Consider the following 57,076-nt stretch of genomic DNA (forward strand, 5'->3'; position numbering starts at 1 on the left):
CCTGACTCCCCCGAACCTCCCGCGACACCGGCCACCACACCCGCTCTCGCCACACCGGACCTTGCCGCACCGGACCTCGCCGCACCGGACCTCGGCGAGCGGATCGCCGGCGCGCTGATCGGCGCGGCCGTCGGCGACGCGCTCGGCGGCCCGGTCGAGGGGTACTCCCCCGAGCAGATCGTGGAGCGGCACGGCGGCCGGGTGACCGGCATCGTCGGACCGTGGTACGAGGACTGGCGCACCGCCCGCCCCCTCGCGCCGTACCACAAGGGCGACGGCCACATCACGGACGACACCCTGATGACCCACGCCCTGATCCGGGTGTACGCCCGCGTCCGCGACCACCTCGACGCGTACGCGATCGCCGAGCACCTCGTCCCCGACCTGATCTCCACCCCGCGCTGGATCCCTGAGCTGGAGGCCGAGGCGCTGCCCCTCCAGCGGATCTTCCTCGCCGAGAAGTGGCTGGTCGCACGGGTGCACTACGGGCATGTCGACCCGCGCGAGGCGGGCACGGGGAACATCGTCAACTGCGGCGCCGCGATGTACATGGCGCCGGTGGGACTGGTCAACGCCGCGCATCCACGGGCCGCGTACGCCGAGGCGATCGATGTGGCGGGCGCGCACCAGTCCTCGTACGGACGTGAGGCGGCCGGGGTCTTCGCCGCGGCCGTCGCCGCGGCCTGCGCGCCGGACGCCACGCCCGCCACGGTGGTGGAGACCTGCCTCGCCGTCGCGAAGGACGGCACGCGCGCCGCGATCGAGGCGGTGTGCGAGGTCGCCTCCCGGCACCGCTGCACGGAGTCGGCGCTGCGCGGACTGCGCGAGGCCGTCACCCCCTTCGACACGGTGGGACCGCACTACCGCGCGCCCTCCCTGGGCGCCCGCAGACCCTCCCGGCTGCACTCCATCGAGGAACTCCCCATCGCGCTGGGCATGTTGCTGATCGGCGCCGGCGACTACCGCCGTACGGTGCTCGGTTCGGTCAACTACGGCCGGGACTGCGACTCGATCGCCACGATGAGCGGCGCGCTCGCGGGGGCGCTGGGCGGCGCGGCGGCGGTCCCGCCGGAGTGGGCGGACCGGGTGGCCGAGGCAAGCCGTCTCGATCTGCGGTCCCCGGCACGGGAGTTGACCGAGGTGGCGTACGAGATGTTCGCCCGGGACACGGAGCGGCGCCGCGCCCACGAGTCGGCCTTCGCCCGGCTGACGGAGCGTCAGTTTCAGGGCGTACGGTGACGGGCCTCCGGCTCACCTGGGTGCAGCCCGAGGACCTGGTCGGCCACGAGCTGCGTCAGGCGGCGCAGGACGGCCGCGACGCCACGGAGATCGCCGGCCGCTGGCACGCGGCGGGCGGCGCCCCCGCCCCGGACCGCGCGGGCGCCTCGCCGGAACCGGCGGCGCCCCGACTGCGGGCGCTGGCAGAGCGGTTGCTCGACGAACTGGCCGAACTGCCCGCCCCGCGCGCCGAGACGGAGCCGACGGACCTCACCGCGATCCGGGCGGCCTGCCCGTCCTGGCCCCCCGGACCGGAGGAACCGCAGGGCGAGCCCCAACCCGCGCTCACCCAGGGCGCGTTGCATGCCGCCTGGCTCGGCCGGGCCGCCGGATGCCTGCTCGGCAAGCCCGTCGAGAAACTTCCCCTCGCCGGTATCCGCGCCCTCGGCCGCGCCACCGGCAACTGGCCGCCGCGCACCTGGTTCACCGCGCGCGGTGTACCGGCCGAGCTGGCCGCCGCGTACCCCTGGAACCGGCGTTCCGCGCCGACCTCGCTCGCCGAGAACATCGACGGGATGCCCGAGGACGACGACCTCAACTACCCGCTCCTCAACCTGCTGCTCCTCCAGCGCCACGGACCGGAGTTCACCACCGCGCAGGTCGCCCGGCTGTGGCTGGACGAGCTGCCGGCCGGGCGTACGTTCACCGCCGAGCGGATCGCGTACCGCAATCTGCTCGCCGGGATCGAGCCGCCGGACACCGCCCGGTACCGCAACCCGTTCCGGGAGTGGATCGGGGCCGCCATCCGGGCCGACGTCCACGGCTGGACCCACCCCGGCGACCCCGCGTCCGCCGCAGCGCAGGCCCACCGGGACGCGACGCTCACCCACACCGGCAACGGTGTGTACGGCGCGATGTTCGTCGCGGCGGTCATCGCGGCGGCGGCCAGGAGCGCCGACGTACACGCCTGTCTGCGGGCCGGGCTCCGCGTCGTACCACCGCGCTCCCGGCTGGCCGGGGCCGTGGGCCTCGGCATCGAAACGGCCCGCGCCCACCCGGACTTCGACACCGTGGCCGATGTGCTGCACGCCGCACTCGGCCACTACCACTGGGTCCACGCGGTCCCGAACGCCGCGCTGCTCGCCGCCGCGCTCACCCATGCGGACGGCGACTTCAGCGGCTCCATCTGCCGTGCCGTGTCCGGGGGTTGGGACACCGACTCGAACGGCGCGAGCGCCGGGTCGATCGCCGGGCTGCTGGCCGGGCACCCGGCCAGGCTGCCCGACCGCTGGACGGCGCCGCTCAAGAACCGGCTCGCGACCTCCGTCACCGGCTTCCACGGCACCGGCTTCGACACCCTCGCGGAACTGACCCGCGAGGCCACCCGCACCGTACGTACCGAGACCCAGACCGAGACCGAGGCCCGATGACCGACCACACGGACGACCCGACGGATGACATGACGGATGACATGACGGACGGGAAGACGGGCGAGGAGACAGGCGAGGAGACAGGCGGGAAGACGGGCGGGAGGACCGCCGCCGCGCCCGAAGCCTCCGCCCGACCCCTCCCCCTCGCCGGGGTGCGCGTCCTCGATCTCGCGACGCTCTTCGCGGGGCCGCTGGCGGCCACTCTCCTCGGTGACTTCGGCGCCGAGGTGATCAAGGTCGAGCACCCCACCCGCCCCGACCCGTCGCGCGGGCACGGCCCCGCCAAGGACGGGGTGGGCCTGTGGTGGAAGCTGCTCGGCCGCAACAAGCGGACCATGACGCTCGACCTCTCCACCCGGGGCGGCCGTGAGCTGCTGCTCGGGCTCGCCGCGCGGACGGATGTGATCATCGAGAACTTCCGGCCCGGCACCCTGGAGAAATGGGGCCTCGGCTGGGACGAACTCTCCCTGGCCAACCCCCGCCTCGTGCTGGCCCGGGTGACCGGCTTCGGCCAGTTCGGTCCGTACGCGCACCGCCCCGGCTTCGGCACGCTCGCCGAGGCGATGAGCGGGTTCGCCGCCGCCACGGGCGAGCCGGACGGGCCGCCCACGCTCCCGCCGTTCGGCCTCGCCGACTCGATCGCCGCGCTGGCCACGGCGTACGCGGTGATGACCGCGCTCAGCGGGCGGGACGCCACGGGCCGGGGCCAGGTGGTCGATCTGGCGATCATCGAGCCGATCCTGACCGTGCTGGGGCCGCAGCCGCTCTGGTACGACCAGCTCGGCTATGTCCAGCCCCGTACGGGCAACCGCTCCCGCAACAACGCGCCCCGCAACACCTACCGCACCGCCGACGGCTCCTGGCTGGCCGTCTCCACCTCGGCGCAGTCCGTCGCGGAACGGGTGATGCGGCTGGTCGGCCGCCCCGAGCTGATCGACGAGCCGTGGTTCACGACGGGCGGCGGGCGCGCCGGCCACGCGGACACCCTGGACGACGCGGTCGGCTCCTGGATGGCCCGCCACACCCGCGCCGAGGCGCTGGCCGCGTTCGAGAAGGCCGAGGCCGCGATCGCGCCCGTCTACGACATCCGCGACGTGATGACCGATCCGCAGTACCGGGCGCTGGAGACGATCACCGAGGTCCAGGACCCCGAGCTCGGGCCGCTGCGGATGCAGAACGTCCTCTTCCGGCTCTCCGAGACCCCCGGCGCGATCCGCTGGGCGGGCCGGCCGCACGGCGCGGACACGGACGCGGTCCTCACCGAGCTGGGCCTGTCGGCGGCGGAGATCGCGGCGCGGCGTGCGGAGGGTGCGCTGTGAGCACCGTACCCACCCCGCTGACCTGGCTGTACGTCCCCGGGGACCGGCCGGAGATGATGGTGAAGGCGCTGTCCTCGGGGGCGGATGTGGTGATCGTGGACCTGGAGGACGCGGTCGCGCCCGAGCGCAAGGCGTACGCGCGGGCCGCCACCGCCGAGTTCCTGACCGGGCCGCACCCGCTCCCCGTCCATGTCCGGGTCGCGGACGAGACTGACCTGCCCGCCGTCGCCGCGCTGCCGGGGCTCGACGGGCTCCGGCTGCCGAAGGTCACCCACGCCTCCGACATCCACCGCGCGGCGGCGCGCGCCCCCGGTGTCCCGCTGTACGCCCTGCTCGAATCGGCCCTCGCCGTGGAACACGCCCACGCCATCGCCTCCGCGCACCCGGCGGTCCGTGGCATCGCCCTGGGCGAGGCGGATCTCCGCGCCGATCTGGGGGTACGGGACGACAGCGGCCTGGACTGGTCGCGCGGCCGGGCCGTGGTGGCGGCCCGCGCGGCGGGGCTGGCGCCCCCGGCGCAGTCGGTGTTCCCCGACGTACGGGACCTGGACGGGCTGGCGGCATCCTGCCGCCACGGCCGGGCGCTGGGCCTGCTGGGCAGGGCGGCGATCCACCCGCGCCAGCTCCCGGTGATCGAGCGCGCCTACCGGCCGTCCCCGCAGGAGATCGCGTCGGCGGAGGAGATCGTCGAGGCGGCGGCCGAGGAGGCGGGCGCGCAGGCGCTGGTCGACGGGCGTTTCGTGGACGCGGCGATCGTGGCGGCGGCGCGGCGCACACTCGCCCTGGCGGTGCGGGGGTCGCAGACGGTCACCTGACGCGACCGCGACCGCCGCACCGCTTCCCGGGTACTAGCTCTGGCCGGGCCTCCCGGCGGCGGTCTTCCCCGCGTCCGTGGAGTCCGCGCCGTCCTTCGCGCCGTCCTTCGCGCCGTCCTTCGCTTCCGCCGTGCCGTCGGCCACGGAATCGGTCTCGCCGTCCGCCTCCGTGTCCGCCTTCGCGTCGGTCTTCGCGTCGGTCTTCGCGTCGGTCTTCGCGTCGAGGTCCGGCTCCACGATCTCCTCACGCCCCGGCCGCAGCCGCGACGAGATCACGATGTAGGTGACCGCGAGCAGGAAGACGAGGACCGCCGTCCAGACGTTCAGCCGGACGCCCAGGATGTGGTGCGCCTCGTCGACACGCATGTACTCGATCCAGGCACGTCCCACGCAGTACGCGGCGACGTACAGGGCGAAGACCCGGCCGTGGCCCAGCTTGAAGCGGCGGTCGGCCCAGACGACCAGGAGCGCGACGGCCACGCACCACAGCGACTCGTAGAGGAAGGTCGGGTGGTAGAGACCGGCTTCCCGGTTCGGGCCCGCCGAGATCTTCAGCGCCCACGGGAGGTCCGTCGGCTTGCCGTACAGCTCCTGGTTGAACCAGTTGCCCCAGCGGCCGATGGCCTGCGCGAGGACGATCCCGGGCGCGATGGCGTCCGCGTACGCCGGGAGCGGGATGCCCCGGCGGCGGCAGCCGATCCAGGCGCCGACCGCGCCCAGCGCGATCGCGCCCCAGATGCCGAGGCCGCCCTCCCAGATCTTGAAGGCGTCGACCCAGTTCTCGCCCTCGCTGAAGTAGAGCTGGTAGTCGGTGATCACGTGGTAGAGACGGCCACCGACCAGTCCGAAGGGCACCGCCCAGACGGCGACGTCGGCCACCGTGCCGACTTTTCCGCCCCGGGCGACCCAGCGCTTGCCGCCGTACCAGACGCCGACGAAGACACCGATGATGATGCAGAACGCATAGCCGCGCAGCGGTAGTGGTCCGAGGTGGAGCACTCCGGTCGACGGGCTGGGAATGTAGGCAAGGTCCATATCAGACCCGACGGTACAGTGCCGGGCGGGAGCTGCGGCAACCCGCCCGGCACTTTTTCTCCGTCACCGGCGTCCGTGACGAGCGGGGCCGCACCGGGGTCCCCCCGGCCTTCCGGCGCCCCCGGCGCCCCCTGCCCAGGCGGCTGAGGCGGCTCAGGCGGCGGGCAGCGTGCCCGGCTGGGCCTGGGGCTCCGTCGCCGATCCGCTCGCGGACTCCCCGGCGGGGGCCTCGTCGGGTCCCCGCTGGCCCCGCTGCGGGGCGCCCGCCGGGATCGAGGCGGGCGTCGTGGGCGTGGCGGTGCCCGGCTTCTTGCCCTTGTTGGCCTCCTGGACCCACTTCTTCAGATTCGCCGGGGTGATGTCCTCGCCGCCCTTCTTCGGGAAGACCGCCTCCCCGTTGAGCAGCACGGTCGGCGTCCCGGAGAAGCCGCCCGTGCGGAACGCCTCGGCGGCCTTCTCCACCCACCGGTCGTGCTCGCCCTTCTCCACGCACTGGCGGAAGCCGGGCGCCGACTCCAGGCCGTTCACCTTGCCCGCCAGCTCCAGCAGCTTGCCGTTCTGCGCGAAGGCGTCGTCCGTCTCCGCCGGCTGGTTCGCGTACAGCAGGTCGTGGTACGGGGCGAACTTCCCGGCGTCCTGCGCGCACGCGGCGGCGTTGGCCGCGCGCAGCGAGCCCGTACCGCCCATGTTGCCGTCGATGATCGTCGCGAGGTGGTACTCGACCTTCAGCTCGCCCGACCGCTCCAGCTCGTGGATCACGCCGCGGAAGCCGTTCTCGAACTGGGAGCAGGCCGGGCAGCGGAAGTCCTCGTACACCGTGAGGGTGGACGGCGCGTCCGCCGCCCCCACGGGGATCGCCAGATCGTCCTTGCCGTTCACACCGGACGGCGCGCTCACCGCGGCCGCCGCCTCCGATCCTCTGTTCTTCTTCACGTTCGCCGCGATCACCCCGACGACACCGACCAGGCCGAGCACCCCGGCCACGGTCGCCGCCATGATCAGGGTGCGCCTGCGCTTCTCGCGCGCCGCGTCCGCCACGCGTTCCTGCTGGAGCCGCTCTCTCGCGCTCCTCTTTACCTCACGGTTCTTCTCGCTCACGCCTCGCAAACGAACCGGGGAGGTGCCTGCGCACCTCCCCGGTCCCACTTCCACCCGTACGGGTGACACCGCCACCCGATGCCCCGAGGGGCGGGCCGTCAGCGCTTGCGTACGCCCTCGGCCAGCTCAGCGGCGAGTTCGCGCACCGCGACCAGCCCCGCGGCCTCGTCGGGCGCGTCCAGCATCCGCTTGACGAACGCGGAGCCGACGATGACCCCGTCCGCGAACTCCGCGACCTCGGCGGCGTGCTCGGCGTTGGACACGCCGAGCCCGACGCAGACCGGCAGATCCGTGGTGGCGCGGGTCCGCGCCACCAGGTTCTGGGCCTCCAGGCCCACGGAGGTCCGCGTGCCGGTGACGCCCATCAGCGACGCCGCGTAGACGAAGCCGCTGCCCGCCTCGGTGATCGTGGCCAGCCGGGCGTCCCTGCTGCTGGGCGCCACGACGAAGACGGTCGCCAGCCCCTGCTTGTCGGCGTGCTCGCGCCAGACGGCGGACTCCTGGACGGGCAGGTCGGGCAGGATGCATCCGGCGCCGCCCGCCTCGGCCAGCTCGGCGGTGAACCGCTCGACGCCGTACCGGTCGATCGGGTTCCAGTACGTCATCACGAGCACCGGCTTGCCGGTCGCCTCGTACGCCTCACGGACCGTGCGCATCACGTCGGCGATCTTCACGCCGCCCCGCAGCGCGATGTCGTCGGCGGTCTGGATGACGGGGCCGTCGAGCACCGGGTCGCTGTGCGGCAGCCCGACCTCGACGATGTCGGCGCCGCCCTCGAAGACGGCCTTCACCGCCGCGATGCCGCCGTCCACGGTGGGGAAGCCCGCCGGGAGGTAGGCGATCAGCGCGGCCCGGTTCTCGGCCTTGGCGCCGGCGAGCGTGTCGCTCAGCAGCCCGATGTTCCCGCTCACTTGGCGTCCTCCCCGTTCTCCCTGTCACCGGTTCCGCTGTCGTCGTACAGTCCGAAGTACTTGGCGGCGGTGTCCATGTCCTTGTCGCCACGCCCGGAGAGGTTGACGACGATCAGGCCGTCCTTCCCCAGCTCACGCCCCAGCTCCAGCGCCCCGGCCAGCGCGTGCGCGCTCTCGATCGCCGGGATGATGCCCTCGGTGCGCGAGAGCAGCAGCAGCGCCTGCATCGCGTCGTCGTCGGTCACGGCCCGGTACTCGCCGCGTCCGCTGTCCTTGAGGTACGCGTGCTCCGGGCCGATGCCCGGGTAGTCGAGCCCCGCGGAGATCGAGTACGGCTCGGTGATCTGGCCCTCCTCGTCCTGGAGGACGTACGAGCGCGAGCCGTGCAGGATGCCGGGCTCGCCCGCCGTCAGGGTGGCGGCGTGCTCGCCGGTCGCGATGCCGTGTCCGGCGGGCTCGCACCCCACCAGACGGACGTCCGCGTCGGGGATGAACGCGTGGAAGAGCCCGATCGCGTTCGAACCGCCGCCCACGCACGCCACGGCGGCGTCGGGCAGCCGTCCGGCGCGCTCCAGGATCTGGCGGCGGGCCTCGACGCCGATGACGCGGTGGAAGTCGCGGACCATGGCGGGGAAGGGGTGCGGGCCCGCGACCGTACCGAACAGGTAGTGCGTACGGTCGACGTTGGCGACCCAGTCGCGGAACGCCTCGTTGATGGCGTCCTTCAGCGTCCGGCTGCCGGACGTCACGGGGACGACCTCGGCGCCGAGCATCCGCATCCTGGCCACGTTGAGGGCCTGGCGCTGGGTGTCGATCTCGCCCATGTAGATGGTGCATTCGAGCCCGAACAGCGCGCACGCGGTCGCGGTCGCGACCCCGTGCTGTCCCGCGCCGGTCTCGGCGATGACCCGGGTCTTGCCCATCCGCTTCGTCAGCAGGGCCTGGCCGAGCACATTGTTGATCTTGTGCGAACCGGTGTGGTTCAGGTCCTCCCGCTTGAGGAAGATCCGGGCGCCGCCCGCGTGCTCCGCGAAGCGGGGAACCTCGGTCAGCGCGCTGGGCCGGCCGGTGTAGTGGACCAGGAGGTCGTCGAGCTCGGCGGCGAAGGCGGGGTCGCTCTTCGCCTTCTCGTACTCGACGGCGACCTCGTCGACGGCGGCGACGAGCGCCTCGGGGATGAACTTGCCGCCGAAGGCACCGAAGTACCCCTCGGCGCTCGGGACATGACCTTCGGGGTCGGGAATGAAGAACTCGGACACGCGGGAACTCCTCAGAAGCAACGGACGGAGAGCACCGTAGTGCGCCGGGCGGCCGCCATCGCGCACCTCGTGGCGATCACCTGCTCCGGCGCGCACCGCACCGGGGCCGCACGGGACCTATCGGTCCACAGGGGCCTGGGGTGCGGTTACGCGGGCCATCGCATTCCGTTGACCTGGCCGGGCTCGTCCCCGATCACGTACCGCACCCGCCGTCCGTGCACCCGCCGGGCCGGCGCGCGGCAGCCACGCGGGCGGCACCCGCGCGCGAGGGGCGCGTGGGTGTCCGGCGTGGCGGCTGCGGAGCGGGTGGCGGCGGGCATGGGCGGGGTCAGTCCCTCCCGTGCCGCAGCGCGGGGTGCGCGCCGGCGGCGACGAGGTCCGCGACGGCGGACTTCGGGTCACGGCCGGTGACCAGGGACTCGCCGACGAGTACGGCGTCGGCCCCGGCGTTGGCGTACGCGATCAGGTCGTGCGGCCCGCGCACACCCGACTCGGCGATCTTCAGGATGCCGGCCGGGATCTCCGGGGCGACCCGCTCGAACGTGGAGCGGTCGACCTTGAGGGTCTTCAGATCGCGCGCGTTGACACCGATGATCTTCGCCCCGGCCTCCACGGCGCGCTCGGTCTCGTCCTCGTCGTGGACCTCCACGATCGGGGTGAGCCCGATGGACTCGGCCCGCTCGATCAGCGAGACGAGCGCCGGCTGTTCGAGCGCGGCGACGATCAGCAGCACCAGGTCGGCACCGTGCGCGCGCGCCTCCCAGAGCTGGTACGACGTGACGATGAAGTCCTTGCGCAGCACCGGGATGTCGACCCGGGCGCGGACGGCCTCCAGGTCGGCCAGCGAACCGCCGAAGCGGCGCTGCTCGGTCAGTACGGAGATGACGGCCGCGCCGCCCGCCTCGTAGTCGGCCGCGAGGGCGGCGGGGTCGGCGATCGCGGCGAGCGCGCCCTTGGACGGGCTGGAGCGCTTCACCTCGCAGATCACCTGGACGCCCTCGCCGCTCAGCGCGGCGACACCGTCCTTGGCCTGGGGCGCCTTGGCCGCGCGCTCCTTGAGCTCGTCAAGGCCGACGCGCGCCTGCCGCTCTGCGAGGTCGGCGCGTACGCCGTCGATGATCTCGTCGAGCACACTCACGCGAGCGGCCCCCTTCCGGGACGGGTGCGGTTCAGTTACGGATCGTACCGACGGCGGCCGGGGCCGCCATCGGGCCCTGTTCGGCCATGTCGTCATGTCCGGCCCTCCCGATGCTAGCCGGAAGTGGCCGAAGGGCTCGCATCCGGTCGGCCGCGCGCGCCACCGCTGCGGCCCGTCAGGGCGCGAGCCATGCCCCGAAGGGCAGGTTCCTGAGGACGCTGAAGGCCACGAGGACGGCGCCGAGGGTCCACCACCACAGGGGGCGCTGGGTGATGCGCAGGGGGAGCCCTTTTCCGGCTCTCACCACCCAGATCACCCACACGACGGCGAAGACGGCGTAGCCCGCGAAGGCGAGCGCGTTGTCGCCGAGCGCGGTGAGCGGGTCACCGTGGGCGAGGGCATGGGCGCCGCGCAGGCCGCCGCAGCCGGGGCAGTAGAGACCGGTGAGGCTGTAGAGCGGGCAGGGCGGGTAGTGGCCGGATTCGTTCGGGTCGACCAGGCCGACGTAGGTGAACGCGGCGGCGACCCCGGCGAGGGTGGCGAGCGGGGTCAGCAGCCGCCTGACCCGGGACGCGGACTGCGGCACCTCGTACGGCGCGCGCGGCCCGTAGGACCCGTACGGCTCGTACGGCGGCGTGGCCGGCATCGGTACGGCGGGAGGGTGCGGGGCGTTCGGCGCGTGGTCCACCCGGTGATTGTCGCCGCTCCCACGGAAAGACGCAGCCCGGCCTCGCCGGACTGCGTCATGTGCAGCGGACTGCGCTGTGTGCAGGGGACTGCTTCAGCTCTGGAGCTACGGGTCAGACGGTCTGGGCCTGGGCCGTGAGCGGCGCGGCGGCCTCGTGGTGCTGCTCGTGGGACGCGGTCTGCGCCAGGATCTGGGCCCTGACGTCCTCTGAGCGCAGGTTGACCTGCTTGTTCGCCGCGGCGTTCCTGGCCGCGGCCACCTCCGGCGACTCCTTGGGCATGCCCATGCCCGCGGCGCTCATCGCCATGCCCACGATCCCACCGAGCACGACGACGGCGAGGCCGCCGTAGAACGCGAGGAAGTTGACCGCCACCATGCCGACTCCCGAGACGCAGAAGCCGATGAAGGCGATGGTGACGCCGGTCCAGGCCGCCGGGGTGTGTCCGTGGCTGCTGCCCGCCATGAGTTGCTCCTCGTTGCTGTTGCGCCGGTTGCGCCGGGTGAGTCGGACGCTCACGCCATATTGTCCCGCATGCGCGGGGCGGAAGGTTCCCGGGGGTGGCCCGGTGTGAGTCAGCTCTCGCGGGTCGGATCCTCGCCGCGGTCCAGAGCCTTCCACAGGTCCTCGGGCCGGTCGGGGTCGACCACGGGCGCCTTGCGCGCGCCGCGGTCACGTCCCGGGGCGCCGCCCGTCCCGGCCCCGGCGGCCTGGCCCGGCCGCTCGTACCGGCCCGACATCGCGGGCCAGCGGCTGCCGTACACGAGGGCGAGCGCCCCCGCGAGCAGGATCAGCGCGCCGCCCGCCGTGGTCACGTAGGGCCATGCGGTGTGGCTGAGCCCGGAGACCGTGGCGGCGGTGTCGCCGGTGGTCTGCGCGGCCTTGTCGTCGAGCGCCGCGCTGTCGGAGGCGCCGAGGAACGCGGCGACGGCCGCGCCCGTACCGCTCAGGGCGAGCAGCGCGGAGACGAGCAGCCGCCCGGCCCTGCGGACGGCGAAGACGGCGACGAGCGCGGCGAGGCCGACGATGGCGAGGGCGGCCGGGACGCCGGTGATGTCCCGGCCGTCGGCCTTGAGCGGCAGGGAGCCGCCCCCGACGGCCGCCGCGCCCTCCGCCCAGGTCTGGCCGGAGGCGATCAGCACCACGGCGGCGCCGAGGGCGCCGAGGAGCAGGGCCGCGGCGAGACTGCGGCGGCTGCCGCGCGTGTCGGTGGCCGCGGGGGCCGCGGCGGTACGGGGCTGGGGTACGGGTACGGCACTCACGTACCCCACTATCCCCTACCGCCGCAAACCCCCCGGAGCCCGGGGCACCGCGCGGGGGTCAGGCCCCGCCCATCCGGTTCGCGGTGTGGACGGCCCGGAGCACCGCCGCCGCCTTGTTGCGGCACTCGGTGTCCTCGGAGACCGGGTCGGAGTCGGCGACGACGCCCGCGCCCGCCTGGACGTAGGCCGTGCCGTCGCGCAGCAGCGCCGTACGGATGGCGATGGCCGTGTCGGAGTCCCCGGCGAAGTCGAGATAGCCGACGCAGCCGCCGTACAGACCGCGCCGGGTGGGCTCCAGCTCGTCGATGATCTGGAGGGCGCGCGGCTTGGGCGCGCCGGAGAGGGTGCCCGCGGGGAAGCAGGCGGTCAGCACGTCGAAGGCGGTACGGCCCTTGGCGACCTGTCCCGTCACGGTGGACACGATGTGCATGACGTGCGAGTACCGCTCGACCGACATGAAGTCGACGACCTCGACGCTGCCCGGCTCGCAGACCCGGCCGAGGTCGTTGCGGCCGAGGTCGACGAGCATCAGGTGCTCGGCGCGTTCCTTGGGGTCGGCGAGGAGTTCGTCGGCGAGCGCCTGGTCCTCCTGCGGGGTGGCGCCGCGCGGCCGGGTGCCGGCGATGGGGTGGACCATCGCATGGCCGTCCTCGACCTTGACGAGCGCTTCGGGGCTGGAGCCGACGACGTCGAAGGCGGCCCCGCCGTCCTCGGTGGCGGGGAAGCGGAAGAGGTACATGTACGGGCTCGGGTTGGTGGCCCGCAGCACCCGGTAGACGTCGAGCGCGCTCGCGGTGACGGGCGTCTCGAACCGCTGCGAGGGCACGACCTGGAATGCCTCGCCCGCCCTGATCCGCTCCTTGATGTCCTCGACGGCGTCCTGGTAGGCGTCGCCGCCCCACAGCGCGGTGAACTCGGGCAGCTCGGAGGCGGGCAGTTCGGCGGGCGGCGAGTGGAACGGCCGGTCGAGGTCGGCGGCCATCGCGTCGAGCCGGGCGACGGCGTCCGCGTACGCCTCGTCCACGCCGGTGTCGAGATCGTTGTGGTTGATCGCGTTGGCGATCAGCAGGACGGAGCCGTCCCAGTGGTCGAGGACGGCGAGGTCCGAGGTGAGCAGCATGGTCAGCTCGGGGATGCGCAGGTCGTCGCGGGCGTGGTCGCCGACCTTCTCCAGCCTGCGGACGATGTCGTACCCGAGGTAGCCGACCATGCCGCCGGTGAAGGGCGGCATGCCGGAGGCCAGGTCGCGGGGGGTGTGCAGGGTCTCCACCGTGGCGCGCAGGGCGGCCAGCGGGTCCCCGTCGACGGGGACGCCGACGGGTGCGGTGCCCAGCCAGTGCGTCCGCCCGCCGCGCTCGGTGAGGGTGGCGGCCGACCGTACGCCGATGAACGAGTAGCGGGACCAGGAGCGGCCGTTCTCCGCGGACTCCAGCAGAAACGTGCCGGGGCGTTCGGCGGCGAGCTTGCGGTACAGGCCGACCGGGGTGTCCCCGTCCGCGAGGAGGCGCCGGCTCACGGGGATGACACGGCGGTCCACCGCCAGCTTGCGGAAGGTCTCAAGGTCCATGGCGGCTGACCCTACTCGTTGCGCGTACGGGAAAGGGGGCGTGCGGGCGGGCGGCCCGGCCCTACCCGAGGGGCAGGACGTCGGCGTCGAAGCAGGTGCGCGCGCCGGTGTGGCAGGCGGCGCCCACCTGGTCGACCTGGACGAGGACGGTGTCCGCGTCGCAGTCCAGGGCGACGGACTTCACGTGCTGGATGTGGCCGGACGTGTCCCCCTTCACCCAGTACGCGCGGCGGCTGCGGGACCAGTAGGTGCAGCGGCCGGTGGTCAGCGTGCGGTGCAGGGCCTCGTCGTCCATCCAGCCCAGCATCAGCACCTCGCCGGTGTCGTACTGCTGGGCGATCGCCGGGACCAGGCCGTCTGCGCTGCGCTTGAGACGGTCGGCGATGGCGGGGTCGAGCCCTCCGGTGGGGGACGGCGCCCCGCTCGTACTGGTCATACGGCCATTGTGCCGCGCCCGTGCGGTTCCCCGGCGCGATGTCCACTGGGCGGACGGGTTCCGGCCGCCGTACGCTGGAGGCATGTCGACCCATGCGAAGCGTGAACGACTTCTGCTCGCCGACCTGTTGGAGGCGGCGGGCCCCGAGGCACCGACGCTCTGCGACGGCTGGCTGACCCGGGACCTCGCGGCCCATGTGGTGGTCCGCGAGCGCCGACCCGACGCGGCGGGCGGGATGATGCTGGCCGCGCTCAGGAACCGGCTGGAGCGGGTGCAGGCCGAGTATGTCGCGAAGCCGTACGAGGAGCTGATCCAGCTCATCAGGTCGGGTCCGCCGCGGATGTCGCCGCTCGGCATCAAGCAGCTCGACGAGGTGGCGAACACGGTGGAGTTCTACATCCACACCGAGGACGTCCGCCGGGCGCAGCCCGACTGGACGCCCCGGGAGGTGGACCGCGTCTTCGCCGACACGCTGTGGTCGCGCCTGGAGAAGGGCGGCCGGATGATGGGCCGCAAGTCCCCGGTCGGCCTGGTCCTGCGCCGCCCGGACGGTCAGACGGCGGTGGCGCACCGGGGCACCCCGGTGGTGACGGCGACGGGCGAGCCGAGCGAGCTGCTGCTGTTCGTGTCGGGCCGCCAGGAGGCGGCGAGGGTGGAGCTGGCGGGCGACAAGGACGCGGTCGAGCGGGTCAGGGACGCGAAGCTGGGCATCGCGTAGCGCGTACGTACGTACGAGGGCGTACGGGCACGGGCTGCTGGCGCCGGGCGGTCTCAGTGCGGCAGCTCGGCCCGGCGCAGCGCCTTCGGGCCGAGCCCGATGACACCCCCGGCGGCGCAGACCGCCGCGCAGGCGAGGAAGACCGGGCCCGCGCCCCACAGGCCGACCGCCGCGCCGACGAGCGGGTAGCACAGGGGCGCGATCCCCAGGGTGACGAGCGTCGAGACGGAGGTGACGCGGCCCAGATAGGCCGGGTCGCAGGCCGTCTGGAGGATCGCCCAGGCCAGCGCGCCGCTCAGGCCGGCGAGCAGCCCGATGAGGGCGCCGGCGGCCATGGCGTACGGGACCGACGGCACGTACCCAATGGCGGCGACGCAGACGGCGCCGCCGCACAGGACGAGGGGCATGACGAGCCCGGCGCGCGGTATGCGTCCCCGTACGGTCAGCAGCAGCGCGCTGAGGCCCGCGCCGGTGCCGAAGGACGCGACGATCCACCCCATGCCGTCGGCGCCCCAGCCGCGTTCCTGGACGAGGAGCGTGAGCCCGATGTTGAGCGGGCCGACGAAGCCCAGCTCCCCGACGGCGACGGTGGCCATGAGCGGGGCGAGCACCCGGTGGCGGCGCAGGTAGCGCAGCCCGTCCCGCAGTTCGCCCCAGGCCCCGAGGTCCGTGTGAGCGTCCGCCGGGTCCTTGGCCGGGCCAGACCGCATCCGTACGGCGAGGAGCAGCGGCAGCGATACGGCGAACAGCGCCCCGGCGAAGGCGAACGCGGCCGGCGACCCGCCGAGCGCCACCGCGAACCCGCCGAGCGGCGCCCCGGTCACCCCGGCGACGCGCTGGGCGAGGCCGCGCATCCCCTGGACGCGGGCGAGCTGGCCGGGGGCGGTGATCCGGGGCGGCAGGGCGCCGACGGCGGGCAGGAAGAGCGCGTCGACGGCGCCGAAGACCAGGGCGACCGCGAGGAGCATCCAGAGCGCGGGGGTGGTGAACAGCAGCGCCAGGGCGACGCCCAGGATGACGGCGCAGCGCACGGCGTCACCGCCGATGACGACCCGCCGGGGCCCGAACCGGTCGGCGATCACTCCCCCGCCGAGCATGAGCAGGGCGCGGGGTACGGAGGCGGCGGCGAGGACGAACCCGGCCTGCGCGGGGCTGCCGCCGCGGACCGCGGCCCAGGACAGCGCCATGTAGTAGACGCTGTCGCCGACCATCGAGGCGGTGTAGGCACCGAGCCAGCGCAGCACGTTGGCGTCCCGGTGGGCGGGCCGCTCGGGAGTGGGGGCGGTAGGTGCGGCGGAGGGTGTGACGGAGGGGGCGGGCGTGGGTCCGAGGGGCGCGCTCACAGCGGTGCCGTCCTCTCTCAGGGATCTCAGGGGCGGAAGGGGAAGCCGTACAGATGCAGCGCGACGGTCTCGCGTCCCTCGGTGTCGCCCGTGTCCTCGGCGGCGCGCCCGGTGTTCTGGTACTTCAGGGCCAGTTCGTGCAGCTCACGTTGGAACGCCGCCAGCTCCGCCGCGGTGAGCGGAGCCAGGTACTCGCTGCTGAGGGAGGCGGTGCGCCACTCGGACGGCCAGGCGTTCTGGGAGTCGAGGAAGGCGCGGTACTGGCTGACGCGCTGTTCGAAGACGAGCCGGCCGACGGCGCTGTACGCGGCGACCTCCTCGGGCGCGTCGCTGAAGTCCTCGTGTCCCCAGCTCACCCCTTCGGAGGCGACCCGCCACCACCGCTCCCGCCCGTCCGTCCCATGCGGCTCGGCCTCCGTGATGAGCCCGTGCTCGGCGAGCTTGCGCAGGTGGTAGCTGACGAGCGAGACGGCCTCGTCGACCTGGTCGGCGAGGTGTGAGGCGGTGGCCTGACGGGCGATGAAGAGCGCCCGGTAGAGCCGTAGCCGCAGGGGGTGGCCGAGGGCCTTGAGGGTGGCGATGTCGGTGATCCGGCGCTGTTCCCGCTGTTCCTGGTCTGCCATGGACCGACCGTAATCAGAAAAGAAAAATTGCACAATATTTGTTGCGCAATAAATCCTGTGAACTTGCCCGGCCCGTTCGACCACCGACCAGCAGCTATACATCGGATGAGTCCGGACGCAAGCCCGGACGGGACCACCAGGGGCGGGAGGCTTGAATCCGCCGACGACCTGACAGAAGTGGCCTGATTCCGTCGAGTTCCTATCATTGACAGGTGCACGCAACGTACCTAGGTTCACCGACACACCCGATGTATTCGATGTATTCGATGATCCGTCAGGTCTGGAGGACAACGATGACCTCACCGTCAGGAAAGCCCTCAGCCGTGGACCGCAGGGCCTTACTCGGCACCGCGCTGGGCGGCGCGGCAGCCGCGGCGCTGCCCGCAACGGCCCACGCGGCACCCGCCGGAGCCCCCGCGCACCCCGACGTCCCGGAGCACCCCGCGCACCCCGCACGTCCCGCACGTCCCTGGAAGCTCCGCGACGCGATGTCCACCGACGGCGCCTGGGCGAGCTTCCTGCGCGGCCAGGACCTGCTGTGGACCCGGCTGCCCACGTCCTGGTACGAGGGGCCGTTCCTCGGCGACGGGCAGCTCGGCACCATGATCTACCAGGAGCCGGACAGCAACCGGATCCGCTTCACGGTCCAGCACGGGCGCGTACAGGACCACCGGCCCGAGTTCGGCAGCACCTGGGGCACCTGCCGGCTCCCGGTCGGGCACCTCACGCTGGACCCGGTCGGCACCATCACCGCCGTCGACTGGCGGCTGAGCCTGTGGAACGCCGAACTCACCGGCACCGTCACCACCACCCGCGGCACCCTCACCCTCGCCGCCCTCATCCACGACGAGGTCCTCGCCGTCCGCACCACGGCCACCGGCGGCGAACGGGCCGTCTGGACCTTCCACCCCGAGGAGGCCGTCAGCCCCCGGAGGATCAGCGAGGACCCGCCCGCCGGCTACACCGCCCACCCGCCCTGGACCACCCGGACCACCGCCGACGGCACCGAGCAGGTGCTCCAGCCCCTCACCGGCGTCGGACAGACCGCCACCGCCTACCGCCGTACCCGCGACGAGCTGCTGCTCAGCGTCGGGCACAGCGCGCCCTCCCTCACCGCCGCCGCGGCGGACTCGCTGCGCAACCTGCGGCGCGCGGCGTCCTGGAGCGCCCTGCGCCAGCGGCATCTGCGCTGGTGGCACGCGTTCTACCGGAAGAGCTTCATCTCCTTCCCGGACCAGCGGATGCAGTCCTTCCACTGGATCCAGCTCTACAAGATCGCCTCAGCCAGCCGGACGGGCGGCCCCGTCATGGCCACCTCGGGACCCTGGCTGGAGCCCACCCCCTGGCCCGCGGTCTGGTGGAACCTCAACGTCCAGTTGGAGTACTGGCTCATCCACGGCTCCAACCACCTGGAACTCGACTCGCTCGCCACCACCCTGCGGCAGAGCCAGGAACAGCTCATCGCCAATGTGCCCGCCGCCTACCGCGCGGACAGTTCGGGCGTCGGCCGCAGCTCCGACATGTTCGCCAACCGCGGCGTGGGCAGACCGGGGACCGGCGCCGAGACCGGCGACCTCACCTGGGCGCTGCACAACGTATGGCTCTCCTACCGTCACTCCATGGACGAGAGCCTGCTGCGCGACACGCTCTTCCCCGTGCTGCGCCGGGCCATCGCCTACTACCTGCACTTCCTCACCCCGGGCAGCGACGGCCGCCTCCACCTGCCGAGCACGCTCTCGCCCGAGTACCCGGTCGTACCCCCGCAGGACACCAACTACGACCTGGCACTGATCCGCTGGGGCTGCCAGACCCTGCTGGACTCCGCCGAACTGCTCGGTGTCGAGGACGAGTCGGCGCCGCGCTGGCGGGAGGTGCTGGCCCGGCTCACCCCGTACCCGGTCGACGGGAACGGCTTCATGATCGGCGCGGACACCCCGTACGCGCAGTCCCACCGCCACTACTCGCACCTGCTGATGGTGTACCCGCTGTACCTGGTCAACTGGGACCAGCCCGGCTCCCGCGAGCTGATCACGACATCGCTGACGCACTGGCACGCGCTGACCGGCGCCCACCGCGGGTACAGCTACACCGGGGCCGCCTCCATGTACGCGATGATGCGCGACGGGGACACCGCGCTCACGTATCTGCGGAAGTTCTTCGACCCGGGCAGCCGCTTCCCGTGCCGGGCCAACACCCACTACACCGAGGCCGGTCCGGTCATCGAGACGCCGCTGTCCGCCTCGCAGTCGCTGCACGACATGTTCTGCCAGAGCTGGGGCGGCGTGATCCGTGTCTTCCCCGCCGTCCCGGCCGACTGGGCGGACGTCACGCTGCACGACTTCCGCACCCAGGGCGCCTTCCTGGTCAGCGCCGTACGCAAGGCCGGGGCCACCCGGTTCATCCGGATCAGGAGCCTGGCGGGCGAGCCGCTCAGGCTCCGGCACGGGCTGGCCGGGGCGCTCACCGTACTGCTGGACGACGGGACCCCGGCCAGGACCGAGGACCTGGGCGACGGCACCCTCGCCATCGATCTGCCCCGGGGCCGTGAGGTGCTGGTCCACTCCGGCCGCCGCCCCGACCTGGTCATCGCGCCCGTCCCGGTCGGCGAACCGGGGCCGGCCTGGGGCCTGCCGTAACCCTCAGGCGTGCCCGCAGCCCCCGACTCCACCACCCCGGGAGGTTCCCATGGCGGTTCCGCTCAGGACCGCGATCACCCCGCTCCGCGCGCTGCTCCGCGCCGCGCTGGCGGCCACACTGCTCACGGCCGCCCTTCTCACGGCCGGCCCCGCGCGGGCCGGCCAGGACACCGGCTCCCCCCAGCACCGCTGGGACGTGTCCGCCCCCGTACCCGCCTCCGCCCCCGTACCCGCCTCCGCCCCCGACCGCGCCGCCGTGGCGCGCGTACCGCACGCCCGGGTCTCCCTCGACCCCGCCACCGGCGCCCTGAGCCTCACGGTGTCGCGTGGCGGCCGGACGGTCCTCGCGCCCTCGCCCGTCGGCCTCGTCACCGAACGCGCCGACCTCTCCCAGGGGTTGCGCTTCCTGCGCCGTACGGACCGGCCGGTCCGCGACCGCTACCGGGCCACGTCCGGCAAGCGGCTGGAGCGCCGGGTCGAGATGACCGAGACCCGCCTGTCGTTCGCCACCGCCGCGGGCGCCCGGCTCGACCTCGTCGTGCGCGCCGCCGCCGACGGGGTCGCCTACCGGTACGACCTGCCCGCCGGGTACGGGGACGTCCTCCGCGAGACCTCCGCCTTCACCGTGGCGCCCGACTCCCGCGCCTGGCTCGGCACCTACCGGGCCGACAACGAGGGCCAGTTCGCCCCGCACACCGCGGCGACCGCCCCCACCGGGGCGTACTCGTACCAGGCGCTCTTCGCGACCGACGGCGGCTACACCCTGCTCGCCGAGTCCGGCCTCACCGGCGCGTACTCCGGTGCCCGGCTCGCCCACGACCAGGGCACCGGCACCTACCGGGTCGCGCTCGCCGACGAGCGGGTCGACGCCGACGGGCCGCTCACCACCCCCTGGCGGGCCCTGGTCACCGGCGATCTCGCCACCGTCACCCGGTCCACCTTCACCGACGACCTCGCGCCCGCCTCCCGGGTCGCCGACCGCTCGTGGATCCGGCCCGGCACCGTGCTGTGGACCTGGCTGGCCGGCGGCCGGGAGGCCGGCCAGAGCCTCGCGGCGCAGAAGAAGTACGTCGACTACGCCGCCGAGCGGAACTGGCCCTACGAGGCCGTCGACGCGGGCTGGTACTACAAGCCCGGCGAGTGGAACACCACCGACCCCGACTGGGCGACCAACAGCTGGCTGCCCGAACTCGTCCGCTACGCCCGCGCCAAGGGCGTCGGGATCATCGTCTGGGTCCACCAGACCAACCTGGACACCCCCGAGGAGCGCGCCCTCTGGCTGCCCACCCTGGAGCGCTGGGGCGTCAAGGGCGTCAAGATCGACTTCATGGACTCCGAGGCGCAGCCGATGCTCCGCTGGTACGACACCATCCTCCCGGAGACCGCCGCCCACCACCTGATGGTCGACTTCCACGGCTCGACCATCCCCAAGGGCATCCAGCGCACCTGGCCGCATGTCATGACCCTGGAGGGGGTCGGCGGCGAGGAGAAGCGGACCAACACCGCGGCCCACCTCACCACCCTGCCGTTCACCCGCAACGTCATCGGCTCCATGGACTTCACCCCCGGCGCCTTCCACCGCGTCGGTCTGCGCCCCAACTCCGACGCGGCGGAGACCGGGCTCGCCGTGCTGTACGAGTCGGGGCTCCAGATGTTCGCGGGCACCCCCGAGTCGTACGACGACCGGCCGCTCGCCCGGGAGTTCTTCGACCAGGCCCCCGCCGCCTGGGACGACACCCGGCTGCTCGCCGGAGAGCCCGGCCGGGAGGCCGTGCTGGCCCGCAGGGACGGCGACCGCTGGTTCCTGGGCGGGGTGTACGCCGGCGCCGCCCGTACGGCCGAGGTGCCGCTGGCCCTCGGTCCCGGAAGGTGGCTGGTGGAGACGGTCCTCGACAGCGCCGACGGGCTGGTGCAGGACCGGCGGGTGGTGCGCGGCGGCGACACGATCGACGTCGAGGTCGTCGACAACGGCGGCTTCGCCGGGATCGCCTGCCCCTGGCGCCCCGGCGTCACCACCTGCTACCGCTGACCGTTGAACCCGAAGGCCCCCGCCGATGCCTCGAAGGCGCGGCGGGGGCCCTGGCCGGACGGGGGAAGCGGGGTCAGCGCACCGGATGCCCCGCCTGCCGCAGCGCGTCCTTGACCTCGCCGATGCGCAGGTCGCCGAAGTGGAAGACCGATGCCGCCAGTACGGCGTCGGCGCCCGCCTCGATCGCCGGGGCGAAGTGGGCCAGTCGCCCCGCGCCGCCCGAGGCGATGACGGGGACCGTGACGTGCTTGCGTACGGCCTCGATCATCTCGGTGTCGTAGCCGTCCTTCGTGCCGTCCGCGTCCATCGAGTTGAGCAGGATCTCGCCCGCGCCCAGCTCGGCCGCCTCGTGGGCCCACTCGACGGCGTCGCGGCCCGTGCCCTGGCGACCGCCGTGGGTGGTGACCTCGAAGGAGCCGGACGGGGTCCGGCGGGCGTCGACCGACAGCACCAGGACCTGGCGTCCGAAGCGCTCGGCGATCTCGCGGATCAGCTCGGGGCGCGCGATGGCCGCCGTGTTGACGCCGACCTTGTCAGCGCCCGACCGCAGCAGCTTGTCGACGTCATCGGCGGTCCGTACGCCGCCGCCGACCGTGAGCGGGATGAAGACCTGCTCCGCGGTGCGGCGCACCACGTCGTAGGTCGTCTCGCGGTCGCCGGACGAGGCGGTGATGTCGAGGAAGGTCAGCTCGTCGGCGCCCTCGGCGTCGTACAGCTTGGCCATCTCGACCGGGTCACCGGCGTCGCGCAGGTTCTGGAAGTTGACGCCCTTGACGACCCGGCCCCGGTCGACGTCCAGGCAGGGGATCACCCGTACGGCCAGCGTCATGCGGCACCTCCCCGCGGGTTCCCGGTGGCCCGGTACGCCTCCACCTCGACCTCCACCACGAGGCTCGGGTCGATGAGACCCGCCACCACGATCATGGAGGCGGCGGGGCGTGCCGCGTCGAAGAGTTCCTTGTGGGCGCGGCCGACCTCGTCCGCGTCCCGTACGTGCGTGAGGTACATCCGCGTCCGTACGACGTGCTCCGCGCCGAGACCCAGCTCCTCCAGCGCCTTGAGCGCCACGCCGAACGCGGTGACGGCCTGCTCGTAGGGGCCGCCCTCGGCGATCCGGCCGTCGACCACCGACGTGCAGCCGGAGACCAGGACGAGCCCGTTCGGCAGTTCCACCGCGCGGGAGTAGCCGAAGGACTCCTCCCAGGGGCCGCCGGACGGGACCTTCCGTACGGCCGCGGCGTCGGCCCCGGCCGCAGCCCCGGCGTCGCCGCTCATCCGGACACCGCCGCGAGCGCCTCTTCCAGCGTGAACGCCTCGGCGTACAGCGCCTTGCCGACGATCGCGCCCTCGACGCCCTCGGGCACCAGGCCGGCGATGGCCCGCAGGTCGTCCAGCGAGGAGACCCCACCGGAGGCGACGACAGGCTTGTCGGTCGCGGCGCAGACGTTCCTCAGCAGCTCCAGGTTCGGACCCTGGAGGGTGCCGTCCTTGGCGATGTCGGTGACGACGTACCGCGCGCACCCCTCGGAGTCCAGCCGGGCCAGCGTCTCGTAGAGGTCGCCGCCGTCGCGGGTCCAGCCCCGGCCGCGCAGGGTCGTGCCGCGTACGTCGAGGCCGACCGCGATCTTGTCGCCGTGCTGGGTGATGACCCGGGCGACCCACTCCGGGGTCTCCAGCGCGGCCGTACCGAGGTTGACGCGGGTGCAGCCGGTGGCGAGGGCCGCGGCGAGCGAGGCGTCGTCGCGGATGCCGCCCGACAGCTCGACCTTGAGGTCCATGGCGTCGGCGACCTCGGCGATCAGCTTCCGGTTGTCACCGGTGCCGAAGGCCGCGTCGAGGTCGACCAGGTGCAGCCACTCGGCGCCCGCGCGCTGCCAGGTGAGGGCGGCTTCGAGGGGGGAGCCGTACGAGGTCTCCGAGCCGGACTCGCCGTGGACGAGGCGTACGGCCTGGCCGTCACGGACGTCGACGGCGGGGAGGAGTTCCAGCTTCGGCACATCGGACTTCGGCACGGAAGGCATTCCAGAATCCATTCAGAGGGTTCCGATCCAGTTGGTCAGCAGCTCGGCGCCGGCGTCGCCGGACTTCTCGGGGTGGAACTGGGTGGCCCACAGTGCACCGTTCTCCACGGCCGCGACGAAGGGCTCGCCGTGGGTGGCCCAGGTGACCCGGGGCGCGCGGATCTTGGCGTTGGTGACCTCCAGGCTCCACTCCCGCACGGCGTACGAGTGCACGAAGTAGAACCGTGCGTCGGGGTCGACCCCGGCGAACAGTTGGCTGTCCTCCGGTGCCTCGACGGTGTTCCACCCCATGTGCGGGACGACGGGGGCCTGGAGCGGTCCGACCGTCCCCGGCCACTCGTCGAGCCCCTCGGTCTCCACGCCGTGCTCGATGCCCCGCTCGAAGAGGACCTGCATGCCGACGCAGATGCCCATGACGGGACGGCCGCCGGCGAGCCTGCGGCCGATGATCCACTCGCCGCGCGCTGCGGTGAGCCCCTTCATGCAGGCGGAGAAGGCGCCGACGCCGGGGACGAGCAGCCCGTCGGCGTTCATGGCCTTGTCGAAGTCGCGGGTGATCTCGACGTCGGCCCCGGCGCGGGCGAGGGCGCGCTCGGCGGAGCGGACGTTCCCGAACCCGTAGTCGAAGACGACCACGTTCTTCGCGGTCTTGGTCATCCCCAGATCCCCTGGATCCGCAGGACGCCCGCCACCAGGCAGAGCACGGAGCAGAGCCCGAGCAGCACGATCACGCCCAGAGGCAGTTTCTGCTTGTGGAAGGAGTACACACCGCCGGCGAGGAAGAGCCCCACGACGATCAGGATGGTCGACAGACCGGTCACAGGGCGCCCTTGGTCGAAGGAAGGATTCCGGCGGCGCGCGGGTCGCGCTCGGAGGCGTACCGCAGGGCCCGGGCGAGCGCCTTGAACTGGCACTCCACGATGTGGTGCGCGTTGCGCCCGTACGGGACGTGGACGTGCAGCGCGATCTGGGCCTGGGCGACGAAGGACTCCAGGATGTGCCGGGTCATCGTCGTGTCGTACTCGCCGATCATCGGCGCCATCTTCTCGGGCTCGGTGTGTACGAGGTACGGGCGGCCCGAGAGGTCGACGGTGACCTGGGCGAGCGACTCGTCCAGCGGCACCGTGCAGTTGCCGAAGCGGTAGATGCCGACCTTGTCGCCGAGGGCCTGCTTGAAGGCGGCGCCGAGCGCGAGGGCGGTGTCCTCGATGGTGTGGTGCGAGTCGATGTGGAGGTCGCCCTCGGTCTTCACCGTGAGGTCGAACAGGCCGTGCCGGCCGAGCTGGTCGAGCATGTGGTCGTAGAAGCCGACCCCGGTCGACACATCGACCTTGCCGCTGCCGTCGAGATCGATCTCGACGACGACGGAGGTCTCCTTCGTCGTACGTTCCACGCGGCCGATGCGGCTCATGCGCTCTGCTCCTTCTTGAGATCACGTACCGCGTCGAGGAACGCGTCGTTCTCGGACGGGGTGCCCGCGGTCACCCGCAGCCAGCCAGGTACGCCGTTGTCACGGATGAGGACACCCCGGTCGAGGATCCGCTGCCAGGCGGTGTGGGAGTCCTCGAAGCGGCCGAACTGGACGAAGTTCGCGTCCGAGTCGGTGACGTCGAACCCGATGGTCCGCAACTCCCCGACCAGGCGGTCCCGCTCGGCCTTGAGCGTCTCGACGTACCCCAGCAGCGTATCGGTGTGCTCCAGCGCGGCGAGCGCGGTGGCCTGGGTGACGGCGGAGAGGTGGTACGGCAGGCGCACCAACTGGACGGCGTCGACCACGGCGGGGTGCGCGGCGAGATAGCCGAGGCGCAGCCCGGCCGCGCCGAACGCCTTGGACATGGTGCGCGAGACGACGAGGAGCGGGCGGCCCTCGACGAGGGGCAGCAGGGAGGGGCGGTGGCTGAACTCGACGTACGCCTCGTCCACGACGACCAGCGTCGGGCGGACCGCCTGCGCGGCCTCGTACAGCGCGAGGACGGCGTCGGCGGCGACCGCCGTGCCCGTGGGGTTGTTGGGCGAGGTGATGAAGACGACGTCGGGGCGGTGCGCGGCGATCGCCTCGCACGCCGCGGCCACGTCGATGGTGAAGTCCTCGTTGCGCGGCCCGGAGATCCAGCCGGTGCCGGTGCCGCGCGCGATGAGGCCGTGCATCGAGTACGAGGGCTCGAAGCCGATGGCGGTACGGCCGGGGCCGCCGAAGGTCTGCAGGAGTTGCTGGATGACCTCGTTGGAGCCGTTGGCGGCCCAGACGTTCGCGGCGGTCAGCGGGTGCGCCCCGGTGTCCGTGAGCCCCGTACGGGTGAGATAGGCGGCGAGCTGGGTGCGCAGCTCGACCGCGTCCCGGTCGGGGTAGCGGTTGAGCCCGCGGGCCGCCTCACGGACGCGCTCGGCGATCCGCTCGACCAGCGGTTCGGGCAGCGGGTAGGGGTTCTCGTTGGTGTTGAGCTGGACGGGGACGTCGAGCTGGGGCGCGCCGTACGGGGACTTGCCGCGCAGCTCGTCCCGTACGGGCAGGTCGTCGATCCCGAGGGGCCTCGGGAACGCGTCGGCGTCGGTGGTGCTCACTTGCCGGGTACCTTCCATCCGAACCTTGCTTTCAGCGCCGCGCCGTGCGCGGGCAGATCCTCCGCCTCCGCCAGCGTCACCACATGGTGGGCGACCTCGGCGAGGGCGTCCTCGCTGTAGTCGACGATGTGGATGCCGCGCAGGAAGGACTGGACGGACAGGCCCGAGGAGTGGCAGGCGCAGCCGCCGGTCGGCAGGACGTGGTTGGAGCCGGCGCAGTAGTCGCCGAGCGAGACGGGGGCGTACGGGCCGACGAAGATCGCGCCCGCGTTGCGGACCCGCTCGGCCACGGCGGCGGCGTCGGCGGTCTGGATCTCCAGGTGCTCGGCGCCGTACGCGTCGACGACGCGCAGGCCGTCCTCGACGGAGTCGACGAGCACGATGGCCGACTGGCGTCCGGTGAGCGCGGGCCGTACCCGGTCCTCGATGTGCTTGGTGGCCGCGACCTGCGGTTCCAGCTCCTTGGCCACGGCGTCGGCCAGCTCCGTCGAGTCGGTGACGAGGACGGCGGCGGCGAGCGGGTCGTGCTCGGCCTGGCTGATCAGGTCGGCGGCGACGTGCACCGGGTCGGCGGTGTCGTCCGCGAGGATCGCGATCTCGGTGGGTCCGGCCTCGGCGTCGATACCGATCCGGCCGGTGAAGTAGCGCTTGGCGGCGGCGACCCAGATGTTGCCGGGGCCCGTGACCATGTTCGCGGGCGGGCAGCCGTCGGGGCCCGTGGTGCCGTACGCGAACATCGCGACGGCGGAGGCGCCGCCCGCCGCGTACACCTCGTCGACGCCGAGCAGCGCGCAGGCCGCCAGGATCGTCGGGTGGGGCAGGCCGCCGAACTCCTTCTGCGCGGGGGAGGCCAGCGCGATGGACGGGACGCCCGCCTCCTGGGCCGGCACCACGTTCATGATCACGGAGGACGGGTAGACGGACCGGCCGCCGGGCGCGTAGAGCCCCACGCGCTCCACCGGCACCCACTTCTCGGTGACGGTGCCGCCGGGCACGACCTGGGTGGTGTGCGCGGTACGGCGCTGCGCGCGGTGGACCAGCCGGGCGCGCCTGATGGACTCCTCCAGCGCGGCCCGGACGGCGGGGTCGAGCCCCGCGAGGGCGTCGGCGAGGGCGTCGGCGGGGACCCGTACGCGCTCCAGCCTGACCCCGTCGAACTTCTCCGCGGCCTCGATCAGCGCCGCCGTGCCCCGATGATGGACGTCCTCGCAGAGGGGCCGCACCTTCTCCAGGGCGGCCGCCACGTCGAACTCGGCTCGGGGCAGCAGGTCACGCAGAGCGACGCCCTCGGGGAGGGCGGCGCCGCGCAGATCGATTCGTGAGATCACGGGGTCAATTCTCGCAGACCGGATCAGGCCGCCGGACGCCTGTATCACTGGCTGATACATGTCCCGGAGGCCACTCCTCACTACTAGTGTTCAGTTCGTCACCGAGCGGGCACAACGAGGGTAAGGACCGTTTCGCCCATCTGGTCTGTACACCCCTCTGTACATCGCTCCACACACCTCTGTTCATCGCTCCACACATCCATGATCAGCACTCACACCCTGTACGCACACGGGGAAGCGGAGGAGCGGCCGTGACCGAGCCGCAGTACGACGAATGTCCCGACTGGCTCAGCGCCGCGGAAGTCGGCATGTGGCAGTCGTTCCGCAACGGCAGCGTGTACGACCTGAGCACGTCGGACCCGCTCCTGAACGATCCCTTCTCACCCCGCCCCTGGGGCACGGAACGCAGCGTGCGCGCCCGGGTGATGGCCCTGCTGCTGCTCAGCGGGCCCGCCGCGCTGCCGGGCCGGGTCGCGGCGCTCAAACTGCGCGGCCTCCAGATCACCGGGACGCTCAACCTCGCGGGCGGTGAGATCGCGCCGTACGTGGAGCTGGACCGGTGCCGGTTCGAGAACGAGGTGATCCTGCCCGAGTCGCACTTCACCACGCTGCGCATGGTGGCCTGCGCGATCCCCCGGCTGGAGGCCGCCCGGCTGCGCACCCAGGGCGATCTGCATCTGCCGCGCTGCCGGGTGGAGCGGGGGATCCGGCTGACCGACGCGCAGATCGGTACGGATCTGCTGATCAGCCAGATCGACGTGGGGCCCGACCGGGTCGGCCGGGCGATCGCCGCCGACGGACTGTCCGTCGCGCAGGACTTCACGGCCGATCAGATCGAGACGTTCGGCGAGGTCAGCCTGCGCGGCGCGAAGGTCGGCGTGTCGCTGAGCCTGCGCGGCAGCCGGCTGCGCGCCGCGGAGGAGCGGCGGGCGCTCAACGCCCCGCAGCTCACGGTGGAGCGCTCGCTGTACATGGCGGGCGCGTGGATCGGCGACTCCACCGACCTCCTCGGCACCCCCGACATCACCGCGGTGACTCCCCCGTACGGCGTCGGGCAGGTCGCGGCGCCGCTGCTGGGCACGCGATTACAGCGGTTCGAGTGCCGGGGCGGGGTCCGGCTGGACGACGGCCGGTTCGGGGACGCGCTCGACGTGGACGGGGCGCGGTTCTTCCTCGCGCCGACGGAGGAGCTGTCGCTGCGCCGGATCAGCACACCGGAGCTGCGGTTCAAGTGCGAGCGCGTGGAGGAGGGCCGGGTCGTACTGAGCGGCGCGCGGATCGTGACGCTCATCGACATGTCGACGAGCTGGCCGGGGCCCGGCGGGCTCGCCATGGGCGGCTTCGTCTACGAGAACATCGTCCCGTTCGGCCACTTCCCGCTGCTGCGGCGGCTGGAGTGGCTGGCGGCGGCGACCCCGGAGTACTCCCCCGAACCGTACGAACGGCTCGCGCAGGTGCTGCGGAACAGCGGCGAGGACGCGGACGCGCGCGAGGTGCTGCTGGCGAAGCAGCGGCGCCGCCGCGAGACGCTGCCGCTGGCGGCGAAGTTGTGGGGCTACCTCCAGGACTGGACGGTCGCGTACGGCTACCGCCCCGGCCGGGCGGCGCTGTGGATGGCGCTGCTGTGGGGCGCGGGCACGATCGCGTTCGCCCGCCACCCGCCGCCCCCGCTGCGGGCGGACGAACACCCGATATGGAATCCGGCGCTCTACGCTCTGGATCTGCTGATCCCGGTGATCGACCTGGGCCAGGACGGCTTCTGGCTCCCGGAGGGCACCTGGCAGTGGACGGCGGCGGGGCTGGTGGTGCTGGGGTGGATCCTGGCTACGACGGTGGCCACGGGAGCGACACGGGTGCTGCGACGGGGGTGACGCGCGGCCCTGGGGCGACGCCCGGCGCAGAGCGTCGCCCCGGCGCACGGCTCCGTCCCGGCACACGGTGTCGCCCCCGCAGCCTCATCGGTCGCGCGCCCACCGGGTGACGCACCAGGGGGCGCACCGGTCGCGCACCACCGGGGGACGTCACCCGCGTTTCTTTACTTTCCCTTGACCTCCGCCAGGACAACCTTTCCCCCGCCACCAAAGCTTCACAGCAACCCTCTGGCGCCCCCGCCACCTGCGGTTTTCAATGGTCCGCACCATGTCATTGCTTCGCGCCCTGATCAGCACCGCGCGTATGGTCCGGCACACCCCGCTGCTCGCCGCCGGGCTGCCACCGGACGACGAGGTGCTGCTCGACGCCCCCGACGACCGGCTCGCGCCCGCCCTGGTCTCCGCCGCGCTCGGCGAGTACGAGCAGGCAGCGAAGGTCCTCGCGGCGACGCGGGAGGCCGCAGCGTGGGAGGACCGGGACCGCTACGTCATGCGGCTGGCCGCGTTCGCGCACGGCCGGGACGGCTGGCTCGCCGCCTGGCTGCACGCGGCGCCGCACGACCCCGACGCCCTGCTCGTCCGGGCCGAACTGGCCGTCCGCAGGGCCTGGGAGTCCCCGGCCCGCGCCGAGTTGCTGCGCGAGACGGGGCCGCTGATCGACGCCGCGGCCGACGGCGACCCGCGCGATCCGGTGCCCTGGCGCGTGGCGCTCGACCACGCGCGGGGCACGCACGCCCCGCACACCGCGTTCGAGTCGCTGTGGGAGCAGGCCGTACGCCGCGCCTCGCACCACTACGGCTGCCATGTCGCGGCCCTCCAGTACCTCTCCGCCCACTGGTACGGCTCGCACCAGGAGTGCTTCGACTTCGCCGAGGACGCCGCCCGCGACGCGCTGCCCGGTTCGCTCGTACGGGCGCTTCCGGTGCGCGCGGCCTTCACCCGGCTGCTGAGCGGCCCGCCGGGCGCGGTCCACGGGGACCGTATCGACGCCGCCGCCGATCTCGCCATCACGGTCTCCGCCCGGTACGAGGCGGGCGACCCCTGGCCGGCCGAGGTGCGCAACCTCCTCGCGTACGTGCTGGTGGAGCGGGGGCGCTGGGCCGACGCACTGGAGCAGTTCCGGCTGATCGGGCCGTACGCGACGTCCTTCCCGTGGACCAGTTTCACCGACGATCCGCTCGGCCGGTTCCTCGAAACACGGGACGGCGTACGGATCCAACTGGCCTCGACCATGCCTTTGCGCAACAGGACCGACCGGGGAGGGCCCCGCGGCCATTACGCTTGACCGTTGTGACCACCGCACGCCTCCCTCTCTTCCCGCTGAACGCGGTGCTGTTCCCGGGCCTCGTCCTGCCCCTGAACGTCTTCGAGGAGCGTTATCGCGCGATCATGCGTGAGCTGCTGAAGACGGACGAGTCCGAACCGCGCCTCTTCGCCGTGGTCGCCATCCGCGACGGGCACGAAGTGGCGGTGACCGCCCCGGGCATGCCGGAGGGCACGTCACCGCCCGAGCGCCGGCCCGCCGACGGCTACGGCCCCGATCCGATCGAAGCGTTCCACCCGGTCGGCTGCGTCGCGGACGCGGCGACGATCCGCGAACGCCCCGACGGCACCTTCGAGGTGGTCGCCACCGGCACCACCCGGGTCCGGCTGCTCTCCGTCGAGGCCAAAGGACCGTATCTGACGGCGGAGCTGGAGGAGCTGCCCGAGGAGCCCGGCGACGGCGCGGCCACGCTCGCCGCAGGCGTCCTGCGCGCCTTCCAGAACTACCAGAAGCGGCTGGCCGGGGCGCGCGAGCGCTCGCTCTCCCGGATCGAGGACCTGCCGGACGAGCCCTCCGTGGTGTCGTACCTGGTGGCCGCCGCGGCCGTGCTGGACGTCCCGACGAAACAGTCGCTGCTGGAGGCGCCGGACATCGCGGCCCGGCTGCGCGCGGAGCTGAAGCTGCTGCGCGCGGAGACCGCGGTGATCCGTCATCTCCCCTCGCTGCCCGCCGTGACGCTGACGCAGGCGCCGACCACCCTCAACTGACCGAGCGGCCGCACCGTCCCAGGGGGGATCCGCACCGTGGCGAAGAAGTCCAGGAAGCAGCAGCAGTCCGGCGGGACCCCGGCGACGGTCGCGCTGACCGCGTCGGGCACGGCCTACACCCTGCACGCGTACGAGCACGACCCCGCGTCCCCGTCCTACGGCGAGGAGGCCGCGCAGGCGCTGGGCGTCTCCCCCGACCGGGTCTTCAAGACGCTCGTCGCGGACGTGGACGGTGAACTCACCGTCGCCGTCGTCCCCGTGGCGGGATCGCTGGACCTCAAGGCCCTCGCGGCGGCGGTCGGCGGCAAGCGCGCCGCCATGGCCGACCCGGCGGCGGCCGAGCGGACCACGGGGTACGTACGGGGCGGGATCTCCCCGCTGGGTCAGCGCAAGCGGCTCCGTACGGTCCTGGACGCCTCGGCCGAGGCCCATCCGACCGTGTGCGTCTCGGCGGGCCGGCGCGGCCTGGAGGTCGAGCTGGCCCCGGGGGACCTGGCGGCGCTCACCGCGGCGGTCGTGGCCCCCATCGGCCGCGCCTGAGGCGCCCGTACCCCCGTACCCCCGTACACCCGTATGGGCAGCGCTCCAACGCCGTCACGTAGTACGGCGGGTCACTTCTCCTTCTCCGGGGCGTCCCAGGACGGGGTCTCGCCACCCGGCCGGGGCGCGCTCCCGTACGCCGTGTTCCACTCCCACTCCGGTTCCGGATCGCGCGGGCCGAACAGGGCCGTCAGCGCGAGATGCACCACCATCGCGGCCACAGGCCACGCCAGCAGCGCGCCCTTCGCGTGGAGTTCGAGCGGCGCGTCGAAGGTGACGCCCTTGCCCGCCTGCTTGGCGTGCGCCACGACGTCCGACGTCGGACCCAGCTCCACACCGAACTTCCAGGCCAGCACCGCGCCCAGCAGCCCGCCCGCCGCCAGACCGACGACCAGGGCGATCCCGCCGCGCCGGTGGAAGAGGAAGACCAGGCCCGCGCTGACCGCGCCGAAGGCGAGCGCCAGCAGCAGGAACGTACCGTCGGCGGCGATGGCCTCCTCGCCCTCCGTGTCCTTCAGGAAGACGGCCGTGGCATCGGAGACCAGCGGGACGCGCGGCGCCAGCGACATCCACAGCAGCCCGAGGAGCAGCCCGGACACCGTGACGGCCACCAGGACCACCACCGCCTGCCGCACCTCGGTCTTCATGTCGGGCCACTTCTCCGCGTCGGCAGCGGGACGGGGCGACTCCCCGGCCGGCGGTGTCTGCCAGGGGTCGTCGTGCTGCGGCTGGTGGGGAGGCGTCAGAGGTGCGGTCACGGTGCCATCGTGCCAGGCCCCGGCGGTGGGCGCCGCATCGGACCGGCGCGGGGGCCGGGGACCGGACACCGTACGCCGCCGCCTCAGCGGACCGCGGCCCGCCGGTACGCCCAGGTCGCCACGGCCAGCGAGACGACCCCGACGACGGCGCAGACCCCGAGGTCGAACGCGACGGCCGTCCAGTCCGGGTGCGCGTCGAACGTACGGGCCAGCGCTTCCACCCCGTACGTGGACGGCAGAAGATCACGCGCGTACCCGATCGGCCCCGGCAGCCGGTCCGCGGGCAGCACCCCGAGCAGCAGCGCCGCGGACATCCCGAGCTGGCCCAGCAGGGTGGCCAGTTCCTGACGCGGCGCGAGCAGGCCGAGCGCCGCGCCGAGCCCCGCGAGGGCCGCGCCGGAGAGCGGGATGACCGCCGCGAGCACCCAGAGGTGGGTGAGCGGAAGCTGGAAGAGCACACTGCCGGTGACGGCCGTGACCGCCGTACCGGGCACGGTGAACGAGGCATACGCGCCCGCCGCGCCCAGCACCACCGCGGCGGGCGGCACGGGCAGGGTGGCGTAGTGGTCCAGGCCGCCGCTCGCCCGCAACTGGCCGAAGTACTGGGCGAGCAGATTGAGCGCGACGAACGCCACCACGAGCACGCTCGAACCGGCGACGACGGCCCGCGCCTCGTCACCGCCCTCCACGACGCCCCGCATCAGGATCATGATCCCGACGGACTGGAACGTCGCCACGAAGAGCAGCGGGATCCGGGCCACCCGCGCCCGGGAGAGCTGGGCACGGTAGACCGCGGCGAGCGAGGGCAGCAGCCGCGCCCGGGGCGCGAGCGGCGCGGGCGCGCCCCCGGCCGCCTCGGTGGGGGTGTCCTTCGCCGTCCGGATCCGCGCGGACACGGCCTCCGCGGGCACGATGCTCACCTGGCGCTGCTCCTGTTCGGTACGTTCGGGTCCGCCGGGGCCTGGTCGCGGACGTACGGCTGCCGACTGCGGCCGGCGCCCCGCCCCACCGCAGGGCCCCACCCTGCCACGGGGCGCGCGGTCACGGGACACGTCCCGGAAAAGCCCCCGGCGCTCATGCCTTCACCAGCCCCTGCGCCCGGCCGCCGAGCGCCAGATAGACATCCTCCAGGCTCGGCGTCGCCAGCGTGAAGTCGTCCAGCGCGGCGAAGGCCGCGCCGCCGGTCACCGCGGCGACGGCGGCGCGCGCCTCGTCGGGCGCGAGCCGCAGCACCCAGCGGCGACCGGACTCCTGCGCGGACCCGCGCAGCGCCGCCACCTCGGGCACGTCGAGCGGGGCGCGCTCCCGCCACACCAGCTCGACGCGGACCTCCCCGGCCACCTGCTCCTTCAGCCCCGACGGCGTGTCACAGGCGATGACCTTGCCGCGCTCCAGCACGGCGACCCGGTCGAGAACCGTCTCGGCCTCGATGACATTGTGGGTGACGAGCAGAACCGTCACCCCGTGCTCGGCCCGCCGCCGGTCCACCGCGGCCCACACCGCGCGCCGCGCGACGGGGTCCATCCCGGTGGTCGGCTCGTCCAGGACGAGTACGGGCCGCTCCCCCACCAGCGCGGCGGCGAAGCACGCGAGACGCCGCTGCCCGCCGGAGAGCTTCTTCAGCGCGCGCCCGGCGATCTCGGTGAGCCCCAGCTCCCCCAGCACCCGGTCCCGCTCGGCCCGCGCATCCCGCAACGTGAGCCCGCGCAGCCGCCCCGTGGTCTCGGCGGCGAGCGCCACGGTCAGTTCGTCGAGCGCGCTCGACTCCTGGCCGAGATAGCCGATGAGCCGCGAGGCACGCTCGGGATGGCGCACCAGATCGTGTCCGAGAACCTCGACGGCGCCGGAATCGGGCCGCATGAGCCCGGTGATCTGCCGTACGAGCGTGGACTTGCCGGCGCCGTTCGGCCCGAGCAGGCCGAAGATCTCACCACGCCGCACATCGAGCGAAATCCCGTCGGTGGCACGCACCTCAGGCGTCCCGGGAACCCCACGTCTGCCGCGCGCGGCGGGGTACGTCTTGACCAAGTCGCGCACCACACACACCGTACTCACGAGAAACGACCATACGTTGCGCGCCTGGCCCCCTTTCTTTTGGGGCTCGGTTCGCCTCCGGGGCGCCTCATGTCGGCGCCGACGCGCCCCTTCGGCTCACTCGCCGCAGGGTCGGGGGGCACCCCGGGGCCGGCGAGAGGGTTTCCCGGTGCCGGAATCTTCGGCCCGACTGCGCGCCTGGCCGGCGAGTGAGCCGAAGGGGCGCGCCGCTGTCGAAAGGGAGAGCGCGCGCAGGCCCCGAGGAACGAGGGGCCGAGCACGGTCGACCGTCGACAGTGGCATAAGGCGCCCCGGAGGCGAACCGAGCCCTAAAAAAACCGAGCCCTAAAAAAAGGGGCGCGTAGCAATCAACCTTCCTGGGCGGCTCGGACGTCGATCTCGCGCCAGAAGCCTGCCCGGATCGCGTACCGGTCGTGCTCGTCGATCTGGTCGTCCTTGTGTGCCAGCAGGCCGAAGCGGGCCGCGTACCGCAGCAGTTCGCCGTCGATGCGGTGCGGGACGCGGGGGTACATCACGGACAGTTTCTGTACGTGGGTGGTCTCCGGCAGCCGTTCCATCCAGCGCCGGGCGAAGACCTGTCCCACCTCGAAGGGGTCGCCGCCGACCGTGGTGATGTCCTCCTCCCGGTCCGCCCATCTCTGTTCCGCGCTGGTGAGCTGGGCCAGCGTCGGCAGGGACGCCGTTTCCGGGGGTTCGCCGGAGGTGCCGCCGCCCGGGCGTTCCACCCAGCCCTTGTCGGAGGACCAGCGGAGTGTCGCGCCCCCAGGATGCTGGGGTGGTGCGGGCTGCCGGTCGGGGTGGGGGGCGCGCAGGCTCGCCAGGTCCTTGGGGGTGGGGACGCCCTTGCCGCCCGTGGGCGCGGGGTGCGGTTCGGGTTCGTGGGTCGTGGGCTGTGCCGTCGAGCCGTTGCGTCCGGCGGGCGCCGCGGTCTGCGTCTGGGCCTGCGCCGCGCGTTCCGCGGAGGCCGCGAGCGCCGATTCGGGGAGCGGGGCCGAGAGGATCGCCGCGATCTCGGGGCGCGGGGCGGGGGACGGCGTACAGACGCCGCCGAGGTCCTTGGCGCGTACGGCCTTGGTGATCCACGCGCGGTCCAGTACGCGCCGTTCGTCCGCCTCGGCGACCAGGTCCTCGGACTGGTTGTAGTCGCCGTCGGCGGCCTGGACCGCCCAGAGGTGGACCGCGACGCCGTGTTCCTTGGCCGACATCAGGCCGGGCAGCAGATCGCCGTCGCCCGTGACCAGCACGACATCGGAACAGGCGCGATTTCTGGCCAGTTCGGTGAGTTCTGCATGCATCGCCGCGTCGACGCCTTTCTGCGCCCAGCGGCCGTCACTTCTCGTCAGCGCGCCGAGACGGACCGTGACGCGGGGCATCACGCGCAGCCGCCGGTGTTCGGGCTGCGGGACCCGGTCGGGGGCGCCGTCGAACCAGTAGATCCGGAGCAGCGGCTGTTCCGTATCGGCTTCGGCGCGCTCCCTGAGGCCCTGAATCAGGGCGGAGTGGTCGACGGTGATGCGGGATCGGGCCGGCTCTCCGGCCAGCAGGCTCGCGGCGGCGCCCAGCAGGTAGCCGGCGTCCACCAGGACGACGCAGCGGTCCACGCGTTCCACCCTCTTTCGGGAACCTCGGGATCGGGAGATCGGGAGTTACTGCGGGTTTGCTTCGAGTCTGCCCGACGGCAAGAGGCTTGACGTCCGGAACTCGATCATCGGCGTGGCGGATCGGTGACGGACCGAGGCGGATCGAGGCGGATCGGCCGTGGGGCGGGCCACAGGAACGCCCGCTACACACGGCAATGATCCAAAATGCGGCGTTCGGTGGCCTATGTGAGTCTCGAAGTGGCCCCTGGTCCTCAATGAACCCGCAGGAGGCAGCGCCATGTCGAAGAACAAGAACCGGGATCGCGGCAACAAGCAGCACGCCCGCTCGGAGTCGGAGCGCGGCACGCAGGAGTCGAGGTCCTCGTCGATGGAGGACCGCTCCGACCAGGTGGAGCAGAGGATCACGCCGTCGGACGTCGCCCACAAGCGGCAGAAGCGCTTCGGCCACAACTGACACCCGTACGAGGGTACGTACGCGGAGGGGCGCGCCCGGTTTCCGGGCGCGCCCCTCCTTGAGTGCTGTGAGCTCTGTACGGGTCGGGTTCCGCTAGCCGGCCAGGCAGGACGGGCCGAGCAGGACCTTCAGGTCGCCGAAGAGCGCCGGGTCGGGCTGGACCCGGTGCCGGTCGAGGCGGAGCACGGTGGTCTTCCTGGCGCCCTGGAGCTTGATGCGGACCTCGGAGTTGCCCCGGTGGTGGCTCAGGATCTCGCCGAGCCTGCTGACCATGGGCGGGGTGAGCTTCACCGTGGGGATGGTGATGGTGACGGGCGCGTCGGTGCCCGCCGAGGAGACGTCGGGGACCTGGAGTTCCATGGCGACGAGCCGGGGGACGTCCTCGCGCTTGTCCAGCCGGCCCTTGACGAAGACGACCGTGTCCTCGACGAGCTGGGTGGAGACGAGTTGGTAGGTCGCGGGGAAGAACATGCACTCGATGGAGCCCGCGAGGTCCTCGACGGTGGCGATCGCCCAGGCGTTGCCCTGCTTGGTCATCTTGCGCTGGAGGCCGGAGATGATGCCGCCCACGGTGACGACCGCGCCGTCCCCGTGTTCCCCACCGGTGAGCTGGGAGATCGACGCGTCGGCCTTGTCGGACAGCACGTGCTCCAGGCCGAAGAGCGGGTGGTCGGAGACGTAGAGGCCGAGCATCTCGCGCTCCTGCGCGAGGAGGTACGTCTTGTCCCACTCGATGTCGGAGAACTCGACGTCGAGCCCGAACCCCGGCTCGCTCGTCTCCTCGTCGCCGCCGCCGAAGAGGTCGAACTGCCCCTCGGCCTCCTTGCGCTTGACCTGGACGACGTTGTCGATCATCGGTTCGTGGTGGGCGACCAGGCCCTTGCGGGTGTGGCCCATCTCGTCGAAGGCGCCGGCCTTGATGAGTGATTCGACGGTGCGCTTGTTGCAGACGACCGCCTCGACCTTGTCGAGGAAGTCGGGGAAGGTCGCGTACTTCCCCTTGGCCTTGCGGGACCGGATGATCGAGTCGACGACGTTCTGGCCGACGTTGCGGACGGCTGTCAGTCCGAAGAGGATGATCTCGTCACCCTGGGCGGCGAAGTTGGACAGCGACTCGTTGACGTTGGGCGGCAGCACCTTGATGCCCATGCGCCGGCACTCGTTGAGGTAGACCGCGGACTTGTCCTTGTCGTCCTTGACCGAGGTCAGCAGGGCGGCCATGTACTCGGCGGGGTAGTTCGCCTTGAGGTACGCCGTCCAGTAGGTGACCAGTCCGTACGCCGAGGAGTGCGCCTTGTTGAAGGCGTATCCGGCGAACGGCACCAGGACGTCCCACAGCGCCTTGATCGCGGCGTCCGAGAAGCCGTTCTTCTTGGCGCCCGCCTCGAAGAGGACGAAGTTCTTCGCCAGCTCGTCGGCCTTCTTCTTGCCCATCACGCGGCGCAGGATGTCGGCCTCGCCGAGCGAGTAGCCCGCGACGATCTGGGCGGCCTTCTGCACCTGCTCCTGGTAGACGATCAGGCCGTAGGTGAGCCCGAGGACCTCCTTGAGGGGCTCCTCCAGCTCCGGGTGGATCGGGGTGATCTCCTGGCGGGCGTTCTTGCGCTCCGCGTAGTTCGTGTGCGAGTTCATGCCCATCGGGCCCGGCCGGTAGAGGGCCGAGACGGCGGAAATGTCCTCGAAGTTGTCGGGCTGCATCTGGCGCAGCAGCGAGCGCATCGGGCCGCCGTCGAACTGGAAGACGCCGAGCGTGTCGCCCCGGCAGAGGAGTTCGTACGTCTTGGGGTCGTCCAGCGGCAGGGAGAGCATCTCCAGGTCGATGCCCTTGTTGGACTTCACCATCTTGACGGCGTCGTCCATGATCGTCAGGTTGCGCAGGCCGAGGAAGTCCATCTTCAGCAGGCCGAGCGACTCGCACTGCGGGTAGTCCCACTGGGTGATCGTCACGCCGTCGGTGTGCCGGACCCAGACGGGGACGTGGTCGGTGATCGTCTCGCTGGACATGATCACGCCGGCCGCGTGCACACCCATCTGCCGGACCAGGCCCTCCACACCCTTCGCGGTGTCGATGACCTTCTTGACGTCCGGCTCGTTCTCGTACATCCCCCGGATCTCGCCCGCCTCGCTGTAGCGCGGGTGGGAGGGGTCGGTGATGCCGTTGAGGTCGATGCCCTTGCCGAGGACGTCGGCGGGCATGGCCTTGGTGAGCCGGTCGCCCATCGCGTACGGGTAGCCCAGCACGCGGGCGGAGTCCTTGATGGCGTTCTTCGCCTTGATCTTGCCGTACGTGCCGATCATGGCGACCTTGTCGGCGCCGTACTTCTCGGTCACGTACCGGATGACCTCACCGCGCCGGCGCTCGTCGAAGTCGATGTCGACATCGGGCATGGAGATGCGCTCGGGGTTGAGGAACCGCTCGAAGATCAGTCCGTGCTCGATCGGGTCGAGGTCGGTGATGCCCATGGCGTACGACACGATCGAACCGGCGGCGGAGCCACGGCCGGGGCCGACCGCGATGCCGTTGTTCTTCGCCCACATGATGAAGTCGGCGACCACGAGGAAGTACCCCGGGAAGCCCATGTCGATGATGATGCCCATCTCGTACTCGACCTGGCGCATGCGGTCTTCCGGGATGCCGTTCGGGAACCGGCGGGCCATGCCGCGCATGGTCTCCTCGCGGAACCAGGAGACCTCGGTGAAGCCTTCGGGCACCTCGAACTTGGGCATCAGGTTCCGCTCCTGGAACCAGCCCTCGGTGTCGATCTGGTCGGCGACCAGGCGGGTGTTGGCGCACCCTTCCTGCCAGGCGTCGGAGAGGTCGACGGCGTACATCTCGTCGGTCGACTTGAGGTAGTAGCCGGTGCCGTCGAAGCGGAAGCGGTCCGGGTCGGAGAGGTTCTTGCCGGTCTGGATGCAGAGCAGCGCGTCGTGGGCGGTGGCCTCGTTCGCGTACGTGTAGTGCGAGTCGTTGGTGACCAGCGGCGGGATGCCGAGCTTCTTGCCGACCTCCAGCAGCCCGTCCCGCACCCGGCGTTCGATCTCGATGCCGTGGTCCATCAGCTCCAGGAAGTACCGGTCCTTGCCGAAGATGTCCTGGTACTCGGAGGCCGCCTTCAGCGCCTCGTCGAACTGGCCGAGCCGCAGCCGCGTCTGGAGCTCACCGGAGGGGCAGCCCGTCGAGGCGATCAGGCCCTCGGACCACTTCGCGATGGTCTCCTTGTCCATCCGGGGCCACTTCTGGAGCCAGCCCTCCTTGTACGCGTCCGAGGAGAGCCGGAAGAGGTTGTGCAGCCCGGTCCGGTTCGCCGCCCAGATCGTCTTGTGGGTGTAACCACCCGAACCGGACACGTCGTCCCGCTTCTGGTGCGGCTGGCCCCACTGCACCTTCCGCTTCAGCCGCCGTGACTCGGGCGCCACGTACGCCTCGATCCCGATGATCGGCGTCACGTCCGCCTTCTTCGCCTGATGGAAGAAGTCGTAGGCCCCGTGGAGATTCCCGTGGTCGGTCATCGCGATATGGGACATGCCCATCTCTTTGCACGCCTTGAACATGTCCCCCAGCCGCGCGGCACCGTCCAGCAGCGAGTACTGGGTGTGGACATGCAGGTGCGTGAAGGGCGGCTTGGTCACGGCGGGGGCCTCCAGTGAGCGGGTGACACGGTGGTTTCCCGGGGGCGCGCCCGGGGGTCTCCCGGCGCTGCGGACAGTCCGGGGAGACAGCCCCGAAGTCTACGTCGCACGACCGACAACGGGCGGGCACCCGGGCGGCCCGGCGGGCACTCGGAGGTGGCTTCGCGCGTTGCTCCTCCGAGGGCACGGACGTGCCCTCCGAGGGCTCTGTCGCCCTGTAGTCACCCCTTGACCCACCGCCACCAGGAGGCACCCCGCGATGTCGGTCCCGCGACCTGTCGAAGCAGCCGAGGAGCAGCGCGCAGAGGAGATTCTCGCCGTCTTCGACACCGCGTTCGGTGAGCTTCTGGCGGCTGATCCAGCAGCCTTCCGGGTGAAGTTCCGGAAGATGGCGGCCTCCGCGTTCGCCTTCTACCGGGGTACGGCGTGCCTGTTCTACAACGATCTGGCACAGGAGGGCTCCGGGGCGGCCGGGACGGCCGCCGGGGACGACGCGGGGTTCCTCGACGAGCGGACGGGCCGGGTGTGGATCCACGGCGATCTGCACGCGGAGAACTTCGGCACGTACATGGACGCCAACGGCCGGCTGATCTTCAATGTGAACGATTTCGACGAGGCGTACATAGGCCCGTTCACCTGGGACCTGAAGCGGTTCGCCGCCTCGCTCGCGCTGATCGGCTACACGAAGGCGCTCAGCGACCCGCAGATCACCGAGCTGGTGGAGATCTACGCGGGCGCCTACCGCGAGCGGATCCACGCGCTGGCGACCGGCGCGAAGAACGACGAGGTGCCGCCCTTCACCCTGGACACGGCCCAGGGCCCGCTGCTCACCGCGCTGCGCTCGGCCCGCTCGCTGACGCGCTTCTCGCTGCTGGACTCGATGACGGAGATCCGGGAGTTCGAGCGGCGCTTCGCCCCGGGCGGCGGCTCCATCGAGCTGGACGCGGCCACCCGGTACAAGATCCTCGCGGCGTTCGACGGCTATCTGGAGACGCTTCCGGAGTCCAGCCTGACCCGCCCCGACTCGTACCGCGTCAAGGATGTCGTGGGCCGGCGGGGCATCGGTATCGGCTCGGCCGGGCTGCCCTCGTACAACATCCTGCTGGAGGGCAACAGCGACGCCCTGGAGAACGACGTCGTGATCTACCTGAAGCAGGCGCAGACCCCGGCGGTCTCCCGGCACATCACCGACGGGGCCGTCCGCGACTACTTCCAGCACGAGGGCCACCGCACGGTGATCTCGCAGCGGGCGCTCCAGGCGCACGCGGACCCGTGGCTGGGCTGGACGGAGCTGGACGGGGCGGGCCAGCTCGTCGCCGAGGTCTCGCCGTACGCGGTGGACCTGGACTGGTCGGACCTGGACGACCCGGAGGAGATAGCGGCCGTCGTCGCGGACCTGGGCAGGGCGACGGCGACGATGCACGCGGCGGCGGACGACGAGAGCGGGCACTCCCTGGTGCCGTTCTCCACGGAGCGAGCCATCGACGCGGCGATCGCGGCCGACGAGGACGGCTTCGGAGCGCTGCTGGTGGAGTTCGCCCACACGTACGGGGCGCGGGCGCGGGCGGACCACCAGATCTTCGTGGACCTGTTCCGCAACGGCCGGCTCGCGTAGGCCGGGCCCGGTCCCCGGTACGGCTGTGATGCTTTAGGGATCGTTTACGGGGACCCATGGCACACTCGGCGACGATGGACATATCCGGGACGCGGCTCAGAGCGGCGCGGGCAGCACTCTTCACGGCACTGGTCGTGACGCTGTCCGCGGGCTCGCACGTGCTGCTGTCCCGTACCCCGCTGCCGCTCTCCCTGGTCGCCGCGCTCGGCGCCGCCGTGTTCGCGCTCACCTACGCGGCGGCGGGCCGCGAGCGCGGCTTCTGGCGGATCGCCGCCCTGCTCGTGCCGCTGGAACTGGCCGCGGACACCGTTTTCACCAGCGGCCAGCGTGTCTGTTACGGCGCCTCGGGCGGCCCCGTGGCGGGGTCGCTGCGCGCGGTCGGTTTCGACGTGCTGTGCGGCGGCGGCCTCGGCGCGCCGCTGCCCGGGGTGGCCTCGCCGCGGTCCACGGCCGCCGCGCTGCTGGACTCCCCCGACCCGGCCCTGCCCTGGCTGCTGCTGGCCGGCCATGTCGCGGTGGGGCTGCTCGCCGCGGCCTGGCTGCGGCACGGCGAGGCGGCGCTGTCCCGGCTGGTGCGGGCCGCGGCAGCGACCGCGTTCCGGCCGCTGCTGATCGCGGTCGCCGTGGTCTCCACGGCCGCCCGGGCGGTACGGCGCGCCGCGCGCCCCGCGGACCGCCCGCGCCCCTCCCGCCACCGCCTCCTCGTGCACTCCGTGGGACGAAGGGGCCCGCCCGGCTTGGCGCTCGGCGCCGTCTGAGGCTCTTCCCGAGCCGAACCGAGCCGAGCCCTGGCCCGTCGCCCTCCCCTCTTCAGCGGCAGCACGCCGCCCGCACACGTCATCCCACGGAGCGAATCATCATGAGCGCACGCAACAACCAGGCCAACAAGGCAGCCGCCCGCGAGCGGCTGCGCGCCGAGCGCGAGCGGCAGGCGAAGAAGGACAGGACGCGCCGCCAGTTCGTCGTCATCGGATCGGCCGTCGCCGTCCTCGCGATAGCCGGCGGCGTCGGCTACGCCGTCGTCCAGTCGAACAAGCCCTCCCACTGGGAGGCCATGAAGGACGAGAAGACCGTCGTCGCCCCCAAGAACACCGAGGGCACGAACGGCACAACCGTCGTCATCGGCAAGAAGGACGCCAAGAAGACGCTCGAACTGTACGAGGACTCCCGCTGCCCCGTCTGCGCCACCTTCGAGCAGGCCGTCGGCGAGACCGTCCACAACGATGTCAACGCCGGCAAGTTCAAGATCAAGTACGTGGGCGCGACCTTCATCGACAACTCCGACAACGGCGAGGGCTCCAAGAACGCCCTGTCGGCGCTGGGCGCGGCGCTCAATGTGAGCCCCGAGGCGTTCCTGGAGTACAAGACCGCGCTCTACTCGGCGAAGTACCACCCCGAGGAGACGAGCGACAAGTTCGCCAAGGACAGCTACCTCCTCGAAGTGGCCGACTCCGTGAGCGCGCTCAAGGGCAACGCGGCCTTCAAGAAGGACGTCGAGAGCGGTACGTACGACGCCTGGGCGATGAAGATGTCCGCCGCCTTCGACAAGAGCGGCGTCCAGGGCACGCCCACCCTGAAGATGGACGGCAAGAAGCTCACGGCCGAGGGCAGCGACAACGCGCCCATGACCGTGGCGCAGTTCAACGCCGCGATCACCAAGGCGCTCAAGGGCTGAATCCGGGCACCGGGCCGTGCCGCCCCCGCCCGTACGCACGGCGGGGGCGCACCGGCCCTCTCGGGCCCTCCGCTGCCCTCGGCCCACCGCTGCGCCCGCAGCCCCTCCGCCGAAGGCTCAGAGCGAGTCGATGAAGGCCAGCGCGGTCCGCCAGGTCTCCTCGGCGGCCCGCTCGTCGTAGTCCGGCAGCTCCGGGTCGGTGAACAGGTGCCCGGCGCCTGGGTAGCGGTAGACCTCCACGTCCGCCCCCACCTGCCGCATCCGCAGGTACCAGGCGGTCAGCCAGTCGTGCGGCTCGAAGGGATCGGGGTCCGCCACATGAAGCTGTACGGGCAGCTCGTCCACGGCCGCGTTCTCCGCGATGTCGGACGTGCCGTGCAGAAGCAGCAGCCCGCGCGCCTTCGCGTCGCCCAGCGCCAGATTCTGTGCGATCGATCCGCCGAGCGAGAGGCCCACGTACACCAGCCCGCGCTCCGAGTACGGGGCGGCGGCCAGCACCGCCCGGCGCAGCAGTTCGTCCTTGCCGATCCGGTCCTTCAGCTTCATGCCCTCCTCCACGGTGGAGACCGTTTCTCCCTCGAAGAGGTCGGGCACGCGCACCTCGTGCCCGGCGGCACGCAGCCGGTCGGCCGCGGCGTGCACAGCCGGGCGGAGACCGTAGACGGAGTGGAAGAGCATGATGTCCATCCGGACATCCTGCCAGTCCGTCCGCGCCCGGCCCCCACGAGAGGGACGAGAGGGAGTTCATGGAGAACGCACTGCGCCCACTGATCGTGCTCGGCGGCACGGTCCTGCTCACACTGGCGCTCGGCTGGGTCGTGGACCTGGTGCTGCGCCGCGCGGACCACCGCCACCCCGAGACCCCGCTGTGGGGGCTGCTGCGGCGCTGCGGCGTGCCGCTCCAGGTGCTGGTGATGGCGTCGCTGCTGCGCGGTACGTACCGCGAGACCGGCTGGCGCCTCATCGAGAGCTACCAGTCCGAGATCGGCCGGGTGCTCTCCCTGGTGGTCATCGGCTCGGGTGCCTGGCTGGTCGTACGGGTCGTCTCCGTGGTCGTCGAGTCGTCGTACGCCCGCTACGCGACCTCGACGCGCGATCCGGCCCGGGTGCGCCGTGTCCGTACGCAGGTGACGCTGATGATGCGGATCGTGATCGCGGTCGTCGTGGTGGTCGCGGTCGCCGCGATGCTGCTGACCTTCCCCGACCTGCGCAGCATCGGTACGTCGATGCTGGCCTCCGCGGGCATCATCGGCATCGTCGCCGGTGTCGCCGCGCAGTCCACGCTGAGCAATCTCTTCGCCGGGTTCCAGATCGCCTTCGGCGACATGGTGCGCATCGGGGACACCGTGGTGGTCGACGGCGAGTGGGGCGTGGTCGAGGAGGTCACGCTGACCTTCCTCGCCGTACGGACCTGGGACGAGCGGCGTATCACCATGCCCGTCTCGTACTTCACCGCCCAGCCCTTCGAGAACTGGTCGCGCGGCGGGGTCCAGATGACCGGCACGGTCTTCCTCCAGCTCGACCACTCGGCGCCGGTGCCGCTGATGCGCGAGAAGCTCCAGGAGATCCTGGCGGAGTGCTCGGCGTGGGACGGCCGGGACTGGAGTCTGGCCGTCACGGACACCACCCCGACGACGATCGAGGTGCGCGCGGTGGTCACGGCCAAGGACGCGGACGACATCTGGAAGGTGCGCTGCGCGGTCCGGGAGGAGATGGTGGCCTGGCTGGCCGCGCACCATCCGTACGCCCTGCCGAGGATCGTGGGCGAGGTCGCCGCGCCGAGCCGGACCCCGGCGGCCAGGGCGGACGCCGGGGACGGCCGGGAGGCCGGGGCGGGCCGGGAGGCCGACACCGGCCGCGGCTGACGGTCCCGGGCCAATGTCCTGACGGGCCGGTGTCCGGCGGGCCGGCCGGTGTCCGGGCCGCCCGCCGTCCGCGTCAGTGCATGCTGCGTACGTCGAGCTGGCGCAGGACGCGGTCCACGATCTCCGGGTCAGCGCCCGGCTCGTTACGGGCCGACAGGACCTCGTGGCGGGCCGCCGACATCATCTCGCGCTGGATGCGCTGTACGGCACGGCCGCGGGCCACCCGCTGCGCGGCCCACTCGCGGCGCTCGTCGTCCGCCAGGTCGGGGCTGATCCGCAGCCCGATGTCGATGGCCACGCGCGCCAGCCGCTCGCTGATCTCCTCCGGGACCTCCTCCACCGTCTCGATCTCCTTGAGCCGGCCCTTGGCCGCCTTCGCGGCGCGGAGCGCGAGCGCGTGCTCCAGTTCGTGCTCCGCCTTCGTGTCCGCCCGTACCCCGAGCTTCTTCACCAGCCAAGGCAGCGTCAGCCCCTGGACGACCAGGGTCGCCATGATGACCGAGAACGCGATGAAGATGATCTCCTCGCGGCCCGGGAACGGCTCTCCGCTCTCCGTCTCCAGCGGGATGGCGAGCGCCAGGGCGACCGAGGCCACCCCGCGCATCCCGGCCCACCACATGACGACGGTCTCGCGCCAGCTCGTCGGGATCTCCTCGTCGTAGTCCCGGAGCTTGTGCATCCGCTTGGCCAGCCAGGTCGCGGGCAGCAGCCACAGCAGCCGTACGAACACGACGACCCCGACGACCGCCGCGCCCCAGCCGAGCATCTCGGGCGTCCGGCTCTCGGCCGCGCCGAACGCGTTGTGCAGCTCAAGACCGATGAGGCCGAAGGCGACCCCGGTGACGAGCGTGTCGACGACCTGCCAGAAGGAGTTGCCCGCCAGCCGTCCCATGACGTCGTCGGCGTCCGCCGTGTGCGTGGCGAGGAAGAGCGCGATGGTGAGGACGGCGAGCACCCCGGAGCCGTGCAGCTCCTCCGCCAGGACGTAGCTGACGAACGGCACCAGCAGCGACAGGCCGATCTGGAGGGTCGCGTCGCCGAGCAGCGACATCAGCTTGTTGGTGAGCCAGCCGAGCGCGAGCCCCACCGCCACGGCCACCACCGCGGAGAGGACCAGCGAGCCGACGGCGCTCGGCCAGGAGAAGGTGCCGCTGACGGCCGCCGCGATCGCCACGTGGTAGAGCACGATCGCGGTGACGTCGTTGAAGAGGCCCTCGCCCTCCAGGATGGAGACCAGCCGCCGGGGCAGCCCGAGCGATCCGGCGACGGCGGTCGCGGCCACCGGGTCGGGCGGGGCGACGAGCGCGCCGAGCGCGACCGCGGCGGCGAGGGGCAGGCCGGGCACGATCGAGTTGGCGACCGCCGCCACGGCCGCCGTGGTCACGAAGACCAGCGCGACCGCGAGCAGGAAGATGGGCCGCAGATTCGCCGTGAACTGCCGCCAGGAGGTGCGTTGCACGGCGGCGTACAGCAGCGGTGGCAGCAGGAGCGGCAGGATGAAGTCCGGCGGGACCTGCACATTCGGTACGAAGGGCAGCAGCGCCAGGGCGACGCCGATGATCGTCATCAGCACCGGCGAGGGCAGCCCCAGTTTGTCCCCGAGCGGAACGGTGAGCACCGCCCCGAGCAGCAGGACGATCAGCAGTGCCAACTGGTCCACGGTGGGCCCTCCGGTGGTCGAAAGCCTGAACGACGGACAGGGCGGACAGGGGTGATCAAGGGGGGATCAAGACCTCAAGCCTGCCATGGGCCCGCTACTCCGCAGGCCAGGGGGGCCGGAGCCACCGGACACCCGCCTCACGCCGCCCGCTTCCACGCCGCCCGTTCCCGCTCCGTCCGAGCGCCAGGGCATCGCCCTAGAGCACCCGGCGCATGGACCGGTGCGGAATGCCCGCGTCCGGGAACTCGGGTCCGTACGCCTCGTATCCGAGCCGCTCGTAGAAACCGAGCGCGTGCGTCTGCGCGTGCAGGTCCACCACCCGCAGGCCCCGCTCGCGCGCCGCGTCCTCGATGGCCCGTACGAGCGCGGCGCCGATGCCGAGACCGCGGGCCGCCGGGGAGACCGCGAGCCGTCCGAGGGCGCCGGTGTCCGGATCGCCGCCGGTACGGTCGGCCGCGCCGGGCCCGTACAGCAGCCGTCCGGTGCCCAGCGGCACCCCGTCGTCACGCACGGCCAGCACCTGGAGCGCGTCGCCGTCCCGGCCGTCGTACTCCAGCTCCTCGGGCACGCGCTGCTCGACGACGAAGACCTCCTTGCGGACCGCGAAGCACGCCGCGAGGTCCGCCGGGTCCCGCGCCACCCGCAGCGTGCAGCCGGGCACGGTCACGCGTTGCTCTCCGCCCTGACCTTGTCCAGCGCGCCCTGGAGGTCGTCGGGGTAGGTGCTCGCGTACTCGACCCAGCGCCCGTCCGACGGGTGCTCGAAGCCGAGGCGTACGGCGTGCAGCCACTGCCGGGTCAGCCCGAGCCGCTTGGCGAGCGTCGGGTCGGCGCCGTAGGTCAGATCGCCCACGCAGGGGTGGCGGTGGGCGGACATGTGCACCCGGATCTGGTGCGTACGGCCCGTCTCCAGCTTGATGTCGAGCAGCGAGGCTGACCGGAACGCCTCGATCAGGTCGTAGTGCGTGACCGACGGCTTGCCCTCGGCGGTCACGGCCCACTTGTAGTCGTGGTTCGGGTGGCGGCCGATGGGCGCGTCGATCGTGCCGCTCATCGGGTCGGGGTGGCCCTGCACCAGCGCGTGGTAGCGCTTGTCGACGACACGCTCCTTGAACTGCGCCTTGAGCAGGGTGTACGCGCGCTCCGACTTGGCGACGACCATCAGCCCGGAGGTCCCGACGTCCAGCCGGTGCACGATGCCCTGGCGCTCGGCCGCGCCGGAGGTCGAGATGCGGTAGCCGGCGGCGGCCAGCCCGCCGATGACGGTCGTGCCGGACCAGCCGGGGCTGGGGTGCGCGGCGACGCCGACCGGCTTGACGATGACGACGATGTCGTCGTCGTCGTGCACGATCTCCATGCCCTCGACGGGCTCGGCGACGATCTGTACGGGCGCGGGGGCCGCGGGCATCTCGACCTCCAGCCAGGCCCCGCCGTTCACGCGCTCGGACTTCCCGACCACGGCGCCGTCGACCTGGACCTTCCCGGAGGCGGCCAGCTCGGCCGCCTTCGTACGGGAGAAGCCGAACATACGGGCTATGGCGGCGTCGACGCGCTCGCCCTCCAGGCCATCGGGCACGGGCAGGGTTCTGATCTCGGGAAAGCTCACCTGTCGAGTATGCCTTGTGGCTACGACAGACCCGACCGCGTGGCTACACCCGGCCCGACCGCGCGCTCTCCACCGCCGGGTTCTCAGTCCTTGTGGACGGTCCCGTCGGGGTCGAGGCCGCGGAAGGAGAGCAGCACGATCAGGATGCCGCCGCAGACGATCGCGGAGTCCGCGAGGTTGAAGACCGCGAAGCGCGCCGGCGCGATGAAGTCCACCACGGCGCCCTGGAAGACCCCGGGCGAGCGGAAGATCCGGTCGGTGAGGTTGCCGAGCGCGCCGCCGAGCAGCAGCCCCAGCGCGATCGCCCAGGGCAGGCTGTAGAGCTTGCGCGCCAGCCGGGCGATCACCACGATCACCGTCGCCGCGATGATCGTGAAGATGACGGTGAACGCCTCGCCGATACCGAAGGCGGCGCCCGCGTTCCTGATCACCTCGAACTTCAGCAGATCGCCGATGACCTCGATCGGCTCCTGGTGCTCCAGCTCCGCCACCACCAGCATCTTGCTTCCGAGGTCCAGCAGATACGCCAGAACGGCCACGATGAAGAGCGCGAGGATCTTGCGCTTTCCCTTCGGCTGCTCGGCCGGGGCGGCAGCGTCGTCGTCACTGCCACTGTCAACGGACGGCGTACCGATGATGCGCTCCGCCTCTGCCACGTGAGTCCCTCAACTGCTGGAGTACTGGGTGCCTGACTGAGGACGAGGGTACGTCACCCCGGTACCCCCGTCCCCTAACCTCCGCCCGCCTTCGTACCGGGCACCAGGGCCGGCCGGAGAGAAGTCGCTACCCTCGCCGCTCCTGCTTCTGCTTGTCCTCCACGCAGAGGGTGGCCCGGGGGAACGCCTGCATCCTGGCCTTGCCGATCGGCTTGCCGCAGACCTCGCAGAGGCCGTACGTGCCCGAGTCGAGCCGCAGCAGCGCCCGCTCGGTCTGCTCCAGCATCTCGCGGGCGTTGGCGGCGAGGGACATCTCGTGCTCCCGCGTGATGTTCTTCGTACCGGTGTCCGCGTCGTCGTCACCGGCCCCGTCCCCGGAGTCCCGCATCAGTCCGGCCAGCGCGGCCTCCGACGAGGTGATCTCGGCGCTCAGCCGGGCGATCTCGCTCTCCAGCCCGGTGCGCGCCTCGGCGACCTCCTCCGGCGTCCAGGGGTCCTCGCCGGGCCGTACCGCCAGTTCCCCTGGCGGGGCCGCGGCGACCTGTGCCGTGGACACCGCCGCGGCGCCGGCCGCGCCCGCGCCGCCCGCAGTCTTCTTCGCTCCCACCGTGTTGGCTCCCGTCTGTTCCGCGGCCTGAGCCGCCCCCTCGGCCGCGGACGCGGCCTGCTTCGCAGGTGCCTTGCTCGCCGGCGTCTTCTTCGCAGGTGCCTTCTTCGCGGCCGACTTCCTGGTGGCCGCTTTCCTGCCCGGAGCCTTCTTCGCCGGCGCCTTCGTGTCCGGTGCGCTCTTCGCCGCGGTCATCTCGGCCGCGGTCTTCTTCGCGGTGGTCTTCTTCGCCGCCGTCTTCTTGGCTGCCGCCTTCTTCGCCGGTGCCTTCTTCGCGGTCGTCTTCCTGGCCGCCGTCTTCTTCGTGGCGGTCTTCTCCGTCGTCGCCTTCTTGGTCGTCTTCTTCGTCGTCTTCCCGGCCGCCGTCGTGCCGGCCGTCGTCTGCTGCGCCGCCGCGGGTTCCGCCACGGTCGTTTCCTTCGCGGCGGTCTTCTTCGCCACCATGGCCGCGGCCCCTTCACATAGCGCGATCTTGCTCGCGAATCGTGCTGGGACGATAAATCGACACCGGCCCCGCGGCAACGGGGCACGCCGCCTCTCCGGACCCTCCCCATGGCGTGAGAAGACCGGCCTCCATCCGTTGTGCCCAGCTCCCCGCCGGGTAATCCGCCGCCGGGTGCGCCACGCCGTGAGCGAGCGCCGGTGTAGCCGTTCGGGTCATACGCTCGGCCGTACGGCGCTCCCCCGCTCCCCCATTCCCTTCCGCACTCCCCTCCGCGCGCCCTGCCGGACCCGGGGCGGAAATCCGGTCGGCCGGCCGGGCGCCGCCCCGTACACTGGGCCCAGCGAGAGGCGTGGATGGGGACGAGTAGCGTCGTACGCGGCCATGAGCGACCCGGGGACGGTGAGAGCCCGGGGGCAGAGCGCGGCGTGAAGCATCACCCCGGAGCCGCCGGAAGAAAGCCCAGGTCACCGCGGGGCGAGTAGAACCGGCAGCGCGACCCCAATGAGGGGGCCACGGGCGGCCACGTCCGGGGCCAAGGAGGGTGGTACCGCGGGAGCCCAGCTCTCGTCCCTTCGACGGAGATGCCGCAGTTCCGCCGGAGGAAGCGCCCCATGACACCAGAACCCTCGCCGACGCCCGTGACCGGCCCCCGGTACCGCCAGGTGCCCGCCCAGGTCGACCTGCCCGCGCTGGAGCACGCCGTGCTCGACCTGTGGCGCGAGAACAAGGTATTCGAAAAGAGCCTCGAACAGTCCGAGGGCCGCCCCGAGTGGGTCTTCTACGAGGGCCCGCCCACCGCCAACGGCATGCCGGGCGCGCACCACATCGAGGCCCGCGTCTTCAAGGACGTCTTCCCGCGCTTCCGCACCATGCGCGGCTACCACGTGGCCCGCAAGGCCGGCTGGGACTGCCACGGCCTGCCCGTGGAGCTGGCCGTCGAGAAGGAGCTGGGCTTCACCGGCAAGCAGGACATCGAGGCGTACGGCATCGCCGCGTTCAACGCCAAGTGCCGCGAGTCCGTCACCCGGCACACCGACGCGTTCGCCGAGCTGACGACCCGCATGGGGTACTGGACCGATCTCGACAACGCGTACCGGACCATGGACCCGGAGTACGTGGACTCCGTCTGGTGGTCGCTCAAGGAGATCTTCGGCAAGGGCCGCCTCGTCCAGGACTACCGCGTCGCGCCCTGGTGCCCCCGTGACCAGACCGGGCTGTCCGACCACGAGCTGGCGCAGGGGTACGAGACGGTCGTCGACCCCTCGGTCTTCGTCCGCTTCCCGCTCACCTCGGGCCCGCTCGCCGGCGAGGCGTCCCTGCTGGTCTGGACGACGACCCCCTGGACGCTGGTGTCGAACACGGCGGTCGCCGCGCACCCCGACGTCCGGTACGTGGTCGCGACGGACGGCGCGGAGCAGCTCGTCGTCGCCGAGCCGCTGGTCGGCAAGGCGCTGGGCGAGGGGTGGGAGACCACCGGCGCGTCCTTCACGGGCCGCGAGATGGAGCGCTGGACGTACGACCGCCCCTTCGCCCTCGTGGACTTCCCGGCGGAGGCGCACTACGTCGTCAACGCCGAGTACGTGACGACGGAGGACGGTACGGGGCTGGTCCACCAGTCCCCCGCCTTCGGTGAGGACGACCTCAAGGTCTGCCGCGCGTACGGTCTCCCCGTCGTGAACCCGGTCCGCCCCGACGGCACGTTCGAGGCGGACCTCCCGCTGGTCGGCGGCGTCTTCTTCAAGAAGGCCGACGAGACCCTCACGGCGGACCTGAAGGAGCGCGGCCGGCTCTTCCGTCATGTGCCGTACGAGCACAGCTACCCGCACTGCTGGCGCTGCCACACCGCGCTCCTCTACTACGCGCAGCCGTCCTGGTACATCCGTACGACGGCCGTCAAGGACCGCCTCCTGGAGGAGAACGAGCGGACGAACTGGTTCCCGGACTCGGTCAAGCACGGCCGGTACGGCGACTGGCTGGACAACAACGTCGACTGGGCGCTGTCCCGCAACCGCTACTGGGGCACCCCGCTGCCGATCTGGCGCTGCGAGGACGACCACCTCACGTGCGTCGGCTCGCGCGCCGAGCTGACGGAGCTGACCGGCACCGACCAGAGCGCGCTCGACCCGCACCGCCCGTTCATCGACGCGGTGACCTTCACCTGCCCGCAGGACGGCTGCGAACTGACCGCCGTCCGCGTCCCCGAGGTCATCGACGCCTGGTACGACTCGGGTTCCATGCCGTTCGCGCAGTGGGGCTACCCGTACCGGAACAAGGACCTCTTCGAGAAGCGCTACCCGGCGCAGTTCATCTCGGAGGCGATCGACCAGACCCGCGGCTGGTTCTACACGCTGATGGCCGTCGGCACGCTCGTCTTCGACAAGTCGAGTTACGAGAACGTCGTCTGCCTCGGCCACATCCTCGCCGAGGACGGCAGGAAGATGTCCAAGCACCTGGGCAACATCCTCCAGCCGATCCCGCTCATGGACCAGCACGGCGCGGACGCGGTCCGCTGGTTCATGGCGGCCGGCGGCTCCCCGTGGTCGGCGCGGCGCGTGGGCCACGGCACGATCCAGGAGGTCGTGCGCAAGACCCTCCTCACGTACTGGAACACGGTCGCCTTCCAGGCGCTGTACGCCCGTACGTCCGACTGGGCGCCGAGCGCCGCCGACCCGGCCCCGGCCGACCGGCCGCTGCTCGACCGCTGGCTGCTGAGCGAACTGCACGCGCTGGTCGACCAGACCACTCAGGCGCTGGAGGCGTACGACACGCAGCGGGCCGGCAAGCTGCTCTCGGCCTTCGTCGACGACCTGTCCAACTGGTACGTACGCCGCTCGCGCCGCCGCTTCTGGCAGGGCGACAAGGCGGCGCTGCGCACGCTGCACGACGTGGTCGAGACGGTGACACGGCTGATGGCCCCGCTGACCCCGTTCATCACGGAGCGGGTCTGGCAGGACATGGTCGTACCGGTCGACGTGGACGCGCCCGAGTCGGTGCACCTGGCGTCCTGGCCGGAGGCGGACCTGTCGGTGATCGACCCGACGCTCTCCCGCCAGATGGCGCTGGTACGGCGGCTGGTGGAGCTGGGCCGCGCGACGCGGGCCGAGTCGGGGGTGAAGACCCGTCAGCCGCTGTCGCGGGCGCTGATCGCCGCGACGGGCTTCGACGCGCTCTCGTCCGAACTGCGCGCCCAGATCACGGAGGAGCTGAACGTCTCCGCGCTGGCGACCCTCTCCGAGGTGGGCGGCTCGCTGGTCGACACGACGGCGAAGGCGAACTTCCGCGCGCTGGGCAAGCGTTTCGGCAAGGGCGTCCAGGCGGTGGCGAAGGCGGTCGCCGAGGCGGACGCGGCGGCTCTCTCCGCGGCGCTCCGCGACGGTACGGCGTCGGTGACCGTGGACGGCGAGAGCGTCTCGCTCGCCCCGGACGAGGTCATCATCACGGAGACCCCGCGCGAGGGCTGGTCGGTCGCCTCCGACTCCGGCGCGACGGTCGCCCTGGACCTGGAGATCACCCCGGAGCTGCGCCTGGCGGGCCTGGCCCGCGACGCGATCCGCCTGATCCAGGAGGCCCGCAAGAACAGCGGCCTGGACGTGGCGGACCGGATCGCGGTGCGCTGGACCTCGACGGACGAGGCGACGACGGAGGCGCTGACGGCGCACACACCGCTGATCTCGGACGAGGTCCTGGCGACGGACTTCACCCCGGGCGAGGCGGACGACACGTACGGCACCCCCTTCGAGGACGAGGGCCTGTCCCTCACCTTCCGCCTCCGCAAGGCGTAACCCCCCGTCCCGGGCCCCCGCCAGCCTCTCCCGGGCCCCCTCAAGCCCGTCCGGCTTGAGGGGGCTTTTCCAGCCCGTCCGGCGCTTGAGGACACCTTTCAGCCCGTCCGGCGCTTGAGGACGCTTTCCAGCCCGTCCGGCTTGAGGGGGCTTTTCCAGCCCGTCCGGCGCTTGAGGACGCTTTCCAGCCCGTCCGGCGCTTGAGGACCGGGGCCCGGGGCGGAGCCCCGGTTCGGGAAGGGGCGGGTAGGGGAGAGCCCCGCGCAGCGGCCCCCACCCGCCCCGGCGCCCGAACCGCCCAGGCACAGGCACCCGCACCCGCACCCGCACCCGCACCCGCACCAACAAAAGGGCCGGGCCCAGGACACAAGTCCCGGGCCCGGCCCTTCAAGCTGCCGACGGCTACGCGTACCGCACGCGCACTCCCGTCAGTTGTCGTCCTCGTCGATCAGGAACCCGCGCATCGGCGACGGCGCCTGCTGCATCGGCTGCGGCGCCTGCGGCCGTACCGGTGCCATCGGCTGCGTCATCGCGGGCGACATCTGCTGCTGCCCGCCGTACGACGGACCCTGCGAAGGACCACCCATCGAGGGGCCGCCCATGGACGGGCCGCCGCTCATGCTGTGACCCATCGCGCCCGCGCCGGCCGGAGCCATGGAGGGCGACGGCGGCAGCGAGGCGGTCGCCGGGGTGCGCGGCGGGGCCAGCGAGTCGTCCGCCTGGGTCTCCAACTGCCGGAGCTGGCTCTCCAGGTAGGACTTCAGCCGCGTACGGTACTCGCGCTCGAAGCCGCGCAGGTCCTCGACCTTGCGCTCCAGCGTCGCGCGCGCGGACTCCAGGGAGCCCATCGCCACGCGGTGCTTCTCCTGCGCGTCCCGCTCCAGCGCGTCCGCCTTGGCGCGCGCGTCGCGCTCCAGGCCCTCGGCGCGGCTACGCGCCTCGCCCACGATCTTGTTGGCCTCGGAACGCGCCTCGGCGATCGCCTGGTCGGCGGTCTGCTGGGCGAGCGAGAGTACGCGCGCGGCACTGTCGCCGCCGGGACCCTGACCGGGCTGGCCCATCTGCGGACCGTGACCGCCCATGGGGCCACCCATCGGACCGCCCATGGGGCCGCCCTGCTGCTGCATGGGGCCGCCCTGGCCCATCGGACCACCCTGGCCCATGGGTCCACCCTGACCCATCGGACCGCCCTGGCCCATGGGGCCGCCCTGCATGGGGCCACCCTGCTGCTGCATGGGGCCGCCCTGCATCGGGCCGCCCTGCTGCTGCATGGGGCCGCCCTGGCCCATCGGGCCCGGGCCGTGCTGCTGCTGGCCGCGCGGGTCGTGGCCCTGCGGGCCCTGGCCGTGGGCGCTCGGGCCGGCCGGGAGCTGCGGTGCGCCACCGGGCAGTTGGGGCGGGCCCATCTGCGGGGGCTGCTGCTGTTGCGGCGGTCCGGATATGGCGGCGGGTACCGGGGCCCCGGGGCGATCCTGCTGCTCGGGCGGCTTGCGCATGGACTGCTGCTGCTGGTTCTGCGCGGCGGCACGCGTCGCGGCGGCCAGTTTGGCGCGCAGGTCCTCGTTCTCGCGGAGCAGGCGGGTCAGTTCGGCCTCGACCTCGTCGAGAAAGGCATCGACCTCGTCCTCGTCGTAGCCTTCTCGGAGGCGGACGGTTGTGAACTGCTTGTTCCGCACGTCCTCGGGGGTCAACGGCATCTCTTCTTCACCTCTACGTAGTCGTCGGCAGTCGGCAAGACCGTTTCGTTCACATTCCCCTCGCAAGGTTGCTGACAACCGTGATGAGGATGTAAACGATGATCATCAGAACGAAGAAGGACAGGTCGAGTGCCACGCCCCCGAGACGCAGCGGCGGAATGAACCGCCGCAGAAGCTTGAGCGGTGGATCGGTGACAGTGTAGGTGGCCTCCAGAATGACCACCATCGCCTTGCCGGGCTGCCATGAGCGCGCGAACTGGAAGACGTAGTCCATGACCAACCGGAAAATCAGCACGATGAGGAAGCACATCAGCGCGATGTAGACCACCTGTAGTGCGATGCCCATCCCGCTGCTTCCCTCTCCCCTGGCTCACTCTGGTTCCGGTCGCTCCGGCGGGCCGTTCCCGCCGCGCAACCGGGTCGTTCCCGGTGCTGTGTTCTAGCTCTGGTTGAAGAACCCGCCCTCTGCGATGCGGGCCTTGTCCTCCGCCGTGACATCGACGTTAGCAGGAGAGAGCAGGAACACCTTCTGCGTCACGCGCTCAATGCTGCCATGGAGACCGAAGACGAGTCCCGCGGCAAAGTCGACAAGTCGCTTCGCGTCCGTGTCGTCCATCTCCGTGAGATTCATGATCACCGGAGTGCCCTCGCGGAAGTGTTCCCCGATGGTACGGGCCTCGTTGTAGGTCCTCGGGTGCAGCGTGGTGATGCGGTAGGGCTCCCGCTCTGACACGACCTTGGGCATGATCACCGGTGCGTTCTTCTCCAGGCTGGGACGTTCAGGTGTGATGGATGCCACGGGGGCGATTCGTGCCGGACGTCCGCTTTCCGCCGCTAGCGGAACCGGCTCGCGCTCGCGCTGCGCGGGCGGTTGGGGCACACGCACGGGTTCTTCCCGCTCGGGCTGGTGTACGGGCTGGTGACGCCGGTGCTCACGTTCCGGCTCCGGCTCGGGTTCGAAATCATCGTCGGGGTCGAAGCCCCGGCCGTCGTACCCATCGTCCTCCACGAGGCCGAGGTAGACCGCCATCTTGCGCATCGCGCCGGCCATGCTCTGGGTCCTCCGCTCTGTGGTGGATCGGCCTCGTCACCAAG

At 72.1% G+C, this 57,076-nt stretch carries 52 protein-coding genes and 1 pseudogene (2 of these 53 cut by a window edge); 18 read left to right on the forward strand and 35 right to left on the reverse strand.

The window, feature by feature from the left end; all coding sequences use genetic code 11:
• On the forward strand, window positions 1–5 hold the 3' end of the coding sequence (locus ACIO3P_RS35200) for an ADP-ribosylglycohydrolase family protein (protein ID WP_329826080.1). Its footprint begins 1,285 nt before the window's first position; the window shows 5 of its 1,290 coding nt (coding positions 1,286–1,290); the start codon falls outside the window, past its left edge; it ends in the stop codon at window positions 3–5.
• Window positions 1–1,239, forward strand: the 3' portion of a protein-coding gene (locus ACIO3P_RS35205) for an ADP-ribosylglycohydrolase family protein (protein WP_329826079.1). The gene continues 36 nt to the left of window position 1, outside the view; only the last 1,239 of its 1,275 coding nucleotides appear in the window; its start codon lies beyond the left edge, outside the window; its stop codon occupies window positions 1,237–1,239. The genes ACIO3P_RS35200 and ACIO3P_RS35205 overlap by 41 nt, the downstream gene beginning before the upstream one ends.
• On the forward strand, window positions 1,236–2,648 hold the full coding sequence (locus ACIO3P_RS35210) for an ADP-ribosylglycohydrolase family protein (protein ID WP_401850359.1): 1,413 nt from the start codon (window positions 1,236–1,238) through the stop codon (window positions 2,646–2,648). Before ACIO3P_RS35205 ends, ACIO3P_RS35210 begins: the two co-directional genes overlap by 4 nt.
• A complete protein-coding gene (locus ACIO3P_RS35215) occupies window positions 2,645–3,967 on the forward strand; it encodes a CaiB/BaiF CoA transferase family protein (protein ID WP_401850361.1) in 1,323 nt (440 codons plus the stop codon). Before ACIO3P_RS35210 ends, ACIO3P_RS35215 begins: the two co-directional genes overlap by 4 nt.
• Window positions 3,964–4,782: an aldolase/citrate lyase family protein gene (locus tag ACIO3P_RS35220; RefSeq protein WP_329826077.1), complete on the forward strand. Its 819-nt coding sequence runs from the start codon at window positions 3,964–3,966 to the stop codon at window positions 4,780–4,782. The genes ACIO3P_RS35215 and ACIO3P_RS35220 overlap by 4 nt, the downstream gene beginning before the upstream one ends.
• 33 nt (window positions 4,783–4,815) lie before the next feature.
• On the opposite strand, the gene lgt is transcribed toward ACIO3P_RS35220, so the two are convergent.
• The 11 genes and pseudogenes from lgt to hisI all read right to left on the reverse strand — a co-directional run bounded on the left by lgt (window position 4,816) and on the right by hisI (window position 14,174).
• Window positions 4,816–5,817 (reverse strand): prolipoprotein diacylglyceryl transferase, encoded by a 1,002-nt coding sequence (lgt, locus tag ACIO3P_RS35225; RefSeq protein ID WP_401850363.1) that lies wholly within the window; start codon window positions 5,815–5,817, stop codon window positions 4,816–4,818.
• A 153-nt stretch (window positions 5,818–5,970) separates the two neighbouring features.
• Entirely contained in the window at window positions 5,971–6,915 is a 945-nt protein-coding gene (locus tag ACIO3P_RS35230) for a DsbA family protein (protein ID WP_401850364.1), read from the reverse strand.
• Between the two features lie 98 nt (window positions 6,916–7,013).
• Window positions 7,014–7,826: a tryptophan synthase subunit alpha gene (gene trpA, locus ACIO3P_RS35235; protein WP_401850366.1), complete on the reverse strand. Its 813-nt coding sequence runs from the start codon at window positions 7,824–7,826 to the stop codon at window positions 7,014–7,016.
• Window positions 7,823–9,085 carry a tryptophan synthase subunit beta gene (gene trpB, locus ACIO3P_RS35240; RefSeq protein ID WP_401850367.1) on the reverse strand — a complete coding sequence of 421 codons (1,263 nt, stop codon included), beginning with the start codon at window positions 9,083–9,085 and terminating at the stop codon, window positions 7,823–7,825. The genes trpA and trpB overlap by 4 nt, the downstream gene beginning before the upstream one ends.
• Window positions 9,086–9,231: 146 nt before the next feature.
• Window positions 9,232–9,405 (reverse strand): tryptophan biosynthesis modulator TrpM, encoded by a 174-nt coding sequence (gene trpM, locus ACIO3P_RS35245; protein ID WP_401850368.1) that lies wholly within the window; start codon window positions 9,403–9,405, stop codon window positions 9,232–9,234.
• Window positions 9,406–9,413: 8 nt separating this feature from the next.
• Window positions 9,414–10,223 (reverse strand): indole-3-glycerol phosphate synthase TrpC, encoded by an 810-nt coding sequence (gene trpC / locus ACIO3P_RS35250; protein WP_401850370.1) that lies wholly within the window; start codon window positions 10,221–10,223, stop codon window positions 9,414–9,416.
• A gap of 175 nt (window positions 10,224–10,398) precedes the next feature.
• Window positions 10,399–10,911, reverse strand: coding sequence for a DUF2752 domain-containing protein (locus tag ACIO3P_RS35255; RefSeq protein ID WP_401850372.1), 513 nt, complete (start codon window positions 10,909–10,911; stop codon window positions 10,399–10,401).
• 223 nt (window positions 10,912–11,134) lie between these two features.
• Window positions 11,135–11,374 (reverse strand): annotated as a pseudogene (locus ACIO3P_RS35260) (HGxxPAAW family protein); the annotation flags it as partial.
• Between the two features lie 110 nt (window positions 11,375–11,484).
• Window positions 11,485–12,180, reverse strand: coding sequence for a TIGR02234 family membrane protein (locus tag ACIO3P_RS35265; RefSeq protein ID WP_329826070.1), 696 nt, complete (start codon window positions 12,178–12,180; stop codon window positions 11,485–11,487).
• A 49-nt stretch (window positions 12,181–12,229) separates the two neighbouring features.
• A complete protein-coding gene (locus tag ACIO3P_RS35270; RefSeq protein WP_329826069.1) occupies window positions 12,230–13,738 on the reverse strand; it encodes an anthranilate synthase component I in 1,509 nt (502 codons plus the stop codon).
• Window positions 13,739–13,799: 61 nt separating this feature from the next.
• Window positions 13,800–14,174 carry a phosphoribosyl-AMP cyclohydrolase gene (gene hisI, locus ACIO3P_RS35275; RefSeq protein ID WP_401850373.1) on the reverse strand — a complete coding sequence of 125 codons (375 nt, stop codon included), beginning with the start codon at window positions 14,172–14,174 and terminating at the stop codon, window positions 13,800–13,802.
• 82 nt (window positions 14,175–14,256) lie between these two features.
• On the opposite strand from hisI, the gene ACIO3P_RS35280 reads away from it, so the two are divergent.
• A complete protein-coding gene (locus ACIO3P_RS35280; protein ID WP_329826067.1) occupies window positions 14,257–14,892 on the forward strand; it encodes a TIGR03085 family metal-binding protein in 636 nt (211 codons plus the stop codon).
• Between the two features lie 53 nt (window positions 14,893–14,945).
• Here ACIO3P_RS35280 and ACIO3P_RS35285 read toward each other — a convergent pair whose 3' ends face one another.
• Entirely contained in the window at window positions 14,946–16,235 is a 1,290-nt protein-coding gene (locus tag ACIO3P_RS35285) for an MFS transporter (RefSeq protein WP_401850375.1), read from the reverse strand.
• A gap of 26 nt (window positions 16,236–16,261) precedes the next feature.
• A complete protein-coding gene (locus ACIO3P_RS35290; RefSeq protein ID WP_401788006.1) occupies window positions 16,262–16,858 on the reverse strand; it encodes an ArsR/SmtB family transcription factor in 597 nt (198 codons plus the stop codon).
• 293 nt (window positions 16,859–17,151) lie between these two features.
• On the opposite strand from ACIO3P_RS35290, the gene ACIO3P_RS35295 reads away from it, so the two are divergent.
• The gene (locus ACIO3P_RS35295) at window positions 17,152–19,494 is read left to right on the forward strand and encodes a glycosyl hydrolase family 95 catalytic domain-containing protein (RefSeq protein ID WP_401850377.1); all 2,343 of its coding nucleotides are present in this window, start codon (window positions 17,152–17,154) and stop codon (window positions 19,492–19,494) included.
• A 49-nt stretch (window positions 19,495–19,543) separates the two neighbouring features.
• Entirely contained in the window at window positions 19,544–21,523 is a 1,980-nt protein-coding gene (locus tag ACIO3P_RS35300) for a glycoside hydrolase family 97 catalytic domain-containing protein (protein ID WP_401850378.1), read from the forward strand.
• Between the two features lie 73 nt (window positions 21,524–21,596).
• Here ACIO3P_RS35300 and hisF read toward each other — a convergent pair whose 3' ends face one another.
• From hisF to hisD, 8 genes are read right to left on the reverse strand one after another with little or no spacing between them, the layout of a single operon-like run.
• A complete protein-coding gene (gene hisF, locus ACIO3P_RS35305) occupies window positions 21,597–22,352 on the reverse strand; it encodes an imidazole glycerol phosphate synthase subunit HisF (protein WP_329826063.1) in 756 nt (251 codons plus the stop codon).
• Window positions 22,349–22,798 (reverse strand): RidA family protein, encoded by a 450-nt coding sequence (locus ACIO3P_RS35310; RefSeq protein ID WP_401850380.1) that lies wholly within the window; start codon window positions 22,796–22,798, stop codon window positions 22,349–22,351. Before ACIO3P_RS35310 ends, hisF begins: the two co-directional genes overlap by 4 nt.
• Entirely contained in the window at window positions 22,795–23,520 is a 726-nt protein-coding gene (gene priA, locus ACIO3P_RS35315) for a bifunctional 1-(5-phosphoribosyl)-5-((5-phosphoribosylamino)methylideneamino)imidazole-4-carboxamide isomerase/phosphoribosylanthranilate isomerase PriA (protein ID WP_329826318.1), read from the reverse strand. The genes ACIO3P_RS35310 and priA overlap by 4 nt, the downstream gene beginning before the upstream one ends.
• 36 nt (window positions 23,521–23,556) lie before the next feature.
• Complete coding sequence (gene hisH, locus ACIO3P_RS35320) at window positions 23,557–24,201, reverse strand: imidazole glycerol phosphate synthase subunit HisH (protein WP_329826061.1); 645 nt, start codon at window positions 24,199–24,201, stop codon at window positions 23,557–23,559.
• A complete protein-coding gene (locus tag ACIO3P_RS35325) occupies window positions 24,198–24,365 on the reverse strand; it encodes a hypothetical protein (RefSeq protein ID WP_329826060.1) in 168 nt (55 codons plus the stop codon). Before ACIO3P_RS35325 ends, hisH begins: the two co-directional genes overlap by 4 nt.
• Window positions 24,362–24,955 (reverse strand): imidazoleglycerol-phosphate dehydratase HisB, encoded by a 594-nt coding sequence (gene hisB / locus ACIO3P_RS35330; RefSeq protein ID WP_052576231.1) that lies wholly within the window; start codon window positions 24,953–24,955, stop codon window positions 24,362–24,364. Before hisB ends, ACIO3P_RS35325 begins: the two co-directional genes overlap by 4 nt.
• Entirely contained in the window at window positions 24,952–26,106 is a 1,155-nt protein-coding gene (locus ACIO3P_RS35335) for a histidinol-phosphate transaminase (RefSeq protein ID WP_329826059.1), read from the reverse strand. The genes hisB and ACIO3P_RS35335 overlap by 4 nt, the downstream gene beginning before the upstream one ends.
• Window positions 26,103–27,434, reverse strand: a complete 1,332-nt coding sequence (gene hisD / locus ACIO3P_RS35340; RefSeq protein ID WP_401850382.1) for a histidinol dehydrogenase — start codon at window positions 27,432–27,434, stop codon at window positions 26,103–26,105. The genes ACIO3P_RS35335 and hisD overlap by 4 nt, the downstream gene beginning before the upstream one ends.
• 251 nt (window positions 27,435–27,685) lie before the next feature.
• Here hisD and ACIO3P_RS35345 point away from each other — a divergent pair, with 251 nt between their 5' ends.
• The 4 genes from ACIO3P_RS35345 to ybaK all read left to right on the forward strand — a co-directional run bounded on the left by ACIO3P_RS35345 (window position 27,686) and on the right by ybaK (window position 31,876).
• Window positions 27,686–29,305 carry an oxidoreductase gene (locus tag ACIO3P_RS35345; RefSeq protein WP_329826057.1) on the forward strand — a complete coding sequence of 540 codons (1,620 nt, stop codon included), beginning with the start codon at window positions 27,686–27,688 and terminating at the stop codon, window positions 29,303–29,305.
• Window positions 29,306–29,561: 256 nt separating this feature from the next.
• Window positions 29,562–30,590, forward strand: a complete 1,029-nt coding sequence (locus ACIO3P_RS35350; RefSeq protein ID WP_329826056.1) for a hypothetical protein — start codon at window positions 29,562–29,564, stop codon at window positions 30,588–30,590.
• Between the two features lie 5 nt (window positions 30,591–30,595).
• Window positions 30,596–31,336, forward strand: a complete 741-nt coding sequence (locus ACIO3P_RS35355; RefSeq protein ID WP_329826055.1) for an LON peptidase substrate-binding domain-containing protein — start codon at window positions 30,596–30,598, stop codon at window positions 31,334–31,336.
• A 36-nt stretch (window positions 31,337–31,372) separates the two neighbouring features.
• Window positions 31,373–31,876, forward strand: coding sequence for a Cys-tRNA(Pro) deacylase (gene ybaK / locus ACIO3P_RS35360; protein WP_329826054.1), 504 nt, complete (start codon window positions 31,373–31,375; stop codon window positions 31,874–31,876).
• Between the two features lie 71 nt (window positions 31,877–31,947).
• Here ybaK and ACIO3P_RS35365 read toward each other — a convergent pair whose 3' ends face one another.
• The 4 genes from ACIO3P_RS35365 to ACIO3P_RS35380 form a co-directional block, all read right to left on the reverse strand.
• Window positions 31,948–32,634 (reverse strand): hypothetical protein, encoded by a 687-nt coding sequence (locus ACIO3P_RS35365; protein WP_329826053.1) that lies wholly within the window; start codon window positions 32,632–32,634, stop codon window positions 31,948–31,950.
• A gap of 83 nt (window positions 32,635–32,717) precedes the next feature.
• Window positions 32,718–33,554, reverse strand: a complete 837-nt coding sequence (locus tag ACIO3P_RS35370) for an ABC transporter permease (protein ID WP_399295895.1) — start codon at window positions 33,552–33,554, stop codon at window positions 32,718–32,720.
• A 154-nt stretch (window positions 33,555–33,708) separates the two neighbouring features.
• Window positions 33,709–34,680: an ABC transporter ATP-binding protein gene (locus ACIO3P_RS35375; protein WP_329826316.1), complete on the reverse strand. Its 972-nt coding sequence runs from the start codon at window positions 34,678–34,680 to the stop codon at window positions 33,709–33,711.
• Between the two features lie 356 nt (window positions 34,681–35,036).
• Window positions 35,037–36,299, reverse strand: coding sequence for an NYN domain-containing protein (locus ACIO3P_RS35380; protein ID WP_329826052.1), 1,263 nt, complete (start codon window positions 36,297–36,299; stop codon window positions 35,037–35,039).
• Window positions 36,300–36,567: 268 nt separating this feature from the next.
• Between ACIO3P_RS35380 and ACIO3P_RS35385 the strand changes: the two genes are divergently transcribed.
• Entirely contained in the window at window positions 36,568–36,744 is a 177-nt protein-coding gene (locus ACIO3P_RS35385; RefSeq protein WP_329826051.1) for a hypothetical protein, read from the forward strand.
• A 93-nt stretch (window positions 36,745–36,837) separates the two neighbouring features.
• On the opposite strand, the gene dnaE is transcribed toward ACIO3P_RS35385, so the two are convergent.
• Entirely contained in the window at window positions 36,838–40,374 is a 3,537-nt protein-coding gene (gene dnaE / locus ACIO3P_RS35390) for a DNA polymerase III subunit alpha (protein ID WP_329826050.1), read from the reverse strand.
• Between the two features lie 259 nt (window positions 40,375–40,633).
• Between dnaE and ACIO3P_RS35395 the strand changes: the two genes are divergently transcribed.
• From ACIO3P_RS35395 to ACIO3P_RS35405, 3 genes are all read left to right on the forward strand, one after another.
• Window positions 40,634–41,989, forward strand: coding sequence for a DUF2252 domain-containing protein (locus ACIO3P_RS35395; RefSeq protein ID WP_401788026.1), 1,356 nt, complete (start codon window positions 40,634–40,636; stop codon window positions 41,987–41,989).
• A 74-nt stretch (window positions 41,990–42,063) separates the two neighbouring features.
• Window positions 42,064–42,747 carry a hypothetical protein gene (locus ACIO3P_RS35400; RefSeq protein ID WP_329826048.1) on the forward strand — a complete coding sequence of 228 codons (684 nt, stop codon included), beginning with the start codon at window positions 42,064–42,066 and terminating at the stop codon, window positions 42,745–42,747.
• A gap of 101 nt (window positions 42,748–42,848) precedes the next feature.
• On the forward strand, window positions 42,849–43,664 hold the full coding sequence (locus ACIO3P_RS35405; RefSeq protein ID WP_401850383.1) for a DsbA family protein: 816 nt from the start codon (window positions 42,849–42,851) through the stop codon (window positions 43,662–43,664).
• A 117-nt stretch (window positions 43,665–43,781) separates the two neighbouring features.
• On the opposite strand, the gene ACIO3P_RS35410 is transcribed toward ACIO3P_RS35405, so the two are convergent.
• Window positions 43,782–44,351 carry a dienelactone hydrolase family protein gene (locus tag ACIO3P_RS35410; protein ID WP_329826046.1) on the reverse strand — a complete coding sequence of 190 codons (570 nt, stop codon included), beginning with the start codon at window positions 44,349–44,351 and terminating at the stop codon, window positions 43,782–43,784.
• Window positions 44,352–44,410: 59 nt separating this feature from the next.
• Here ACIO3P_RS35410 and ACIO3P_RS35415 point away from each other — a divergent pair, with 59 nt between their 5' ends.
• The gene (locus ACIO3P_RS35415) at window positions 44,411–45,529 is read left to right on the forward strand and encodes a mechanosensitive ion channel domain-containing protein (protein WP_329826045.1); all 1,119 of its coding nucleotides are present in this window, start codon (window positions 44,411–44,413) and stop codon (window positions 45,527–45,529) included.
• Window positions 45,530–45,602: 73 nt separating this feature from the next.
• Here the strand turns inward: ACIO3P_RS35415 and ACIO3P_RS35420 are convergent, their stop codons facing one another.
• The 5 genes from ACIO3P_RS35420 to ACIO3P_RS35440 all read right to left on the reverse strand — a co-directional run bounded on the left by ACIO3P_RS35420 (window position 45,603) and on the right by ACIO3P_RS35440 (window position 50,501).
• Complete coding sequence (locus ACIO3P_RS35420) at window positions 45,603–47,189, reverse strand: Na+/H+ antiporter (protein ID WP_329826044.1); 1,587 nt, start codon at window positions 47,187–47,189, stop codon at window positions 45,603–45,605.
• A 196-nt stretch (window positions 47,190–47,385) separates the two neighbouring features.
• Window positions 47,386–47,856: a GNAT family N-acetyltransferase gene (locus ACIO3P_RS35425; protein WP_329826043.1), complete on the reverse strand. Its 471-nt coding sequence runs from the start codon at window positions 47,854–47,856 to the stop codon at window positions 47,386–47,388.
• Window positions 47,853–48,794 (reverse strand): RluA family pseudouridine synthase, encoded by a 942-nt coding sequence (locus tag ACIO3P_RS35430; protein ID WP_329826042.1) that lies wholly within the window; start codon window positions 48,792–48,794, stop codon window positions 47,853–47,855. Before ACIO3P_RS35430 ends, ACIO3P_RS35425 begins: the two co-directional genes overlap by 4 nt.
• Before the next feature lie 83 nt (window positions 48,795–48,877).
• On the reverse strand, window positions 48,878–49,450 hold the full coding sequence (lspA, locus tag ACIO3P_RS35435; RefSeq protein WP_329826041.1) for a signal peptidase II: 573 nt from the start codon (window positions 49,448–49,450) through the stop codon (window positions 48,878–48,880).
• A 127-nt stretch (window positions 49,451–49,577) separates the two neighbouring features.
• Window positions 49,578–50,501: a TraR/DksA family transcriptional regulator gene (locus ACIO3P_RS35440; protein ID WP_401850384.1), complete on the reverse strand. Its 924-nt coding sequence runs from the start codon at window positions 50,499–50,501 to the stop codon at window positions 49,578–49,580.
• A 639-nt stretch (window positions 50,502–51,140) separates the two neighbouring features.
• Between ACIO3P_RS35440 and ileS the strand changes: the two genes are divergently transcribed.
• Entirely contained in the window at window positions 51,141–54,284 is a 3,144-nt protein-coding gene (gene ileS, locus ACIO3P_RS35445; protein ID WP_329826315.1) for an isoleucine--tRNA ligase, read from the forward strand.
• Window positions 54,285–54,712: 428 nt separating this feature from the next.
• On the opposite strand, the gene ACIO3P_RS35450 is transcribed toward ileS, so the two are convergent.
• From ACIO3P_RS35450 to ACIO3P_RS35460, 3 genes are all read right to left on the reverse strand, one after another.
• Window positions 54,713–55,981 carry a DivIVA domain-containing protein gene (locus ACIO3P_RS35450; protein WP_329826039.1) on the reverse strand — a complete coding sequence of 423 codons (1,269 nt, stop codon included), beginning with the start codon at window positions 55,979–55,981 and terminating at the stop codon, window positions 54,713–54,715.
• A 49-nt stretch (window positions 55,982–56,030) separates the two neighbouring features.
• Window positions 56,031–56,327: a YggT family protein gene (locus tag ACIO3P_RS35455; RefSeq protein ID WP_329826038.1), complete on the reverse strand. Its 297-nt coding sequence runs from the start codon at window positions 56,325–56,327 to the stop codon at window positions 56,031–56,033.
• Between the two features lie 93 nt (window positions 56,328–56,420).
• Window positions 56,421–57,032, reverse strand: a complete 612-nt coding sequence (locus ACIO3P_RS35460; protein ID WP_329826037.1) for a cell division protein SepF — start codon at window positions 57,030–57,032, stop codon at window positions 56,421–56,423.
• Window positions 57,033–57,076: the final 44 nt, after the last annotated feature.

The organism is Streptomyces sp. NPDC087310, from assembly GCF_044744405.1.
Classification (GTDB): domain Bacteria; phylum Actinomycetota; class Actinomycetes; order Streptomycetales; family Streptomycetaceae; genus Streptomyces.

Excerpts from the sequence above, each read along its gene's own strand:
- trpM (WP_401850368.1), bottom strand. The coding sequence starts at position 9,405 with ATGCCCGCCGCCACCCGCTCCGCAGCCGCCACGCCGGACACCCACGCG.
- ACIO3P_RS35455 (WP_329826038.1), bottom strand. The coding sequence starts at position 56,327 with ATGGGCATCGCACTACAGGTGGTCTACATCGCGCTGATGTGCTTCCTC.
- ACIO3P_RS35440 (WP_401850384.1), bottom strand. The coding sequence starts at position 50,501 with ATGGTGGCGAAGAAGACCGCCGCGAAGGAAACGACCGTGGCGGAACCC.
- ACIO3P_RS35405 (WP_401850383.1), top strand. The coding sequence starts at position 42,849 with ATGAGCGCACGCAACAACCAGGCCAACAAGGCAGCCGCCCGCGAGCGG.
- ACIO3P_RS35300 (WP_401850378.1), top strand. The coding sequence starts at position 19,544 with ATGGCGGTTCCGCTCAGGACCGCGATCACCCCGCTCCGCGCGCTGCTC.
- ACIO3P_RS35270 (WP_329826069.1), bottom strand. The coding sequence starts at position 13,738 with ATGGACCTTGAGACCTTCCGCAAGCTGGCGGTGGACCGCCGTGTCATC.
- hisB (WP_052576231.1), bottom strand. The coding sequence starts at position 24,955 with ATGAGCCGCATCGGCCGCGTGGAACGTACGACGAAGGAGACCTCCGTC.
- hisH (WP_329826061.1), bottom strand. The coding sequence starts at position 24,201 with ATGACCAAGACCGCGAAGAACGTGGTCGTCTTCGACTACGGGTTCGGG.
- ACIO3P_RS35460 (WP_329826037.1), bottom strand. The coding sequence starts at position 57,032 with ATGGCCGGCGCGATGCGCAAGATGGCGGTCTACCTCGGCCTCGTGGAG.
- ACIO3P_RS35415 (WP_329826045.1), top strand. The coding sequence starts at position 44,411 with ATGGAGAACGCACTGCGCCCACTGATCGTGCTCGGCGGCACGGTCCTG.
- hisF (WP_329826063.1), bottom strand. The coding sequence starts at position 22,352 with ATGACGCTGGCCGTACGGGTGATCCCCTGCCTGGACGTCGACCGGGGC.
- ACIO3P_RS35290 (WP_401788006.1), bottom strand. The coding sequence starts at position 16,858 with ATGGCAGACCAGGAACAGCGGGAACAGCGCCGGATCACCGACATCGCC.
- ACIO3P_RS35280 (WP_329826067.1), top strand. The coding sequence starts at position 14,257 with ATGTCGACCCATGCGAAGCGTGAACGACTTCTGCTCGCCGACCTGTTG.
- ACIO3P_RS35385 (WP_329826051.1), top strand. The coding sequence starts at position 36,568 with ATGTCGAAGAACAAGAACCGGGATCGCGGCAACAAGCAGCACGCCCGC.
- ACIO3P_RS35400 (WP_329826048.1), top strand. The coding sequence starts at position 42,064 with ATGGACATATCCGGGACGCGGCTCAGAGCGGCGCGGGCAGCACTCTTC.
- hisI (WP_401850373.1), bottom strand. The coding sequence starts at position 14,174 with ATGACCAGTACGAGCGGGGCGCCGTCCCCCACCGGAGGGCTCGACCCC.
- ACIO3P_RS35310 (WP_401850380.1), bottom strand. The coding sequence starts at position 22,798 with ATGAGCGGCGACGCCGGGGCTGCGGCCGGGGCCGACGCCGCGGCCGTA.
- ACIO3P_RS35295 (WP_401850377.1), top strand. The coding sequence starts at position 17,152 with ATGACCTCACCGTCAGGAAAGCCCTCAGCCGTGGACCGCAGGGCCTTA.
- ACIO3P_RS35215 (WP_401850361.1), top strand. The coding sequence starts at position 2,645 with ATGACCGACCACACGGACGACCCGACGGATGACATGACGGATGACATG.
- lgt (WP_401850363.1), bottom strand. The coding sequence starts at position 5,817 with ATGGACCTTGCCTACATTCCCAGCCCGTCGACCGGAGTGCTCCACCTC.
- ACIO3P_RS35450 (WP_329826039.1), bottom strand. The coding sequence starts at position 55,981 with ATGCCGTTGACCCCCGAGGACGTGCGGAACAAGCAGTTCACAACCGTC.
- ACIO3P_RS35395 (WP_401788026.1), top strand. The coding sequence starts at position 40,634 with ATGTCGGTCCCGCGACCTGTCGAAGCAGCCGAGGAGCAGCGCGCAGAG.
- ACIO3P_RS35350 (WP_329826056.1), top strand. The coding sequence starts at position 29,562 with ATGGTCCGCACCATGTCATTGCTTCGCGCCCTGATCAGCACCGCGCGT.
- ACIO3P_RS35410 (WP_329826046.1), bottom strand. The coding sequence starts at position 44,351 with ATGGACATCATGCTCTTCCACTCCGTCTACGGTCTCCGCCCGGCTGTG.